The 56315-nt window shown below is 73.1% G+C and carries 51 protein-coding genes, 1 tRNA gene and 1 pseudogene (2 of these 53 cut by a window edge); 20 read left to right on the top strand and 33 right to left on the bottom strand.

Features of this window, described 5'->3' with window-relative positions; all coding sequences use genetic code 11:
- On the bottom strand, window positions 1-40 hold the 5' end (the start) of the coding sequence (gene serB, locus FM110_RS11555) for a phosphoserine phosphatase SerB (RefSeq protein ID WP_087104899.1). The gene continues 650 nt to the left of window position 1, outside the view; only the first 40 of its 690 coding nucleotides appear in the window; it begins with the start codon at window positions 38-40; its stop codon lies beyond the left edge, outside the window.
- Window positions 37-1281 (bottom strand): glucose-1-phosphate adenylyltransferase, encoded by a 1245-nt coding sequence (gene glgC, locus FM110_RS11550; RefSeq protein ID WP_087104898.1) that lies wholly within the window; start codon window positions 1279-1281, stop codon window positions 37-39. The genes serB and glgC overlap by 4 nt, the downstream gene beginning before the upstream one ends.
- Before the next feature lie 97 nt (window positions 1282-1378).
- Here glgC and glgA point away from each other — a divergent pair, with 97 nt between their 5' ends.
- A complete protein-coding gene (gene glgA / locus FM110_RS11545) occupies window positions 1379-2584 on the top strand; it encodes a glycogen synthase (RefSeq protein ID WP_087104897.1) in 1206 nt (401 codons plus the stop codon).
- 20 nt (window positions 2585-2604) lie between these two features.
- On the opposite strand, the gene FM110_RS11540 is transcribed toward glgA, so the two are convergent.
- On the bottom strand, window positions 2605-3423 hold the full coding sequence (locus FM110_RS11540) for a hypothetical protein (protein ID WP_234992366.1): 819 nt from the start codon (window positions 3421-3423) through the stop codon (window positions 2605-2607).
- An 8-nt stretch (window positions 3424-3431) separates the two neighbouring features.
- Window positions 3432-4985: an RNB domain-containing ribonuclease gene (locus FM110_RS11535; protein ID WP_087104896.1), complete on the bottom strand. Its 1554-nt coding sequence runs from the start codon at window positions 4983-4985 to the stop codon at window positions 3432-3434.
- Between the two features lie 137 nt (window positions 4986-5122).
- Between FM110_RS11535 and FM110_RS11530 the strand changes: the two genes are divergently transcribed.
- The 3 genes from FM110_RS11530 (at window position 5123) to FM110_RS11520 (ending at window position 7781) form a co-directional block, all read left to right on the top strand.
- Window positions 5123-5914 carry an ABC transporter ATP-binding protein gene (locus FM110_RS11530; RefSeq protein WP_087104895.1) on the top strand — a complete coding sequence of 264 codons (792 nt, stop codon included), beginning with the start codon at window positions 5123-5125 and terminating at the stop codon, window positions 5912-5914.
- Window positions 5915-5983: 69 nt separating this feature from the next.
- Complete coding sequence (locus FM110_RS11525) at window positions 5984-6763, top strand: TrmH family RNA methyltransferase (protein ID WP_087104915.1); 780 nt, start codon at window positions 5984-5986, stop codon at window positions 6761-6763.
- A gap of 151 nt (window positions 6764-6914) precedes the next feature.
- Complete coding sequence (locus tag FM110_RS11520) at window positions 6915-7781, top strand: RCC1 domain-containing protein (RefSeq protein ID WP_087104894.1); 867 nt, start codon at window positions 6915-6917, stop codon at window positions 7779-7781.
- A 48-nt stretch (window positions 7782-7829) separates the two neighbouring features.
- Here the strand turns inward: FM110_RS11520 and FM110_RS11515 are convergent, their stop codons facing one another.
- From FM110_RS11515 to FM110_RS11490, 6 genes are all read right to left on the bottom strand, one after another.
- Window positions 7830-8300, bottom strand: a complete 471-nt coding sequence (locus FM110_RS11515; protein WP_087104893.1) for a VOC family protein — start codon at window positions 8298-8300, stop codon at window positions 7830-7832.
- Between the two features lie 244 nt (window positions 8301-8544).
- Window positions 8545-9600: an NYN domain-containing protein gene (locus FM110_RS11510; protein WP_087104892.1), complete on the bottom strand. Its 1056-nt coding sequence runs from the start codon at window positions 9598-9600 to the stop codon at window positions 8545-8547.
- 5 nt (window positions 9601-9605) lie between these two features.
- Window positions 9606-10232 (bottom strand): biotin transporter BioY, encoded by a 627-nt coding sequence (locus FM110_RS11505; protein WP_087104891.1) that lies wholly within the window; start codon window positions 10230-10232, stop codon window positions 9606-9608.
- Window positions 10233-10330: 98 nt separating this feature from the next.
- Window positions 10331-11062: a hypothetical protein gene (locus FM110_RS11500; RefSeq protein ID WP_143276379.1), complete on the bottom strand. Its 732-nt coding sequence runs from the start codon at window positions 11060-11062 to the stop codon at window positions 10331-10333.
- Between the two features lie 362 nt (window positions 11063-11424).
- Complete coding sequence (locus FM110_RS11495; RefSeq protein WP_087104889.1) at window positions 11425-12732, bottom strand: MFS transporter; 1308 nt, start codon at window positions 12730-12732, stop codon at window positions 11425-11427.
- Window positions 12729-13394, bottom strand: a complete 666-nt coding sequence (locus FM110_RS11490; RefSeq protein ID WP_087104888.1) for a GntR family transcriptional regulator — start codon at window positions 13392-13394, stop codon at window positions 12729-12731. Before FM110_RS11490 ends, FM110_RS11495 begins: the two co-directional genes overlap by 4 nt.
- A 250-nt stretch (window positions 13395-13644) precedes the next feature.
- Here FM110_RS11490 and FM110_RS14320 point away from each other — a divergent pair, with 250 nt between their 5' ends.
- Genes FM110_RS14320 through FM110_RS11475 form a run of 3 tightly spaced genes read left to right on the top strand, consistent with a single transcriptional unit; the run spans window position 13645 to window position 20078 of the window.
- The gene (locus tag FM110_RS14320) at window positions 13645-14646 is read left to right on the top strand and encodes a hypothetical protein (RefSeq protein WP_200810232.1); all 1002 of its coding nucleotides are present in this window, start codon (window positions 13645-13647) and stop codon (window positions 14644-14646) included.
- Between the two features lie 14 nt (window positions 14647-14660).
- Window positions 14661-16514, top strand: a complete 1854-nt coding sequence (locus FM110_RS11480; RefSeq protein WP_234992358.1) for a DNA polymerase Y family protein — start codon at window positions 14661-14663, stop codon at window positions 16512-16514.
- Between the two features lie 36 nt (window positions 16515-16550).
- A complete protein-coding gene (locus FM110_RS11475) occupies window positions 16551-20078 on the top strand; it encodes an error-prone DNA polymerase (protein ID WP_087104887.1) in 3528 nt (1175 codons plus the stop codon).
- Window positions 20079-20126: 48 nt separating this feature from the next.
- On the opposite strand, the gene FM110_RS11470 is transcribed toward FM110_RS11475, so the two are convergent.
- From FM110_RS11470 to FM110_RS11455, 4 genes are all read right to left on the bottom strand, one after another.
- The gene (locus tag FM110_RS11470; RefSeq protein WP_087104886.1) at window positions 20127-20432 is read right to left on the bottom strand and encodes a helix-turn-helix transcriptional regulator; all 306 of its coding nucleotides are present in this window, start codon (window positions 20430-20432) and stop codon (window positions 20127-20129) included.
- A 15-nt stretch (window positions 20433-20447) separates the two neighbouring features.
- Entirely contained in the window at window positions 20448-20786 is a 339-nt protein-coding gene (locus tag FM110_RS11465) for a type II toxin-antitoxin system RelE/ParE family toxin (RefSeq protein ID WP_200810231.1), read from the bottom strand.
- A 92-nt stretch (window positions 20787-20878) separates the two neighbouring features.
- Window positions 20879-23548: a YhgE/Pip domain-containing protein gene (locus tag FM110_RS11460; protein ID WP_087104885.1), complete on the bottom strand. Its 2670-nt coding sequence runs from the start codon at window positions 23546-23548 to the stop codon at window positions 20879-20881.
- Window positions 23545-26310: an MMPL family transporter gene (locus tag FM110_RS11455; protein WP_087104884.1), complete on the bottom strand. Its 2766-nt coding sequence runs from the start codon at window positions 26308-26310 to the stop codon at window positions 23545-23547. The genes FM110_RS11460 and FM110_RS11455 overlap by 4 nt, the downstream gene beginning before the upstream one ends.
- Before the next feature lie 187 nt (window positions 26311-26497).
- On the opposite strand from FM110_RS11455, the gene FM110_RS11450 reads away from it, so the two are divergent.
- The 3 genes from FM110_RS11450 (at window position 26498) to FM110_RS11440 (ending at window position 29234) form a co-directional block, all read left to right on the top strand.
- Complete coding sequence (locus FM110_RS11450; protein WP_087104883.1) at window positions 26498-27157, top strand: TetR/AcrR family transcriptional regulator; 660 nt, start codon at window positions 26498-26500, stop codon at window positions 27155-27157.
- 110 nt (window positions 27158-27267) lie between these two features.
- A complete protein-coding gene (locus tag FM110_RS11445; protein WP_234992355.1) occupies window positions 27268-28038 on the top strand; it encodes a queuosine precursor transporter in 771 nt (256 codons plus the stop codon).
- Window positions 28035-29234, top strand: coding sequence for an MFS transporter (locus FM110_RS11440; protein WP_087104882.1), 1200 nt, complete (start codon window positions 28035-28037; stop codon window positions 29232-29234). Before FM110_RS11445 ends, FM110_RS11440 begins: the two co-directional genes overlap by 4 nt.
- An 87-nt stretch (window positions 29235-29321) precedes the next feature.
- On the opposite strand, the gene FM110_RS11435 is transcribed toward FM110_RS11440, so the two are convergent.
- Window positions 29322-30695: a cation:dicarboxylate symporter family transporter gene (locus FM110_RS11435; RefSeq protein WP_087104881.1), complete on the bottom strand. Its 1374-nt coding sequence runs from the start codon at window positions 30693-30695 to the stop codon at window positions 29322-29324.
- A 266-nt stretch (window positions 30696-30961) separates the two neighbouring features.
- Between FM110_RS11435 and FM110_RS11430 the strand changes: the two genes are divergently transcribed.
- The 4 genes from FM110_RS11430 to FM110_RS11420 all read left to right on the top strand — a co-directional run bounded on the left by FM110_RS11430 (window position 30962) and on the right by FM110_RS11420 (window position 34187).
- Entirely contained in the window at window positions 30962-32287 is a 1326-nt protein-coding gene (locus FM110_RS11430; protein ID WP_234992342.1) for a multidrug effflux MFS transporter, read from the top strand.
- A gap of 156 nt (window positions 32288-32443) precedes the next feature.
- On the top strand, window positions 32444-33559 hold the full coding sequence (locus FM110_RS11425) for a CPBP family intramembrane glutamic endopeptidase (RefSeq protein WP_087104880.1): 1116 nt from the start codon (window positions 32444-32446) through the stop codon (window positions 33557-33559).
- Window positions 33560-33576: 17 nt separating this feature from the next.
- Entirely contained in the window at window positions 33577-33795 is a 219-nt protein-coding gene (locus FM110_RS14770) for a DUF1963 domain-containing protein (protein ID WP_143276378.1), read from the top strand.
- A complete protein-coding gene (locus FM110_RS11420; protein WP_087104879.1) occupies window positions 33792-34187 on the top strand; it encodes a DUF1963 domain-containing protein in 396 nt (131 codons plus the stop codon). Before FM110_RS14770 ends, FM110_RS11420 begins: the two co-directional genes overlap by 4 nt.
- Before the next feature lie 271 nt (window positions 34188-34458).
- On the opposite strand, the gene FM110_RS11415 is transcribed toward FM110_RS11420, so the two are convergent.
- The 4 genes from FM110_RS11415 to FM110_RS14165 form a co-directional block, all read right to left on the bottom strand.
- Window positions 34459-35172 carry a type 1 glutamine amidotransferase domain-containing protein gene (locus FM110_RS11415; protein WP_087104878.1) on the bottom strand — a complete coding sequence of 238 codons (714 nt, stop codon included), beginning with the start codon at window positions 35170-35172 and terminating at the stop codon, window positions 34459-34461.
- A gap of 95 nt (window positions 35173-35267) precedes the next feature.
- On the bottom strand, window positions 35268-36839 hold the full coding sequence (locus tag FM110_RS11410) for a M23 family metallopeptidase (protein WP_087104877.1): 1572 nt from the start codon (window positions 36837-36839) through the stop codon (window positions 35268-35270).
- A gap of 186 nt (window positions 36840-37025) precedes the next feature.
- Window positions 37026-38417, bottom strand: a complete 1392-nt coding sequence (locus FM110_RS11405; RefSeq protein ID WP_159458071.1) for a DUF2252 domain-containing protein — start codon at window positions 38415-38417, stop codon at window positions 37026-37028.
- On the bottom strand, window positions 38414-38593 hold the full coding sequence (locus FM110_RS14165; RefSeq protein ID WP_159458070.1) for a hypothetical protein: 180 nt from the start codon (window positions 38591-38593) through the stop codon (window positions 38414-38416). The genes FM110_RS11405 and FM110_RS14165 overlap by 4 nt, the downstream gene beginning before the upstream one ends.
- A 125-nt stretch (window positions 38594-38718) precedes the next feature.
- Between FM110_RS14165 and FM110_RS11400 the strand changes: the two genes are divergently transcribed.
- The 3 genes from FM110_RS11400 to FM110_RS11390 all read left to right on the top strand — a co-directional run bounded on the left by FM110_RS11400 (window position 38719) and on the right by FM110_RS11390 (window position 41339).
- Window positions 38719-39522, top strand: coding sequence for a TSUP family transporter (locus FM110_RS11400; protein ID WP_159458073.1), 804 nt, complete (start codon window positions 38719-38721; stop codon window positions 39520-39522).
- Window positions 39523-39622: 100 nt separating this feature from the next.
- Window positions 39623-40600: a PAC2 family protein gene (locus tag FM110_RS11395; protein ID WP_087104874.1), complete on the top strand. Its 978-nt coding sequence runs from the start codon at window positions 39623-39625 to the stop codon at window positions 40598-40600.
- Window positions 40601-40688: 88 nt separating this feature from the next.
- Window positions 40689-41339 carry a TIGR03085 family metal-binding protein gene (locus FM110_RS11390; RefSeq protein ID WP_087104873.1) on the top strand — a complete coding sequence of 217 codons (651 nt, stop codon included), beginning with the start codon at window positions 40689-40691 and terminating at the stop codon, window positions 41337-41339.
- Between the two features lie 93 nt (window positions 41340-41432).
- Here the strand turns inward: FM110_RS11390 and FM110_RS11385 are convergent, their stop codons facing one another.
- Complete coding sequence (locus tag FM110_RS11385) at window positions 41433-42530, bottom strand: methyltransferase (RefSeq protein ID WP_087104911.1); 1098 nt, start codon at window positions 42528-42530, stop codon at window positions 41433-41435.
- A gap of 90 nt (window positions 42531-42620) precedes the next feature.
- On the opposite strand from FM110_RS11385, the pseudogene FM110_RS11380 reads away from it, so the two are divergent.
- Window positions 42621-43400 (top strand): annotated as a pseudogene (locus FM110_RS11380) (ParA family protein); the annotation flags it as partial.
- A gap of 325 nt (window positions 43401-43725) precedes the next feature.
- Here the strand turns inward: FM110_RS11380 and FM110_RS11375 are convergent.
- The 4 genes from FM110_RS11375 to FM110_RS11360 form a co-directional block, all read right to left on the bottom strand.
- Complete coding sequence (locus FM110_RS11375) at window positions 43726-44307, bottom strand: MerR family transcriptional regulator (RefSeq protein WP_087104871.1); 582 nt, start codon at window positions 44305-44307, stop codon at window positions 43726-43728.
- 181 nt (window positions 44308-44488) lie between these two features.
- Window positions 44489-45190 carry a transcriptional regulator FtsR gene (gene ftsR, locus FM110_RS11370; protein ID WP_087104870.1) on the bottom strand — a complete coding sequence of 234 codons (702 nt, stop codon included), beginning with the start codon at window positions 45188-45190 and terminating at the stop codon, window positions 44489-44491.
- Between the two features lie 3 nt (window positions 45191-45193).
- The gene (locus FM110_RS11365; protein ID WP_087104910.1) at window positions 45194-45622 is read right to left on the bottom strand and encodes an FHA domain-containing protein; all 429 of its coding nucleotides are present in this window, start codon (window positions 45620-45622) and stop codon (window positions 45194-45196) included.
- A gap of 190 nt (window positions 45623-45812) precedes the next feature.
- Window positions 45813-46643 carry a class I SAM-dependent methyltransferase gene (locus FM110_RS11360; RefSeq protein ID WP_159458069.1) on the bottom strand — a complete coding sequence of 277 codons (831 nt, stop codon included), beginning with the start codon at window positions 46641-46643 and terminating at the stop codon, window positions 45813-45815.
- A gap of 174 nt (window positions 46644-46817) precedes the next feature.
- Between FM110_RS11360 and FM110_RS11355 the strand changes: the two genes are divergently transcribed.
- Window positions 46818-46891 (top strand) — tRNA-Pro (locus FM110_RS11355).
- A 78-nt stretch (window positions 46892-46969) separates the two neighbouring features.
- Here the strand turns inward: FM110_RS11355 and FM110_RS11350 are convergent.
- Window positions 46970-47374: a hypothetical protein gene (locus FM110_RS11350; RefSeq protein WP_087104868.1), complete on the bottom strand. Its 405-nt coding sequence runs from the start codon at window positions 47372-47374 to the stop codon at window positions 46970-46972.
- Window positions 47375-47592: 218 nt separating this feature from the next.
- Here FM110_RS11350 and FM110_RS11345 point away from each other — a divergent pair, with 218 nt between their 5' ends.
- A complete protein-coding gene (locus FM110_RS11345) occupies window positions 47593-48735 on the top strand; it encodes a glycerol dehydrogenase (protein WP_087104909.1) in 1143 nt (380 codons plus the stop codon).
- Between the two features lie 34 nt (window positions 48736-48769).
- Here the strand turns inward: FM110_RS11345 and FM110_RS11340 are convergent, their stop codons facing one another.
- The 8 genes from FM110_RS11340 to FM110_RS11305 all read right to left on the bottom strand — a co-directional run.
- Complete coding sequence (locus FM110_RS11340; protein ID WP_087104867.1) at window positions 48770-49393, bottom strand: hypothetical protein; 624 nt, start codon at window positions 49391-49393, stop codon at window positions 48770-48772.
- Window positions 49390-49866, bottom strand: a complete 477-nt coding sequence (locus FM110_RS11335; RefSeq protein WP_087104866.1) for an NUDIX hydrolase — start codon at window positions 49864-49866, stop codon at window positions 49390-49392. Before FM110_RS11335 ends, FM110_RS11340 begins: the two co-directional genes overlap by 4 nt.
- Before the next feature lie 2 nt (window positions 49867-49868).
- Window positions 49869-50444, bottom strand: coding sequence for a hypothetical protein (locus FM110_RS14670; RefSeq protein WP_234992336.1), 576 nt, complete (start codon window positions 50442-50444; stop codon window positions 49869-49871).
- A gap of 116 nt (window positions 50445-50560) precedes the next feature.
- Window positions 50561-52717, bottom strand: a complete 2157-nt coding sequence (der, locus tag FM110_RS11325) for a bifunctional cytidylate kinase/GTPase Der (RefSeq protein WP_087104865.1) — start codon at window positions 52715-52717, stop codon at window positions 50561-50563.
- 19 nt (window positions 52718-52736) lie between these two features.
- Window positions 52737-53969, bottom strand: coding sequence for a prephenate dehydrogenase (locus FM110_RS11320; RefSeq protein ID WP_268802201.1), 1233 nt, complete (start codon window positions 53967-53969; stop codon window positions 52737-52739).
- Window positions 53966-54838 carry a pseudouridine synthase gene (locus FM110_RS11315; protein ID WP_087104864.1) on the bottom strand — a complete coding sequence of 291 codons (873 nt, stop codon included), beginning with the start codon at window positions 54836-54838 and terminating at the stop codon, window positions 53966-53968. The genes FM110_RS11320 and FM110_RS11315 overlap by 4 nt, the downstream gene beginning before the upstream one ends.
- A 4-nt stretch (window positions 54839-54842) precedes the next feature.
- Entirely contained in the window at window positions 54843-55739 is an 897-nt protein-coding gene (locus tag FM110_RS11310; RefSeq protein WP_087104863.1) for a ParA family protein, read from the bottom strand.
- 37 nt (window positions 55740-55776) lie between these two features.
- Window positions 55777-56315: the 3' portion of a site-specific tyrosine recombinase XerD gene (locus tag FM110_RS11305; RefSeq protein WP_087104862.1), read on the bottom strand. 424 nt of this gene lie beyond the right edge of the window; the window shows 539 of its 963 coding nt (coding positions 425-963); the start codon falls outside the window, past its right edge; it ends in the stop codon at window positions 55777-55779.

The following is a 56315-nucleotide window of genomic DNA, read 5'->3' as shown; positions in this document are numbered from 1 at the left end:
CCGCGCCGCCGTCCGCGGACGGCGCCTCCCGGACCGTCACAGGGAATCGATGACGGTGTTCTTCCCGACCACCGTGATGCCCGACTCCGTGACCGTGAACCCGCGCCTGCGGTCGAGATCGGGATTCAGACCGATCTGCGTGCGCGGCGGGATCACCACGCCCTTGTCGATGATCGCCCGATGCACCTGGCAGTGGCGCCCGACGATGACGTCGTCCATCAGCACCGAGTCCGAGACCGAGGACCACGAGTGGAGGTTCACGCCCGGGGACAGCACCGAGTTGGCGACCTGGGCTCCCGAGACGACGACGCCCGGGGAGACGATCGAGTCGACCGCCGTGCCCACGCGCCCCGCGCCGGCATGGACGAACTTGGCCGGCGGCACGTTCCGGACGCCGGCGAACACCGGCCACTGCTCGTTGTAGAGGTTGAAGACCGGGTGGATCGAGATGAGGTCCATGTGGGCGTCGTAGAACGAGTCGATCGTGCCCACATCGCGCCAGTAGTCGCGGTCGCGGTCCGTGGACCCCGGGACGTCGTTGCGGATGAAGTCGTAGACGCCGGCGCTGCCGCGGGAGACGAAATAGGGGACGACGTCGCCGCCCATGTCGTGCGCGGACTCCGGGTCCTCGGCGTCGCGGCTCACGGCCTCGACGAGAGCGTCGGCGGTGAAGATGTAATTGCCCATGGACGCGAGGATCTGGTCCGGCGCATCCGGCAGCCCGGGGGTCTGGGTCGGCTTCTCCACGAACGCCGCGATGCGCTCGGGATCCTCCGGGTTGGTCTCGATGACGCCGAACTGATCGCTCTGGTCGATCGGCTGCCGGATCGCGGCGACCGTGCAGTCGTTGCCCGAGGCGATGTGGGCCTCGAGCATCTGGGAGAAGTCCATCCGGTAGACGTGGTCGGCCCCGACCACGACCACGTAGTCCGGCGCCTCGTCCTCGATGAGGTTCAGGGACTGGTAGATCGCGTCGGCGCTGCCGAGGTACCAGTGCTTGCCCATCCGCTGCTGCGCGGGGACCGGCGCCACGTAGTTCCCCAGCAGGGAGCTCATGCGCCAGGTCTGGGCGATGTGCTTGTCCAGCGAGTGCGACTTGTACTGCGTCAGCACGACGATCTGGAGGTAGCCGGAGTTCACGATGTTCGACAGCGCGAAGTCGATCAGCCGGTAGATGCCGCCGAAGGGCACCGCGGGCTTGGCGCGCTCCAGGGTGAGGTGCATCAGGCGCTTGCCCTCACCCCCGGCGAGGACGATGGCGAGTACCTTCTTAGTGGGCATGGTCCGAGGATAATGCCTGAGTAAGACAGCTCACACCCCCGTCCGTCCCGCGGGCCAGTGCCCGGCCGGGAAGACCCCGACCGAAACGAGGAGCGCCATGCGCGTCGACCTGCTGACCAAGGAGTACCCGCCGGACGTGTACGGAGGCGCGGGGGTGCACGTCGCCGAGCTGACGCGCGTGCTGCGCGAGCGCATCGAGGTGCAGGTGCGCTGCTTCGGCGACGCCCGCGACGAGGCGGATGTGACGGCCTACGCGACGCCCGCGGAGCTCGCCGACGCCAACGCCGCCCTGCAGACGCTGGGCACCGATCTCGCGATCGCGGACGGCTGCGCCGGTGCCGACCTCGTGCACTCCCACACCTGGTACGCGAACTTCGCCGGGCACACCGCCTCGCTGCTGCACGGGGTGCCCCACGTGCTGTCGGCCCACTCCCTCGAGCCGCTGCGCCCCTGGAAGGCCGAGCAGCTGGGCGGCGGCTACCGCCTCAGCTCCTTCGCCGAGCGCACCGCCTACGAGGGGGCGGCCGGGATCATCGCGGTCTCCGCCGGGATGCGCGAGGACATCCTGCGCTCCTACCCGGCGGTCGACCCCGCCCGGGTCCACGTGGTCCACAACGGGATCGACGTCGAGGCCTGGGCGGCGAACCCCGATACGAGCGCGCTCGAGCGCCTCGGCATCGACCCGCAGGCCCCGACGATCGTGTTCGTCGGGCGCATCACCCGCCAGAAGGGGTTGCCGTACTTCCTCCGCGCCGTCCGGGAGCTCCCCGAGGGCGTGCAGGTGGTCCTGTGCGCCGGGGCCCCCGACACCCCCGAGATCGCCGCGGAGGTGTCCGGGCTCGTCGCCGAGCTGCAGGCCACCCGCTCCGGCGTGCACCTGATCTCCGAGATGCTGCCGCGCCACGAGCTCACGCAGATCCTCACGCACGCCACGACCTTCGTGTGCCCGAGCGTCTACGAGCCCCTCGGCATCGTGAACCTCGAGGCCATGGCCTGCGGCACGCCCGTGGTCGCCTCGGCCACCGGCGGGATCCCGGAGGTGGTGGTGGACGGCGAGACCGGCTTCCTCGTCGAGCTCGATCAGCTCGACGACGGGACCGGCACGCCGACGGACCCCGATCGCTTCATCGCCGACATGGCCGCGGCGCTCACGAACATGGTGTCGGATCCCGAGCGCGCCGCCGCCATGGGCCGGGCGTCCCGCGAGCGCGCCGCCGAGCACTTCTCCTGGGAGTCGATCGGAGAGCGCACGCTCGAGGTCTACCGCTCCGTGATCGAGCAGCGGGAGGCCGCTGCGCGCTGAGCGCTCAGGGTGCTGAGCGATCAGGGCGCTGACAGCGTCCCCACCGCGTCGACGAGGGCCTCGCGGGCCGCGTCGCGCAGCTCGCGCAGGAGCGCCGTGCGCGAGGTCTGCGCGGCCAGGCCCGGGGTGCCGGTGCGTGCGGAGCCGACGGGATCGGCGGCCGCGAGCTCGGCCCCGGACAGCAGCAGCGTCCGCGCGGCCAGCAGGAGCAGGTGCCCGGCCTGCGGATCGGTCCGCGGCGGCAGGGCGATCGCCGTCCAGCCCTCGGGCAGGTGGGCGAGCGGGATCGGCTCGTCGGGCACCAGGTCGAGCCGCGCCGTGCTGCGGGCCGCCTGCTGCAGGGCGCGCAGGAAGCGCGAGCGGGCGCCGTCCGTGGGCGGAGGGGGCATCGGGGCCCCGGGCGGTGCGGGATGCGATGCCCAGCGCGCTATGAGCCCCTCCTCGCCCGGCGAGCCGATCGTCTCGGCGGCGGGGATGAGCGTGCTGTCGGCGATGCCGCCGGCGGTGACGACGAGCGCCTGCTCGGCCGCCAGGGCCGCGGCGATCGCGGCGGGCGGGCCGACGAGACCGGCGATGCGACCGGGTGCGGGCAGGACGGGCCGCACGGCGACGAGGGGGAGGCGCCGCACGGCGGTCATCCAGTCGAACAGGTCGAGGTCGAGGTGCTCCACGTGGCGGTGGCCGGTGCCGTGCGCACCCTGCACCGCATCGTCGGGGCCGCAGTCCCCGCGCAGGTAGGCGCCCGTCCACAGGCACAGGGCGAGCGCCCGCGGCAGGGGGACGAGGTCGCGCTCCCCGGCGCGCTCCGTCCCGCGAGCAACGGCGGACGTCGCGGACAAGGGATCGTTCACGATGCGGCGGGCTGCCCGGGGGCGGAGGCCTGCACCTCGTCGACCTCGGCCGTCTCGGTGCGGCCCTCATCCGCGGCCGGTCGTCCGGCGGCGGGGACGATCTGGACCTTCCCCGCCGCCGGATCCACGGACTCCACCCGCACCCGGACGACGTCGCCGGGCTTGCCGGGCACGGCGGCGCGCACGGTCACGGGCGGCTCTAAGAGCTGCAGCTGGGCCTTCCCGTCTGAGGACGTCAGCACTGTCGCCTCGAGCTCGGAGCCGATCGAGGAGCGCAGGGCCAGGGCCTCGACGATGTCGATGGCCTGCCGTTCGATCGCCCCGGCCCGGCTGCCGGTCTCCTGCATCACCTGCGGGATGAGCGGCAGGGCGGTGCGCAGGGCATCGGGGAGGTCGTCCCCGCCGAGCAGATGGTGGCAGGTCAGCAGGACGAAGCGATCCACGAGGCGGCGCAGCGGCGCGGTCGTGTGCGCGTAGGGGGCGCCGATCGCCGCCTGCACCTGCTCCGCCGGATCCGCGGGGAGCTCGGCGGGGCTCGTGAACGCCAGATACGAGGCGCCGCGGAACAGCTTGGCCGCCTGGTTCAGGAGCGCGAGGTGCCGCGGCTCGGACCAGTGGAGGGTGCGCAGGAAGTCCCCGTAGACCATGTCCTCGGGCCAGGGCTGGCCCAGGGCCGCGGCCTTGCGGCGCAGGTCCCGGATCGACCCCTCGTCGGCCGCGGGCATCGTCCGCAGGATCCCGGCCCCGCCCTCGATCATGATGCGGGCGGCCTCCATCCCGGTCATCAGCGAGATCTGCGCGTTGGCGTCCTCGATCGGCAGGGGAGTGCGCCACTGCAGCCGCAGCGCCTCCCCGTCGGCGAAGACCTCCTGCTCGGGCAGGTTCAGGCTCGCGCCCCGGCGCTGGGCCTCGAGCTCGCGCCGCTTCGCCCCGATCTCCAGCAGCAGCTGCATCATCTCCAGTCCCGTGCCGGCGTCGAGATCGGCCTGCACCGCGTCATAGGCGAGCTTGGCGCGGGAGCGGACGAGGGCGCGCTCGAGCGTCGTGCCGGTGACGGCGCCCGTCGCATCGAGCGCGAAGGTCCACACGAACGCCGGGGTGTCCTGCTCCGGGAGGATCGAGGCGACGCCCTCGGACAGCATCTCCGGGTGCAGCGAGATGCGGCGGTCGGGCAGGTAGACCGTCTCGCCGCGGCGGCGGGTCTCCGCGTCGATCGGCCCGTCCAGCTCGACGAACGACGGCACATCCGCGATCGCGTACAGCACTCGGTACCCGTCGCCCTCGCGGGAGAGGTGCATCGCCTGGTCGAGATCCGTGGACGACGCCGGATCAAGGGTCACGAACTCGACGTCGGTGCGATCAGCGTGCTCGGCAGTGATCGGCCCGGCAGCGCCTGCCCCGGCGGCCGCGGCCTCGGCGGCGGCGAGGACCTCCGCGGGGAACTCGACGGGCACCTCGCTCCGCTCCACGAGGGCATCGAGCAGGTGACGCAGCTCGTCGGCCGCGATCGAGCCGTCACGGGGATGCAGGGAGACGGGGTGCAGGGCCACGGATTCCTCCTGGTCGGCGGATGCCGGGGCGCGCGGGCCCCGAGGCTGCGGCCAGTCTAGGAGGGGCGTCCGACACACGAGCATGCACGGCGCGCGCCGGGAGCGGGACGGGCGGTGAACGGCGTTAGGCTCGGAGCATGCCCTCTGCAGCCGCACTCCACGATGTCGTCGTCCGCCGCTCCGGACGCAATCTCCTCGACCACGTCGACGTCGAGGTCTCCGAGGGGGAGCGGTGGGTGGTGCTGGGCCCCAACGGCGCCGGCAAGTCCACGATGCTCCGCCTCCTGGCCGCGCGCCTGCACCCGACGTCGGGCAGCGTCGACATCCTCGGCGAGCGCCTGGGCCGCACCGACGTGTTCGAGCTGCGCCCCCTCATCGGCCTCGCCAGCCAGGAGCTCGCCGAGACCATCCCCGAGACGGAGAAGGCCATCGACGTCGTCGTCACCGCCGGCTACGGCGTGACCGGCCGCTGGCGCGAGGAGTACGACGAGATAGACCTCGACCGCGCCCGCGAGCTGCTGGCCGCGTTCGGCGTCGACGACCTCGCCGAGCGCTCGTTCGCGACGCTCTCGACCGGCGAGCGCAAGCGCGTGCTGTCCGCCCGTGCGCTCATGACCGACCCCGAGCTGCTGCTGCTCGACGAGCCCGCCTCCGGCCTGGACCTCGGCGGGCGCGAGGAGCTCGTCCGCTCGCTGTCCATCCTCGCGAAGGATCCGGCGACGCCCGTGACCGTCATGGTCACCCACCACGTCGAGGAGATCCCGCCCGGCTTCACGCACGCGCTGCTGCTGCGGGCCGGGACGATCGTCGCGGCAGGTCCCATCGGCCAGACGCTCACCTCGCAGAACCTGACCCGCACGTTCGGCCTGCCGCTCATGGTCGAGCAGCACGGGGAGCGCTTCACCGCCCGCGCCGTCCAGCTCGGCTGAGCGGGGCGCACCCGCGTGATCGAGCGCATCACCTCCGCGGACGATCCGCGGCTGGACGACTACCTGCGCATGACCGACGTGCGCCTGCGCTCGACGCTGGAGGTCGAGCGCGGCCTGTTCATGGCCGAGAGCTACAACGTCATCGAGCGCGCCCTCGAGGCCGGCTGCGTCCCCCGCTCCTTCCTCATGAGCGAGAAGTGGCTGGAGCGCTTCGCCCCGCAGTTCGAGCGCTTTGGCGAGGTGCCCGTGTTCGTGGGCGAGGAGGCCCTGCTCGAGGAGCTCACCGGCTTCCACCTGCATCGCGGGGCGCTCGCTGCCATGCAGCGGCCGGCACTGCCCGCCGTGGAGGAGGTGCTCGCGGGGGCGCGGACCGTGGCCGTGCTCGAGGACATCGTGGACCACACGAACGTGGGCGCGATGTTCCGCTCGGCCGCGGCGCTCGACGTCGACGCCGTGCTCGTGACGCCCCGGTGCGCGGATCCGCTGTACCGGCGCTCGATCCGCGTGTCCATGGGGACCGTGTTCCAGGTGCCCTGGACCCGCCTCGGGGCATGGCCGCAAGGGATCGACGTCCTGCACGATGCCGGCTTCGACGTCCTCGCCCTCGCCCTGTCCGAGCAGGCCGTCGCGCTGGACGAGGCCGAGCTCGGGCCCGAGCGGAAGGTCGCCCTCGTGCTCGGCGCCGAGGGGCACGGGCTGACGGACGCGACGCTGCGCGCCGTCGACCAGCACGTCATCATCCCCATGAGCGGCGGAGTGGACTCGCTGAACGTCGCGGCGGCCAGCGCCGTCGTGTTCTGGCAGCGGCGGCTGCGCGCGGGGGAGCGGCGGGAGCCGGGACGCGCCTGAGCAGTGCCTCGCCGTCCCGAATCTGCAGGGACACGGTAGGCGCCTCGGATATTGCGGGGCGCATGCCGTCTCGATGCAGATTCGGGACGCCGGAGGTCGGTGAGCCCCTGTGCAACGCCTGACCGTGTGCCACTCTCACCTCATGTCATCCATGGATTGCCGGAGCACCACGGGTGCGGTCGCCGCCGCCCGCCGACATTCGGTGGGCCTGCGCGGCGACGGCTCCGTCGTCGCGGCCGGGCATGACGGCGCCGGGGAATGCCGCGTTCAGACGTGGCGCGAGATCGTCGCGGTCGCCGCGGGCAACGTCCATACGTTCCGCGACACGGGGAAGTCGCACACCATCGGGCTGCGGGCCGATGGGACGGTCGCGGCCGCCGGTTGGAACGCCCAGGGCCAGTGCGACGTCCACGAATGGCAGGGCATCACGGCCGTCGCCGCCGGGTGGCGCTTCACCCTCGGCCTCCGCTCCGACGGCACCGTGGTGGCCGCCGGACGCGGCACGGAGGGGCAGACGCGCGTCGAGGACTGGCGCGGTATCGCGGCGGTGGCCTGCGGCGACTGGCACAGCATCGGTCTCACCGCCGAGGGCCGTGCTGTGGCGATCGGGAACGATCGTGCCGGTCAGCTGCGCGTCGGTGCCTGGCGGGACCTGGTGGGCGTGTCCGCGGGGTATCTGCACTCCCTCGGTCTCACCGCCGACGGACGCGTCCTGGCCGCAGGTGGTGCGGGCGACGGGGCCTGCGCGACGCGGGAGTGGAGGGACGTCGTCCAGGTGTCCGCGGGCAGCCACCACAGCGTGGGAGTGACGCGCAGGGGCACCGTCCTCGCGGCCGGTTCGGACAGCCACGGGCACTGCGAGGTCCAGGAGTGGACGGACATCGTCGCCGTCGCGGCCGGCTCGCTCCACACCCTCGGCCTGCGCACCGACGGGACCGTCCTGGCCGCCGGGTGCACCGAGGACGGGCGCTGCGCCGTGCAGGACTGGAACGGGATAGGCCGGACTGCGACAGGGTGAGGCCGAGGCGGGCGACGGGCGCGGCGCGGTGTCCCCGCGTACACCCGCTCAGCCCCGCGCGGCCTCCACGGCCCGCTCGACCGCCGCGGCATCCACGCGCCGCTGCGTCCAGATGGTCTCGACCGCGGCCTGGCGGACGGCCGGGTCGGGATCGCCCGTGGCGTCGACGAACACCTGCGGGACCACCTGCCAGAAGAAGCCGTAGGGGTCCCGGATCCACGCGCACTCGAGCTCGGCGCCGCCCGCGGCGAGGAGGCCGTCCCAGAAGCGGTCGAGGGACTCCTGATCGGGGACCGTGAGGGAGAACGACGTGGCCATCGTCGGCTCGCCCATCCCGCCCGCCCCGAGGATCTGGTACGAGGTCCCGGCGATCGTGAGGTCGATGAGGACCGGATCCCCCTGGCCCTCGAGCTCGACGACCTGGTCGATACTCGAGTCGGGAGCCAGCGAGGTCCACAGCTCGGCTACGGCGCGGGCGTCGTCGCGGGGGAGGGACAGGCAGGTGCGGCAGGAGGACATGGCGGGCTCCTTCCAGGAGCGTTCGGGGGCGGCGTGCACACGTGCTGCTTCGCACCGTAGAGCGTTCGGGGGCCGGGCGGCAGTCGGCGCGCGGTCAGGCGGACGGGACCCGTCGTCCCGCTCCACTGGTGAGGAGCAGCAGTCCGAAGCCCAGGCGAGACGTCACGGCGCGGGATCCTCCCTCATCAGGACGAGCCCGGCCCGCACGCGGCGGACCGGGCTCGTGGATGCGATCGAGCGCTCGTCAGTCGACGGCGCGCACGAGGCGCTCATGGCCGGTCTCCGAGAGCTCCGCGATGTCGGAGTTCGCCTTGAGGAAGTCCGAGAAGGACTTGCAGCCCAGCGCCTTCTCCCGGAACGACGGGTCCATGCGGCGCATGTGCGTTTTGACCGCGGAGGAGTGCAGCCACTCGCCGTCGCCGCGGTCGCCCAGCTGCAGGGCGCGTCGCAGGAGACTGCGGGCGGTCTCGTGCAGATCCTCCGGGGTCTCCTCGACCTCGGGGGCAGCGGCATCGCCGTCGGCAGCGGCCTCGCCCGCTGGCGACCCCTGGGTGCCGCGGGCCTTGGCGCCGGACCGCTTCGCTGCGGGGCCCTTCCCCTTGCCGCTGGAGCCGCTCGAGCCCTCGTCGGCCTGGCCCTCATCGGCGTCGCCCTCGTCGCCCTTCCCAGCCGCCGCGCCGTCCGCGCTGGCGCGCCCCCGGCGGGAGCGGGAGGACGTCGCGGAGGCGTCGGGGCGGGAGATGCCGGGCAGCTGGTCGTAGGCCTCGAACTCGTCGCACGCCGCGGCGAGCGACTTCGCGGTCGAGCCCGCCACCCCCATGCCGATCACGTAGCGGCCGAGGCGCCGACAGCGCTGGGCCAGCGGCACGTAGTCCGAATCGCCCGCGACGATCACCACATGCGTGAGATCGGGGATGCGGAACATATCCTCGACCGTGTCGACGGCCAGGCGGATATCGGCGCCGTTCTTCGCGTACGCCGCCGCCGGGAACAGCTGCACGAGGTCCACGGCGCGCGCCACCAGCTGGCTGCGGTACTCGGCGTTGACCGGGACGGACCAGTCCGCGTAGGCGCGGGTGAGCATGAGCGAGCCGAACGACGCCGCGTAGTCGATGATCGCGCCCACGTCGACGGTCGCCGCCGCGAGGCGCTCGGCGATCTCCGGATCGGTGATGTCCTGGGCGATCCGCTGCCGGTCGCGGCTGTAGGCGTTGCGGCCGTGGACGCTGTCGTACCAGGACATGACGATGTTGTCGAAGTCCAGGTAGACCGCGACCCGGGGATCCGGGGTCTCCGCCACGGGGCTCAGCGCTCCTCGTCGACGCGGCGCACGGCGCGCCAGGCGACGGGGATGAGGACCGCGGCGATCGCCGCCTTGACCAGGCCGCCGGCGATGAACGGCGTCACGCCCACCGACACGATGGCGGGCAGGTCCATGCCCGTGCCCATCACGACGTTGAGGATGCAGGCCATGTACGGCACGCCCACGAGGAAGGGCACGACGCTCGCGGCGACGAAGCCGACCATCGCCAGGTAGGGGCGGCGGTCCCAGGCGCGCTCGGCGAACCAGCCCGCGAGGAACGCTGCCGGGATGAAGCCGAGGATGAAGCCGAAGCTGGGCGTCGCGACCGCGGCGAGGGAGCCGGTGAAGCCCGCGAACACGGGAGCGCCCGCGAGGCCCGCGAGCATGTACGTCGTCAGGGCCGCGGCGCCGCGGCGAGAGCCCAGGGCGGCGCCGACGACGAGCACCCCGAGGGTCTGCCCCGTGATCGGGACGATCGGCAAGGGGATCTCGACCTGGGCCAGCAGCGCCACCAGGAGGGCGCCGGTGAGCACGAGGGCGGCATCGATCGCCAGCGACCTGCGGCGCACGAGCGCATCGGCCAGGACCGGGCGGCGGCCGGGGAGGGCTACGGGGACGGAGGCGGTCATCTCGCTCCTTCGACGGGGGTTCGGGACGATGACACGGTACCGGGAACTGCGGTGCGACCTCGCATCGGACAGCGTCCGTGCAGGGGCGGACACCTGCGTCACCCCAGCGCGAGCCCCTGCGTCAGAGCCAGCTTGAGCGCCACGAGCACGACGAGGGCGACGATGCCCGCGACCGGTGCCCGGGGGAGCACGAGGGGCTCGCGCTCCGCAGTCGACGCGACCCTCCGGCTGAAGAGGAACGACATCGGCGCCGCGACGAACAGCACGGTCGAGCCCATCGATACGACGATCGAGTCCGCGGGCGCGAGGCTCAGGGGGCTCAGCAGGAGGTAGAGGATCGCGAGGCCGATCGACACCGGCGTTGCGATCAGCCACGGCCAGAACGCGAGGGCCCACGCCGGGCGCTTCTCGTAGCCGGTGGCGCGCGCGACGAAGGGCGCGAAGGCGCGTGCGGTCGCGAACATCCCGGCGACGCCCAGGATGCACATGACCAGCGCCGCCCACAGCGGTGCCCCGAGGCGCTCGACGATCGAGGCGGTGTCGCCCGCGCCCAGCGGAGTGATGACCAGATAGCCGACCGCCTCCATCAGCGAGACCGCCGCGAACCACATCCAGAGCAGGTGAGCGAAGCCGCCCCTGTGCCGCAGCGGCTGCCAGATCATCATGAGCGCGCCGCTGACGAGACTGAGGACGGGCCCGGCCGCGGTGACCGCGATGCCCGCCGCCGAGGCGCCCTCGCCAGTGCTCATCCAGGCGACCGGGAGCAATGTGCCGCGGTCGCCCGTCGCGAGGCCCGTGAGCGCATGGAACAGCTCGTGGACCAGGATCATGGCCTCGCCTGCGAGGAGCGCGGCGACGATGGAGCTCAGGAGGAGGCGCGCAGGATATCCGGGATCTGCGCGCCCTGTCGCGGAGGAGCCGTCGTACGGCGCCGTCGTTCCCCTGGACTCCTGCATGGTGCCGTCCCCTGATCGCACTGCATGCCGTGCCTGCGGTCGCATCGGACGCTAGCAGGGGAGTGGTGGCAGGTCCGCCCCGGTCATGACCTGGCCATGAGGCCGTGGTCGGCGGTTCCTCGGGGGTTCACCGGCGGGCTGTGAGCGGACGATCGACCACCGGTTCCTGGCGACCGATGACGCGCGCCGGACCCTGCGCCGACACGCCCGGCCCGCCGTCTGATGTGCGGCGAGCCTCAGCGCCGCGGCCCCGGCAGATGCGCCGACCAGGCGAGCGTGACGATCACCAGGCAGGCCACGGCCAGTGCGGTGCCGATCGCGAACAGGTTCGCGTACCCGATCGCGGGGGCCAGGGCCGCGAAGATCATCGGCACGAAGAAGCCCAGGTAGGCGATCGAGTAGTACACGGCGGTGAGGGAGGCCAGAGAGGCGGGGCGCGCGATCCGCTGGACCTCGCTGAGCCCGGCCACGAGCGCGAGCCCGTAGCCGACGCCCAGGACCGCCGCGGCGGCGAGGCCGACGGGCAGGGAGAGCGTGCGGGAGGCGAGAGCGCCGAGGGCGACGCCGACGGCGACGATCCCCATCGCGATCACCGAGGCCCGGGCCGAGCGGCGGGTGTCGATCAGCCGCCCTACCACCTGGATGCCGACGCCGCAGCCGAGCGTCACCACGGTCATGAGCCCGGAGAACGCGATCGGGTAGCGGCCCGCGTGCTCGGACAGCACGGCGGGCAGGATCGCGTACGCCGCGCCCGCGCAGCCGAACACCCAGGGCGCGACCGGGACGACCACGCGCAGGAAGCGGCGATGGGCGGCGTCCGGGACGTGGAGCAGCCGGGCGATCGTCGCCGGTCGGATGCGTCGCAGGGCCCGGGCGCCGTCGCCGACGGGGCGCGGATCCGGATGCGTCTCCGGCGCGCGCAGCAGCCAGATGCCCGCGATCACGGTGAGCCCCAGGTGCAGCGCGTAGGTCGCATGCGTGGGCCAGGGGGCGAACTGCGCGAGCCCCGCGGCCACGGCGGCGCCGACGAGGAACCCCGCGGTCAGCGAGAGCGAGGCACGGCGCGGACCGGCGCTCGCGTCCTGCCCCGCGGCATCGGACAGCTCCGTGATCCAGGTGGATCCCACCGCCATGACGAGCCCGAGCGCCGCGCCGCACAGGATGCGGCCGATGCCCATCACCAGCGGGTGCGTCGGGGCGAGCGCCAGCAGCAGGGAGCCGGCGAAGCTCAGCGGGGCGGCGGGCAGCAGCAGGGGGCGGCGGCCGAAGAGGTCGCTGAGGGGTCCGCCCAGCAGCAGCGCGGGGATGATCCCCAGCACGTAGGCCGCGAGCAGGCCGTCGACGACGACGGGCGAGAGCGCCGAGACCTGGCGGTACAGGACCAGCAGCGGGGTGAACTCGTTGCCGCCCCAGGCGATCGCGACCACGGAGGCGGCGACCGCGGTCCAGGCCGCGGGGGAGACGGGCGGGGCGGAGCGGCGGTCGGGTGCCGGGGCGGAGGCCGCTGGCGCGATGGCAGCGGGTGCGGCGGGCGCGGCGCTCATGCCAGGACCTCGCGGGCGCCGGCGAGGTGGCGGGCGAGGGCGTCGGCGTACGCGGCCGCGTCGCCGGCCTCGAGATGGTCCAGGAGCCGAGCGTGCTCGGCGATGAAGGCGCGGGCGCGGGCGGGCGAGCGACGGACCGTCCCGGCGGTCAGGCGCACCTGGCGGTCGCGGACCGTGCGGCCGATCTCTCCGATCAGAGCGTTGCCGCCCGCATCGATGATCCCCTGGTGCATCCGGGCGTCGAGGATCGCGTAGGCGGGGAGGTCGTCGGCGGCGACCGCGGCGGACTGCTCGGCGACGAGCGGGCGGAGGTCTGCGACGAGGGCGGTGCGCTCGACGGCGGGGCGCGCGGCGATGCGCCGGGCGGCGTGGGCCTCGATGAGCTCGCGCAGCTCGAAGACGTCGTCGGCCTCGCCCGGGGCGATGGGCTGGACGAGCGCTCCGCGCTTGGGGTGCAGCGCGAGCAGCCCCTCGGCCTGCAGGCGCAGGAAGGCCTCGCGCACGGGGGTGCGGCTCACGCCCGCGGCCTCGGCGATCTCGCCCTCGGTGATCATCGCGGCGCCGGCGATCTCGCCGCTGAGGATCCGCTCCCGGACGTACCGGTGCGCGCGGTCGGCGGCGGAGACGGGCGGGGACGCGGGGGAGAGGGCGCTTGAAGGCATAGATACATGTTGCATCCAAGGCATCGTCGCGCCCGAATCCATGTGCGCGATCTCGCGCGATCCCCGTCGATGCACGGCGGCGCCTTCGTTCGTCGGACCCCTCCGTCACTCTTGTCGCACAGGTGTTCGAGATATCGATCGACACCGCTTGACGGAGCCTCGATGACCCGGCGTAGAGTTCGAACACGAGTTCGAACGCCTGTTCGGAACGGCAGGGCGTCGAGGCCGGAGCGGTGGAAGGAGGAGAGACATGACGAGCGTGCCGCAGGTGCGGGCCGAGACCGCGCAGGACCGCCTCGCCCGGGCCCGCCGGACGCTCGGCGAGGCGGAGCGGCGCGCCTCCCGCTGGGGCGGGCGCATCGACCGCACCGCACTGCGGTCCGTCGGCGAACCGGATGATCCCGGGAGCGAGCACGGCCCTGAGGCGATGGACGCCGAGAGAGCGCCGCGTGGGGACGAGATGCTGAACGGGTCGGCTGCTCCGGGCGCGGACGAGGGCCGAGGCGGGCCGACGGGGCTCGTGCCCGCCCCGCCCGCCCCTCTCCGTCGCTCCTCGTCCCCCCGGCCCTCGCGCGAGGAACGCGCCGTCGAGACGGCGGGGGAGCGGCGCCCCGTGCCCGCCCCGCTCGAGCCGCTGATCCCGCACGGCTCGCTGCGCGCCGGCAGCTCCGTCGCCGTCGCCGGGAGCGCGGGCACCTCCCTGCTGCTCGCGCTCGCGACCGCCGCCGCGGGAGACGATGCCTGGTGCGCGATCGCCGGTCTGCCCGACCTCGGCCTGCGCGCGGTGCTCGACGCCGGCCTGGACCCCTGCCGCCTCGCAATCGTGCCCGATGCCGCCGAGCAGACCGCCCAGGTGCTCTCCGCCCTCGTGGACGGCGTGGGGATCGTGGTCCTGGGCCCCCGCCTGGGACTGACCCCGGCCCTGTGGCGCAGCCTCACCGGGCGCGCCCGCACCCGGGACGCCCTGATCCTCGCCGCCGATCCTCCCGGCCGGGCCGATCTGCACCTGACCGCGACGGCGCGCAGCTGGGACGGGCTCGGGACCGGCTCCGGGCGCCTGCGCCGACGCCGCGCGGACGTCACGGCGCAGGGGCGCGGGATCGCCGGGAGCCAGGAGGCGCAGGTCCTGCTGCCCGAGGTGCGGGGCATGATCGGCGCCCTGTCCGACGGGGCCCGGACCGCGGTCGGCGCCGCAGAGCGCTCCGGCATCGCACCTCCGGCCGCCCTGCAGGTCGTGCGGAGGGCCGGCTGATGGGGGAGGCGCTCATGACCGGGCCCGCGCACGGACCGGACGCGCAGGCGATGGCCCCGGCGGGCCCCTCCCCTTCCCGGGGAGCGGACGGGCGAGCGACGCGCACGGCCGCCGTGATCGTGCCCGACTGGCCGCTCGTGGCCGCCCGCGACCGCCACGAGCGGGAGCTCGAGGCCGCCCGGAGCGCGGGAGAGGGGACAGGGCGCGATGCCCGGGCGGCCGCTCCGCTCGTGCTCCTGGACCGCCACCGCGTGGCGCATGCCGATCCGTCGGCGCGGCGCGCGGGCGTCGAGATCGGGATGCGCCGCCGCTCCGCGCAGGCCCTCTGCCCCGATGCGACCGTGCTCCAGACCGACCGGGAGAACGAGTCCGCGCTGTTCGAGCTGGTCGCCGCGTCCGTGGACACCGTCGCCGCCGGCGTGGACGTGCTGCGCCCGGGCATCCTGCTGCTGGGGGCGCGCGGCCCCGCCCGCCACGCCGGGGGAGAGGAGGCCCTGGCCGAGCGCATCGTCGACGCGGTCGCGGAGCTCACCGGCTGGGACTGCTCCGTCGGCATCGCCGACGGCCCCTTCGCCGCGCTGCTCGCGGCCCGCACCGGGCGCATCGTCCGCCCCGGCCGCAGCGCCGAGTACCTGGCCCCGCACCCGATCGCGGCCCTGCGCCACGCCCCGGTCGGCCCCGGCTGGGGGCACCGCGACCGGGCCGCGCCAGGGGCGCGGGAGAAGCGCCTGGACCTCGCGGAGACCGTCGATCTCCTGCAGCGCCTGGGCATCGCCTCCCTGGGGGACCTCGCGGCCCTGCCCGCGACCGCGGTGGCCGATCGCTTCGGTCCCGACATCGCCCTGCTGCACCTGCTGTCGCAGGGGCGCGAGCCCGCACCGCCCGCCATGCACCGCCCCGAGCTGCCGCTCGTCGTCGAGACCGTGCTCGAGACGCCGCTGGAGCGCACCGACCAGGCGGCGTTCGTCGCCCGCCCCCTCGCGGAGGAGCTGCAGGAGATGCTCGTGCGGCGCGGCCTCATCTGCACGCGGCTGCGGATCCTCGCCCGCACCGAGGACGGTGCGGAGATGGAGCGGACCTGGCGCCACGACGGCGCCCTGTCCGTCGCGGACGTCGTCGACCGCATCCGCTGGCAGTGCGACGGGTGGGTCACGAGCGCGCGCCTCGGCACGACCCGCACCGGCGCGATCACCCGGATCTCGCTGCACCCCCTCCAGCTCATGCCCGCCGGCGAGGGCGCCCCGGGCCTGTGGGGCAGCGCCGGAGAGGCCTCCCAGCGGGCCTCGCGCGCCTTCGCCCGCGCACAGGGGCTCGCCGGGGAGCACGCCGTGCTCGTGCCCGTCGCCACCGGCGGCCGCCTGCTGGCCGAGGAGATCTCCCTCGTGCCCTGGCGCTCCGAGAAGCCGCCCCGTCACGAGGGGCCCTGGCCCGGGTCCCTGCCCCGCCCGGTGCCCGCGACCGTGCTCCGTCGTCCGGCGCCGATCGAGCTCCATGATGCGGCGGGGCGTCCCGTCGTGGTCACCGCCCGCGGGCTGCTCAGCGCCGTGCCGGTGCGCCTGAGGATCCCCGCCGAGACGGCGGAGGTGCTCGCCCACGGAGCGCTCGCGGGGATGCGGGAGCTCGCCGTCACCGCCCACGGCGCCCCGACCGTCCTCGACGAGCGCTGGTGGAGCGGCGCGGGGCATCGCGCCGCCCGCCTGCAGCTGGCCCTCGCCCTGCCCGGCGAGGGCCGGGCGAGCAGGGAGGGCCGGAGAGACCTGGCGGACGGCGCGGACGGGGCCTCCGAGCTGTCGCGGGGCGAGGGCGCCCTCGCCGTGCTGGCCCTGTCCCAGGAGGGGGCCTGGCGTCTGGAGGGGATCTATGACTGAGCCGAGCGTGCGCACGGCCGCGCGAGGCGGTGCGCGATGAGCCGCTGGTTCCTCGGACCGCCCGCCTGGAAGGACCTCGAGGCCGTCCTCTCGGACCGCCCCGCGCAGGTGCTGCGCCCCGCCGTCGAGGTGATCCGCACCCCGGAGCGGCCCGCCGACTCCTACGCCCCGCGGGTCGACGTGGCCTACGCGGAGCTGCACGCCCACTCCCACTTCAGCTTCCTCGACGGCGCCTCGAGCCCCGAGGACATGGTCGCCGAGGCCGCCCGGCTGGGCCTGCGGGCCATCGCCCTGACCGATCACGACGGCTTCCCCGGCGCGGTCCGCTTCGCCCGCGCCGCCCGCGAGCACGGGATCGACGCCGTCTACGGGGCCGAGCTCACGCTCGGGACCGAGCCCGGGGCCGCCGTCGCCTCGGCCGTGCCGGTGCGCACCGCGCCGCGCACCGGCGTGCCCGACCCGGCAGGCGAGCACCTGCTCGTGCTCGCCCGCGACGCGACCGGCTACCGGCAGCTGTCGGCGACGATCGCCCGCGCCCACCTCGACGGCGGGGAGAAGGGGACGCCCCGCTACCGCCTCGCCGACCTCGCGGCGAGCGCCCGCGAAGGCCACTGGCTCATCCTCACCGGCTGCCGCAAGGGCGCCGTCGCCGCGGCGGCCCGCCCGCCCCTCCTCGAGGGCGACCTCGAGGGCGCCGCCCGGGCCGCGGCCGGAGCGATCGAGCGCCTCGTCGACCTGTTCGGCCGCGGGAACGTGGCCGTCGAGCTCACCCGCCTGGGCGATGTCCTGGACGACGAGCTCTGCGACGCGATCGCCCAAGGGGCGCGGATCGTCCGCGAGGAGCATGGGCTGGACACGGTGACGCTGCCGCTCGTGGCGACCGCGAACGCGCACTACGCCCACAGCGGGCACAAGCGCCTGGCCGACGTCCACGCCGCGCTGCGCGCCGGCACCAGCCTGCAGCAGGCGGACCCGCACCTGAGCAGCCGCCTCGCCCACCTGCGCAGCGGCGCGGAGATGCTGGCGCTGACCGCCCGCTACCCCGAGGCCGTGGCCGCGGCCGCCCGGATCGGCGCCGACTGCGCCCTGGACCTGCAGCTGCTGGCCCCGGACCTGCCGCCCTTCCCCGTCCCCGCCGGGCACGACGAGGCGAGCTGGCTGGTCGAGCTCGTCGAGCAGTGCGCCCGCGAGCGCTACGGATCCCGTCCGACCCCGGACCGCCCCGAGCGCGTCCCCGGGGCCTGGGCGCAGATCGACCACGAGCTGCGGATCATCAACGACCTGCATTTCCCCGGCTACTTCCTCATCGTCCACGAGATCGTCGCCTTCTGCCGCCGCGAGCACATCCTGTGCCAGGGGAGGGGGTCGGCCGCGAACTCCGCCGTCTGCTACGCGCTGGGCATCACCAACGTGGAGCCCGTCGGCCACGAGCTGCTGTTCGAGCGCTTCCTCGCCCCCGAGCGCGACGGCCCGCCGGACATCGACATCGACATCGCCTCCGACCGCCGCGAGGAGGTGATCCAGCACGTCTACGACCGCTACGGCCGGGAGAACGCCGCCCAGGTCGCCAACGTCATCACCTACCGGGCCAAGCTCGCCGTCCGCGACGCCGCCCGGGCGCTCGGCCACGACGTCGGGCGCCAGGACGCCTGGTCGCGGCAGATCGAGCGCTCGTTCTCCTCGCTCGAGGGCAGCGGGATCCCCGAGGACGTGATCGCGCTGGCCCATCAGCTGCGCGACGCCCCGCGCCACCTGGGCATCCACTCCGGCGGCATGGTCCTGGCCGACCGCCCCGTGATCGAGGTGTGCCCCGTCGAGCACGCCCGCATGCCCGGGCGCACCGTGCTGCAGTGGGACAAGGAGGACTGCGCGGACGCCGGCCTGGTCAAGTTCGACCTGCTGGGGCTCGGGATGCTCACCGCCCTCGACCACGCCCTCGCACTGGTGGCCGAGCACCACGGGCAGGATCTGGAGCTGGCGACCATCCCGCAGGAGGACCCGGTCGTCTACGACATGCTGTGCCGCGGCGACAGCGTCGGCGTGTTCCAGGTCGAGTCCCGCGCGCAGATCGCCACGCTGCCCCGTCTGCGGCCCCGCGAGTTCTACGACCTCGTGGTGGAGGTCGCGCTGATCCGTCCCGGCCCCATCCAGGGCGGATCCGTGCACCCCTACATCCGGCGCCGCAACGGCGAGGAGGAGGTCGCGTTCATCCACCCGCTGCTGGAGAAGTCCCTGGGCCGCACGCTCGGGATCCCGCTGTTCCAGGAGCAGCTCATGCAGATGGTCGTCGACGTCGCCGACTTCACCCCGGCGCTGGCCGACCAGCTGCGACGGGCGATGGGCTCCAAGCGCTCGACCGACCGGATGATGGCGCTGTCCGATCGGCTGTTCGCGGGCATGGCCCGCCACGGGATCACAGGGGAGGACGCCGAGGCGATCTTCCGCAAGCTCCTCGCCTTCGCCAACTACGGCTTCCCCGAGTCCCACGCCTATTCGTTCGCCTACCTCGTGTACGCGAGCGCGTACCTCAAGGCGCACTACCCGGCGGCGTTCACGGCGGCACTCCTGCGCTCCCAGCCGATGGGCTTCTACTCGCCGCAGTCGCTCGTGGCCGATGCCCGGCGCCACGGGGTCCTCACCCGCGGGGTCGACATCGCCGTCTCCGACGTGCAGACGACGATCGAGACCGATGCCGAGCACTGCGCCCGCGCGGTCCCGGACGACGACGCGGTTCTCGAGGCGGCGGGCATGCGGCGGCGACCGGACGGCACCTGGCGGGGGACGGGAGCGTTCAGCGAGGCCCAGAAGGAGGCGCTGCGGGCCGCGCGCCCGCAGGTGCAGGGAGCGACTGCCGCGTCGGGGCCCGTGATCCGCCTGGGCCTCACGCAGGTGCGGGGGATCGGCCAGGAGACGGCCGAGCGGATCGTCGAAGCCCGCGAGCGCGGGGGAGCGTTCGCCTCGGTCACGGACCTCGCGCGCCGGGTGCGGCTGTCGGCCCGGCAGCTGGAGGCCCTGGCGACCGCCGGGGCCCTCGACGCCCTCGCCTCGTCCCGGCGCCAGGCGCTGTGGGCGGCAGGCGCCGCGGCCCGGGAGTCGCCCGACACGATCCCGGGCACGGCCGTGGGTGCGCAGGCGCCGATGCTGCCGGGCATGAGCGATGCGGAGCTCGCCGGTGCCGATGCCTGGGCCACGGGCATCACGCCCGGGGAGCACCCGATGGCGCTCGTCCGCGAGGCCCTGACGGCGGACGGGGTACTGGGCATCCGAGGCCTGCGGCATGTCGAGGACGGCAGTCGCGTGCTCACGGCCGGGGTCATCACGCACCGCCAGCGGCCGGCGACCGCGGGCAACGTGACGTTCCTGAGCCTCGAGGACGAGACGGGGATCCTCAACGTCGTCTGCTCCCAGGGGTTCTGGCGGCGCCACCGGGCGGTGCTGCGGACCTCGCGGTCCGTCGTGCTGCGCGGGATCGTCGAGAATGCGAGCGGAGCCGTGAACCTCGTGGCCGACGGCGTCGCCGTGCTGGAGCTGCCCGCGGCCGGGCGGGCGCGGGACTTCCAGTGAGGAGCGAGCGGGCGACCGGGGGAGGTCACCGGGGAGGAGGCGAGAGGATCAGACGACCTGGATGCGTTGATCGCCGATGACGAAGTCGACGGCGAGCCCGCCCCCCACCGCCTCGAGGTATCCGCGGATGGTGCCGCTGCGTGTGCTCTCCAGATCACCGTTCTCGATCGTGGAGACCTGCCGTTGGCCGACCCCGATCCGTTCGGCCACCAGAGCCTGGGTCAAGCCAGCCTGTTCCCGCAGCTCCCGCAGTCGATAAGCGCGCACCTGCGCCAGCATCGTGTTCTGATGCGCCTGCACCCGCTCCTCATCGACAGAATGACGGGCGATGTATTCCTCAAGCGTCAGGGCCATGACCGGTTCCTCTCTTCAGAAAGCGCAGATGCTCGTCGAAAAGGTCATCCGCGATGGGATGCTCCTGCGATACCTCTGCGTCCAGCTTCCCGCCTTGTCTCCGGCGAGGAGGAGGATCGCCCGACGGTGCGGGTCGAATGCGAACAGGATGCGGAGTTCGGATCGCCCGGACGAACCGGGGCGGAGCTCCTTCATATTCTTGTGGCGAGAAGCGGTGACGCTGTCGACCAGCGGTCTGCCGAGCTGTGGACCGAGGTCGCTCAGGATGCGCAGTGCCGCGATCACCTGTTCGCGTGAGTCGTTGTCGAGCGCTGTGAGCCAGGGCTCGATGCGCTCGAGATCCACGGTCCACATGAGCACAATCCAGACCTTGCAGGTTCTGCAGGCAAGAGGGTCCGGAGGTCGCTGACAGGCCCGGCGGGCGCGAGGGCCGTGACGGCTCCGCCTCACACCGCGAGCGGGTCGGCCTCCAGCGGAGACCGTGGCCCGCGCGCCGACCGCGCGTTCCGCGAGGCCAGGAGGGTCACGGCGAGCGAGCCGAGCGTCCACGCCGCGAGCGCCAGCAGCGTCGCCGAGGTCGAGACGAGCGCGCCGCCGAGCGCGGCATGGGTGAGCCCCTTGGACAGGATCGTGATCGGCATCAGCGCGCTGAGCGACTGCAGCAGCGGCGGGGCGGTCTGCAACGGGAGGATCCCCGCCAGCGCGACCACCTGCAGCACCATGATGACGAGCGAGGCGACGCGCCCGACCCGGCCGCCCAGCAGCACCACGAGCGCCTGATGCAGGGCGGCGAAGACGGCCGCACCGGCGAGCGTCAGCACCCCGACGCCGAGCGCCGACACCGGGCGGATCCCGATCGCGGTGATCACGGCGAGCACCGCGACGGCCTGGACCAGACCGATCGCGAGGGCCGGCAGCAGGGAGCGCAGCACCACGCCGCTCATCGGCATCGCGGCGTCCAGCAGGCGGCGCGACAGGGCGGGCACCAGCAGGAAGGAGCCGAAGGCCCCGAGCCAGAGGGCCAGGGCGGCCACGAAGGGGAAGGTCGCCGTGGCGGCCCCGTCGGCCTGGTTCTGGCGGTCGGCGACGCTCGTGACGGGCTCGGCGGCCATGTCGCTCATGGCGCTGCGCTCGGACGCGGAGTACGTGGGCATCTGGTCGGCCCCGTCGCGGAGCCCCTGGGCGAACTGCCCGCTGCCGTCGGCCAGCTGCGCCGAGCCGTCCGCCAGCTGATCGGTGCCGTCGGCCAGACGGGTCGTGCCGTCGGCGAGCTGATCGGCGCCGTCGGCGAGTTGGGAGGTGCCGTCGGCGAGCTGGGACGAGCCGTCCGCGAGGAGGTCGGTGCCGTCGGCCAGCTGGGAGGCCCCGTCGGCCGCGTCGTGGGCGCCGGTCGAGAGGCCATCGGCCCCGTCGGCGAGCTGGGAGGCGCCGTCGGCGCTGTCGCGCATGCCGTCGGCGAGCTGCTCGGTGCCGTCGGCCAGCTGGGAGGCCCCGTCGGCGCTGTCCCGGATCCCGCCGGCGAGCTGCTCGGTGCCGTCGGCCAGCTGGGAGGCCCCGTCGCCGAGCCGGTGCACGCCGTCGCTGAGCTGCCCGACCCCATCGCGCAGCGCGGGTGCCTGGCGCGCGAACTCCTCCGCGCCCGACGCCGCCTGGTCCATGCCCTCGATGAGGCCGGGTTGCCCGTCGCTTCCGTAGGCGACGGCGGTGATGCCATCGGCGGTGCCGCGGGCGCCGGTGCGCAGCTGCTCGCCGGGATCGCCGGCCAGCTGCCCGAGCCCTGCCCGCAGGCTCGGCGGGGCGGCCCCGTCCTGAGCGGGGGCGCAGAGGGCGCCCAGGCGCGGATCGGCGGTGATCTCCTCGGTGCTGAACGCCGAGCACGCCGCGTCGGCTCCGGCGGCGAGGTCATCGATCGTTCCCGTGTACTGCTCCACGCCGTCCGCGAAGCCGCCGGAGGCCGCCACGAGCCCCGGATTGCTCTGCGTGCCGTCGCCCTCGAACGCGAGGCGGACCCCGTCGGAGGCCTGTCGCGTCCCGTCGGCGAGCTGCTCGGCACCCGCGATGAGGCCCGGGTTCGCGGCCGTCCCGTCGCCGTCGACCGCGGCCTGCAGCTGGTCGACACCGGTGACGAGCCCGGGCTGACCGTCGGTGCCGTTGATGCCGTCGGAGAGCTGCCGCGCGCCGTCGGCGAGGTCATCGCCGCCGTCGGCCAGCTGGTAGAGCCCGTCGGAGAGGTCCCGCGTGCCCTGCGCCGTGCCGGCGGTGCCGTCGGCCAGCTGGGAGAGCCCGTCGGAGAGGTCGCGGTTGCCCTGGGCGACGGAGTCGGTGCCGTCGGCCAGCTGCCCGAGACCGTCGGCGAGGTCGTGCGTGCCGTCGGCGGTGGCCTGCACGCCGTCGTCGAGCTGCGCGGCCCCGTCCGAGAGGTCCCGGGTGCCGCCGGCCAGGCCCGTCGCGCCGTTGGACAGCTCCCGGGCTCCGTCGCGGGTCTGCCCAATGCCCTCATCGAGCCCCGTGATGCCCTCGTCGATGCCCGCGGCGCCGTCGGCGGCCTGCGAGAAGCTCTCCTGGATGGTGTTGAAGCCGACGTAGAGCTGGGAGAGGTACTGGCGGATCATCTCGCTGCCCGTCGTCGACGCGGCGGCCTGGGAGACGGCGATGCCGATCGCGCTGTCGAGCGCGCCGGAGGCGTCGTTCGTCGTGACCTGGATATCCGCCTTCTGGGGGTCCGGGGTGCCCAGCGTCGCGAGCTTCGTGCTGAAGTCCGCAGGGATCACGATCACGGCGGCATAGGTGCCGTCGCGCAGCCCCTGCTCCGCGTCGTCCTCGTCGGTCAGGCGCCAGTCGAACCCAGCGGTCGCGGGGGAGTCTGCCGATGCCGCGCTCGCGGAGGCCGCCGCGTCCGGGCGCGTGAGCCCGGCGGCGAGCTGACGACCGAAGGGCACGAACTGCTCGGTGCCGTCGATCGTCATGGTGGTGCCCTCGTCGAGGTTCACGACGGCGGCGGGCACCGTGTCGAGGCGGTCGACCCGGTCCTTGAGCGCCCACATGCCCACCCCGGCGACGAGGAGGGGGAGCAGCAGCACCACGAGGAGGGAGCGGGGGCGGCGGAGGATGCTCATCGTGCGGCTCCTTCGGGGGCGAGATGCGGATGCTCCGCGGGCGGGGCGGTCGCAGGATCGGGCAGGTCGAGGACGAGCAGACGGTCGGGCTCCTCGAGCAGTCCTTGCAGATGCGCGAGGGCGGCGGCGTCGTCGCGGCCGCTCGCGCCGACGACGACGGTCGCCTCGCGCCGCAGCATCGACTCCAGGCGGGCGAGTGCCCCGGGACCGGCCGCGTCGAGATCGGCGGCGCGCTCGATCACGACGGTGCGCTCGGGCACGGCCCGCTCCGGGATGGCGCGCAGGCGGGAAGCGACGTCGGCGCCGCTCGCCAGCAGGTGCGTGCGCGCCTGGACGCCGCGGATCTCATCGGGCACCAGACGGTCGTGGACGGCGATGATCCCGTGGCGCGGGGCGCGGCGGCCGGAGACGAGCGCGAGGACGGTCGCCACCGCGTCGGGCTCCCCGCGCACGGCCAGCAGGGTGCCGGGGGCGGTGCGCCCGGTGAGCGGGCCGATCTCGCCGGAGCCGGAGGGCAGGGGAGCGGTGACGTCCTGGAAGCGCAGCGAGGAGCGCCCGTGGCGCTCGGTCCAGCGGCGGTGCTCGAGCACCCGGACGAGGCCCTCTCCCTCGACGTCCATCGTCGGCAGCAGACGATCGAGCCAGGCCGGCAGCCACCAGGCCCGGTCCCCGAGCAGGGCGAGGACGGCGGGGACGAGCGTCATCCGCACGACGAAGGCGTCGACGAGCACGCCGACGGCGAGCGCGACGGCGATCGGCTGGATCATGTACGTGCCCTCGGGCACGAAGGACGCGAAGACCGAGATCATGATGAGCGCGGCGGCGATGACCACGGGCGCGCTCGCGGTGAAGCCGCGCTCGATCGCGCCGCGGGCGTCGCCGGAGTGCACGTACTCCTCGCGCATGCGGGAGACGAGGAAGACCTCGTAGTCCATCGCGAGCCCGAACAGGACGCCCATGACCATGATCGGCATGAAGGAGATGACCGGCCCGATCACGTGCACGTTGAGGGCCGCATTGCCCCAGCCGTACTCGAAGACCATCGCGACGGCCCCGAAGGCGGCGCCGAGGGACAGCAGGTAGCCCAGGGACGCCTTGATCGGGACCCAGATCGAGCGGAACACGATCGCCAGCAGCAGCAGGGACAGGCCCACGACGAAGACGCCGAAGGGGACCAGCGCCCCGGAGAGGCGGTCGGTGATGTCGATCGTGACGGCGGTCTGCCCGGTGACCTTCATATCGGCGATGCCCAGCTCGCGCTCCCAGCCGGGTGCCTGCTCGCGCAGGGTCCGCACGAGGGCGGCGGTGGACTCGTCGGTCTGGCCCCCCTCGGGGATCACGACGACGACGCCGAGGTCGGCCCCCATGTTCGGGGTCGCGAGCTGGATCTCGCGGACGCCCGGCAGCTCTGCGATGCGGCTCTCGAGCTCGTCCATCACGCCGAGGGGGTCGGTGCTGGTGATGATGTCGGCCGTCACGAGCAGGGGCCCGTTGTAGCCGGGGCCGAAGCGCTCGGTGATGAGGTCGTAGGTCTGGCGGGCCTGGGTGTCGGGGCGCTCGGTCCCGAGGTCGGGCAGTCCGAGGCGGAGGTCCTTGGCGGGCAGGGCGAGGGCGCCGAGGCCCAGGACGACGATCAGCACGGTCAGGAGGGGGACCCGGGTCACCAGGCGGACCCAGCGCGCAGCGAGGGCGGTGCGGTCGGTGCGCTCGGCATCCGCGGGGGCGTCGGCGCCGCGGGATGTCCGGCGGCCGCGGCGGGGTCGCACCCGCTCGCCCAGCAGGGACAGCACGGCGGGCAGCAGGGTCAGGGCGATGACGACGGCGATCGCGACGGTCGCCGCGGAGGCCAGGCCCATGAGGGTGAGGAACGGGATGCCCGTGATGAACAGGCCGACGAGCGCGATGATCACGGTGAGGCCGGCGAAGATGACGGCGCTGCCCGAGGTGGCGATCGCCTGCCCGATCGATTCCTCGACGTCCATGCCGCGTGCGAGCTGGTCGCGGTGGCGGGACACGATGAACAGCGCGTAGTCGATGCCGACGGCCAGGCCGAGCATGATCGCGAGGGTGGGGGTCACCGAGGGGATGTCGACGCCCGATGCCAGGGCGAGCAGCGCGGTCATGGACACGGCGATCCCGACGAGGGCCGTGGTGATCGGGACCGCAGCGGGCAGCAGGGAGCGGAAGGTGACGGCGAGCACGATGAGCGCCGCGACGACGCCGATCACCTCGGAGAACCCCATGGGCATGGCGGCCTCCTGCAGGATCTGCCCGCCCAGGTGGACCTCGAGCCCGGAGGTGCTCGCGGAGTCCGCGAGGTCGGAGAGGCGGTCGAGCGAGCCCTCGGGGAAGGACCCGGGCTGCCCCTCCATCTGGATCGAGCCGATGATCGCCTGCCCGTCGTCGCTGCGGGTGCCGGGGGAGACGTCGGCGAAGGGGTCCGGCGCGGCGGCGACGCCGTCGACCTCCGCCGCCTGCGCCATGGCGTCCTGGATCTGCGGCGCGTGCGCGTCGATCGCGGTGCCGTCGGTGGTGACGAACACGAGCTGGCCGGAGGTGCCGCTCATCTGCGGGAAACGGGTCGCGAGCTCGTCGAGACCCTCCTGCGCCTGGGTGCCGGGGATCTCGAACTGCGCGCTGAGCGCTCCGCCGAGGCCGACGGCGAGCGCCGCGAGCAGGACGACGAGGAGCGACCAGGCGCCGATCACGCGCCAGCGGGCTCGCGCCATCGAGCGGCCGAGTCGGTAGAGGCTCGAGGACATGTGCACCCTCCCGGGCGGGGCCTTGGTCCGCCGCGGCGGGGCGCGGGCGGTTGTACGCTGGACGTCAGAGCACTGGCGTATTGGATACATAAATGTATCCTCGATACGTGAATGCATCAAGATCTCTGGAGCCGCGTATCCTGGTGACCCCGCCCCTCGACCGCCCGCCCCTCGACCGGAAGGCGTCATGACCGACCTCTTCGACCCGCTGCCCGCGGCCCCCGCCGTCCGGCGCCGGGAGAACACGCGCAGCCGACTGGTCCGGGCGTCCCTGGCCGTCTTCGTCGACAAGGGCATCGACGGGGCGACCATCGACGACCTCGTCACGGCGGCGGGCTTCACCCGCGGCGCGTTCTACTCGAGCTTCTCCTCGAAGGAGGAGGTCTTCGGCGCACTGTTCGAGGTGGTGACCGACGAGGTCATCCAGATCATCCGCGCGACGGTCGACGACGCCCTCGCCGCCCACGGCACGACCGCGAGCACGACGCTGGCCGCCGCGGACCCCGCCATGATGGTCGGCGTCTTCGAGGCGATCCGCCCCTACGGACGCCAGTGGTACCTGCTCTACTCCGAGGCCGTCGCCCGCGCCCTGCGCGCCCCCGAGGGGCTCGAGGGCATCGACACCCAGCGCCACCGCCTGCGGGACGCGATCGCCGACGCGCTGCGCCGGGGCATGGAGGCCAAGGGGGAGCGGTGCGCGATCGCGCCCGAGCAGCTCGCCCAGACCCTCATCGGCGTGTTCTCCGACTTCATGATGCAGGAGCACCTCGACGGCGCCGACATCACGGACCTCGCGGGCGAGACCATCCTGCGCATCATGCGGGCCTTCATCGGCCCCGCCGCCTGAGTCCGCGCCGCCGCCTGAGCCTGCGCCACGGTCCGAGCCCCTCGCCGCCGCCTGAGCCCGTCGCCCCTGCGCGCCTCGAGCACGGCGCCGCGGCCCGCTAGAGTCGCCCGGTGACCACTCAGAACACGCACCCCGTCATCCCGTCCCCCGGGTCTGGACGCCCGGTCGGCGCCGTCTACGCCGACCGGGGAGCCTCCCACTACGACATCCTCCTGGCCCTCATGTGCGTCGTCGTGATCCTCTCGGGGATCGGCGGCTCCAAGGGCGTCCTCCTCGGCACGGTCCCCGGCATCGGCATCGACCTCATCACCGACGGCGGATTCTTCCTCTTCCCCCTCGCCTACATCCTCGGCGACGTGATCACCGAGCTGTACGGCGCCCGCGCCGCGCGCCGGGCGATCCTCATGTCCTTCGCGATGAACATCCTGGCCGTCATCGCCTATCAGGTCATCATCTGGCTGCCGGGCTTCACCGACGAGTACGGCACCGCCAAGCAGGCCGCCCTCGAGACGGCGCTGGGCCCGGTGTGGATCATCGTCCTGGCCAGCGTCTGCGGCTTCCTCGCCGGGCAGAGCCTGAACTCCCTCGTCATGTCGCGCATGAAGGCGCGCGCGGGGGAGAGGGGCCTCATCGCCCGCCTGCTGTCCTCGAGCGGCCTGGGCGAGCTCGTCGACACGATCATCTTCTGCACGATCGCCGCCGCCGCGATCGGCATCACCACCCCGCGCCAGTGGCTCGAGTACACCCTGCTCGGGTTCCTCTACAAGGTCGTCGTGCAGTACCTGGCCATCCCGGTCACGGCCGCCGTGATCCGCTGGCTCAAGCGCACCGATCCGACCTACCAGGCGCGCCTGCGCGAGAGCGGGGCCCCCGCCGCATGAGCCCCGCGGACCCGGCGCTCATCGCCCCCGGCACCCCCGCCTATCGGCGGCTGCTCGGAGCGGTGTTCCTCGCCGGGTTCGCCGTCTTCCTCGTCATGTACGACACCCAGGGGCTGCTGCAGCAGATCAGCGCGGACCTGGGGACGGGCGAGGCCCTCGCGGGCTGGACCGTGGCCGGCACGACGCTGGGGATGGCCGTCGGCATGGTCCCCCTGTCGGCCACGGCCCTGTCCCGCGGGCTCTTCACCCGCATGCGCGCCTTCCTCGTGCTCGCCGCGCTGGCCGGCCTCCTGGTCGCCGCCATGCCCTCGATCGGCACCCTGGTGGCGGCGCGCGTGCTCCAGGGCGTGCTGATCTCCCTCGTCCCGGCGAGCGCGCTGGCGCTCCTCGGCTCCCGGATCGAGCGCTCCGCCGTCACCTCGGCCACCGGCGTCTACCTCGCGGGCAACACCGTCGGCGGCCTGTTCTCGCGTGTCGGTCCCGGTCTCATCGCCGAGCTCGCCGACGGGCGCTCGGCGATCGGGGTGATGTCGATGCTCTGCCTGCTGTGCGCGGCAGGCGTCGCCCTCCTGCGTCCTCCGGGAGGGGAGGCGGTCGCGCTCCCGCCCAGGTCCCCGGTGCCCGCCGTCCGCGCGGTCCTCGCGCGACCCCGCATCCTCGCCGCCTGCGTCATCGGCGCGATGCTCATGGCAGCCTTCAACTCCGCCTACACGGTGGTGGGGTTCCGTCTGCATGGTCCCGGGATCGGCTGGGGCCCCGGCGCCGCGAACCTGGTGTTCCTGCTGTACCTGCTCGGCACTCTCCCGAGCGCGCGCACCGGGTCCATCGCGGCGCGCATCGGCGAGGTGCCCGCGGTGCTCCTGAGCGCTCTCGCCGTCGCCGTCGGCTTCTGGATCGCCCTGCCCGAGCATCCCCTCGCCATCATCGCGGGCCTCGCGCTCATGACGGCGCTGTTCTTCGTCGGGCACGTCATCGCGTCCGCGAGCGTGAGCGGAGCGGCACCGCCGGGAACCGGGGCGACGGCCTCCGCGGTGTATCTGGCGTTCTACTACGCGGGCGCGACCGCGGGGTCGGCGCTCGGATCCCTCGGCTTCCAGCATGCGGGGTGGGCGGCGACGGCATCGCTGGCCACGGTGTGGACGCTCGCGGCCGGTGCGGCGGCCCTGCTGCTCCGACGCCACCTGCCCGCGCCCTGACCGCGCCGCATGAGAACGGGGCGTCGCGCCCTCCCGGGCACGACGCCCCGCGTCGTCAGCTCCTCTCGGTGCTCATCCTCTCGGGGCTCAGGCGTCCGCCTCTCGCACGGACGGCGCCTCCTCGAGGGCGGTCGGCACGAACGGGAGGCGGCCGGAGAGAACCTCGCTCATCCGATCCCGATCGATCGTCCGGGTGAGGGTGCCGATCACGACGGTGGCCACGGCGTTGCCCGCGAAGTTCGTCATCGCGCGTGCCTCCGACATGAAGCGGTCGATGCCGACGATCACCGCGACGCCCGGCAGCAGATCCGCGCGATGGGCCGAGAGCCCGCCGGCGAGGGTGGCCAGGCCGGCGCCCGAGACTCCCGCGGCGCCCTTGGAGGCGATGATCATGAACACGAGCAGGCCGATCTGCGCGGGCAGGCTCATCGGCTTGTGCATCGCGTCGGCCACGAACAGCGCGGCCATCGTCAGATAGATCGCGGTGCCGTCGAGGTTGAACGAGTAGCCGGTGGGCACCACGATGCCGACGGTCGACTTGCGGATCCCCAGATGCTCCATCTTCTCCATGAGGAACGGCAGCGCCGACTCCGAGGACGAGGTCGCGAGGATCAGCAGGAACTCCTTGCCCAGGTACCACAGGAGCCTCAGGATGTTCACGCGCGCCACGGCGTACAGCACGAGGCCGAGCACGACGCCGACGAACAGCGCGCAGGTGATGTAGAAGCCGATCATGAGCTTGAGCAGCTCCCAGACGGCGGCCGCCCCGGAGGTGCCGACCACCGCGGCCATCGCGCCGAACGCGCCGATCGGGGCGAGCCACAGCACCATCGAGAGGATGGCGAACACGACCTTGCGGACCACCTCGAGGGCCTCGAGGGCGAGGTCGGCGGTGCGGCCGCCGATCTTCTGGACCGCGAAGCCGACGAGCAGGGCCACCAGCAGGGCCTGCAGCACGGATCCGTCGGTGAGGGAGGAGACGAGCGTCTCGGGGATGATCGACTGGATGAAGTCGAGCGTGCCGCCCGCCTCATGCGCCTGCTCGACGTACTTGTCGACGTCCGCATCGGCGGGGATGACGATGCCGGACCCGGGCTTGAGGATGTTGCCGACCACGAGGCCGATCGCCAGCGCGAACGTGGACATGATGGCGAAGTAGATCAGCGCCATGAGGCCGATGCGCCCCACGGTCGCGGCCGAGCGCACCGAGCCGATGCCCAGCACGATCGTGCAGAAGATGATGGGCGCGATCATCATCTTGATGAGGGAGACGAAGAGGTCGCCGAGGACCTTGAACTCCTTGGCCGCGTCCGGGGCGACGAGGCCGAACACGATGCCCGCGAGCACCGCGATGATCACCGCGATGTACAGGACGTGGGTCCGCGGGGACTTGGGGGAGACGGGCTCGGGCTCCGGCGTGCGCGGGTGCGCGTCGGGCCCGAAGGTGGGCACAGAGCTCATCGTCGAGGCTCCTCGGGATCGGGGGCGGGGAGGGGAGTCGCGTCGCCGGGGCGAGCGACCGGGTCAGTATAGGGAGGGGCACGTCACGTCACAGGTGACTGACGCGCGGCGATTCCGTCGTGGAAGACTGGCGCGACCCCTGCGATGCCGCCGGCCTTGCGGGGCCGAGGCGTCCGTCTCCTCGGTCCTCCGGAAGGAACCCCGTGCCCGATCGCATGACCCGGCCCAGCACCGCTCCCGAGACATCGGAGGCGTCGCATGACGCCGTGCTGAACACAACCGGGAACGTCGCCTCGATGCGAGGCGGCGTCACCACGATCACCGGCGCGATCCCGGTCCTCGAGGACGACGGCGACCGCTCCGAGGCGCACCTGCCCTCCCGCGAGGAGCTCGCCGCCTCCCGCGGTCGCGTCACCGCGCTCGTCATCGCGGTGCTCACGACGCTGAGCGCCATCGGCCCGCTCGCGACCGACATGTACATCCCGGCGTTCCCCGAGGTCACCTCCGACCTGGGGACCACGGCCGCGCGGATGCAGCTCACCCTGACGGCCTTCTTCGTCGGCAGCGCGATCGGCCAGGTCGTCGCAGGCCCCTTCTCCGACCGCGTCGGGCGCCGCGTCCCGCTCATCGTCGGGATCGTCCTGTGCCTCGTGGGATCGATCGGCTGCATGCTCGCGCCGACGGCGGACATGCTGCTGATCATGCGCACCCTCCAGGGCATCGGCGGCGGCTTCGGCATGGTCCTGGGCCGCGCCGTGCTCATCGACATGACCGACGGTCCCGAGCTGTTCCGGACGATGAACCTCATGCAGGGCATCGGCGGCATCGCCCCGATCGTCGCGCCGCTGCTCGGCGGGCTGATCCTGCTCGTGGGCCAGTGGCGCGAGGTCTTCGCCGTCATCGCCGTCATGTCCCTCATCTCGCTCATCGGGGCCCTCGTGCTGATCCCCGAGTCCCTTCCGCCCTCGCGCCGGCACTCGGGCGGCTTCCGCACCTTCCTGCGCAACTGCCGCACCCTGCTCGGACGCCCTGTCTTCGTCGCATACCTGCTGGTCAACGCCTTCTCCGCGTTCGCGCTCATGGCGTACGTGTCGGCGTCGTCGTTCGTCGTGCAGTCGATGCTGGGCTTCTCGGCGACCACGTACTCGGTGTTGTTCGCGATCAACTCGCTGGGCATGATGGCGGCCTCGCTCATCTCGGCGCGCCTGACCGGCAGCGTGCATCCGCGCTCGCTGATCCGAGTGGGCCTGGTGATCGTGTCCCTCGCCTCCCTCGCCCTGCTGATCGGCACCCTGTTCCTCGGCACCCCGGCCTGGATCGTGATCCCCGCGTTCTTCCTCATCGTCGCGCCCCAGGGGCTCATCTTCGGCAACGGCGGCGGCCTGGCCTCGGCCCAGGCCAAGGAGTTCGCGGGCACCGGCTCGGCGATGCTCGGCCTCGGCTTCTCCTTCGCGGCGTCCTTCGCGGCCCCGCTCGTGGGCCTGGGCGGCACGGGCACCGCGGTGCCGATGGCGATCGTCATGGTCGCGGGCATCGCGATCTCGTGGCTGGCCTTCCTCATGGCGCGGCACACCCCGGCCGACGTCTACTGACGACGAGCACCTCCTGTCGACGGATCTCCATCCTGCCGACGGGCACCGGGACCCGACCTTCGTCGGAGGCGACCCGCGGGGGAGAGGACGGACGGAGGGGTCGGGGGAGCCGTGCGGCGGTGGGTCGCGGTGGCCTGCTGCCGGGAGACTGAGGGCATGAGCGACCCCACTGCCTCCGCCCCCGTTCCCACTGCCTCCGTCTCTGCCTCTGAGGTCCCCAGCCCTGCTTCCAGGGTCCCCGCGCCCGAGCCGATCCGCGACATCCCGGCGGGTGAGTCGACCCTCGCGGGCACGGTGAACACCGTTCCCCTCGATCCGCGCCGCCCGCACGTGGACCCTGCCCGGCCCTTCGGCGCTCACGTCCGCACCCGCTGGTGGGCGCCGCTCGTCGTGATCCCCGTCGTGCTGATCGGCATGCTGATCCTCCAGGTGATCTCGACGTTCGTCACCATCCCGTACGAGCTGTTCATCGGCGGCCACAGCACCGAGGAGTTCACGAACGCGGACGCCCCGACGCTCACCCCGGTGATGATGCTCGGCGTCAATCTCTCGCTCATCGCGACGGGCCTGCTGGCTCTGCTCGCGCTGCGCGTCATCGCGGGCGTGCCGTGGCGGGCCGCCTTCGCCGTCGGTCGCCGCTTCTCCTGGGGGCGCCTGCTGCGCACCGCCGGCGTCATGGCGCCCGTCATCCTCGTGTTCTTCGCGCTCATGGAGCTCCTGTTCCCGTCGGTGCCGATGACCGGGGAGGCAGGGTTCGGGATCACCGCCACCGGCCTCGCGCTGCTGGCGATCACCGTGCTCACCACGCCGCTGCAGGCGGCCGCCGAGGAGGTCGTCTTCCGCGGCGTCATCGGTGAGATGGTCGCCTCGTGGATCCGTCCGGCGTCGCTCGCCCTCGTCGTCGGCATCATCGCGTCGTCGCTCATCTTCGGTGCGAGCCACGGCTCGGTCGATCCCTGGCTGTTCGCCTACTACACGATCTTCGGACTCAGCGGCGCGCTGATGGCCCGCATCACCGACGGCCTCGAGGCATCGATCGCCTTCCACGCCTCGAACAACACCCTGCTGTTCATCGCGACGGCGCTGACGATCGGTGATCAGGGACTGACGATCGACCGGTCCGCGGGGTCGGGCGGGCCGTTCATGCTGGTGTTCATCGCCCTGGACCTGCTGCTGGTGGCGATCGTGTGGCTGCTCGAGAAGAGGCGGCGGGCGCGCAGCGCGGCCACGGATCCCGCGCGGGCGGTGCTGGACGTCCCGACGACGGCCTGAGCGCTCGGAACCCAGCTGTGACCTGCGGGGGAGCGGTCGACGGGGAAGCCTCCCGTCGACCGCTCCCGTCCTCGGTGCTCGCCGACGGCGGCCTGCCGCAGGCGGGGATGCTGAGCCTCTTCTATGACGAGGAGGCGATGGTGTGGGGCGATGAGCCGGACGATCGCGAGCACTGGCGCCTGCTGTGGACCCCGGCGGATCAGGCGCTCGTGCGCCATAGCGTCCCGGCGCGATGACCGACCACGAGGAGGCGATCTTCCCGCCGGTCGCACTGGCCGTGCGCGAGGAGCTGACGTTTCCGGCGTGGGCCACTCGGGGGTGCGAGGCGCTCGCGCTCGACGAGCGGGATGCGGACGCGTACGTCGACATCATGGAACGCGGAGCGGATCGGTGCCGGCTGCTCGGTTACGCCGATGCCGTCCAGGGCGGGATCGCAGAGCTCGCGACGGAGGCCACGGGTCGACCGGCGGCCGACGTCGACTCGTGGCGGCTGCTGCTGCAGATCTGCTCGGAGGACGCCGCGCAGATGATGTGGGGCGATGTCGGCTTCCTGTACGTCGTCATGCCCGAGGACGCGATGCGTGCGCATCGCTGGGAGGACGCCTGGCTCGTCATGGAGTGCTCCTGAGCTCGGTCAGCGTCGGGACCAGAGGCGTGCAGCAGCCGTCCGGCCGCATTCTCACAGAGACATACAGGCAGCGACATACAGGGATGCGGAAGCAGGCTGTTCGAGTCGACCACGGCCCCGGGAACACAATCAGGAAAGAACCGATAATGTACGTTATGTAAAGTGAAAGGGAGGAGAGACCTGGCCGGCGGCTCCGCCCCCTCCCCGTCGTCCCAGCATCGTGTCTCGCCTGCGGATCGCGAGGCGCCGCTCTCAGCGCGTCGTCGCTCCGTCAGGCCGTCCGCGCGCCGAGGTCCTCGACCAGGCGCTCCGCGAGCGCCGTCGCCGATTGCGGGTTCTGGCCGCTGTAGAGATTCCCGTCGACGACGACATGCGACCGGTACGGCAGCGTCGCGTTGTCGTATACGATGCCGGACTCCTTGAGCCTGTCCTCGAGAAGCCAGCGGGCCTTGCGGGCGAACGGGTTGAACTTCTCCTCGACGTTCGACAGTCCTGTCATGCGTCGAGTGGTGAACGCGTTCGTGCCGGTCTCATCCGTCGCGGCGAGCACGGCCGCCGGTGCATGGCACAGCAGCGCCAGCGGGCGGTTCGCGCGCAGACGACGGGCCAGCAGCGCTCCCGAGACGGGGTCGACGGCGAGGTCCTCCATCGGACCATGGCCGCCGGGATAGAACACGAGGTCGTACTCCTCCTCATCGACCGCATCGAGAGCCAGCGGATGCTCGAGCTGCTCGGAGATCGCGTCGAGGTACTCCTGCACTGCTCTCCGCTTCCCGGGCATTCCGCCCATGATCCCCAGGCTGAGCTGGTCGACCGTCGGAGCGATACCGCCGGGCGTGGCGACCGTGATGTCCCATCCTGCCTCGGTGAATACGCGATGCGGCTCGGAGACCTCCTCGGCCCAGTATCCCGTCGGGTGGACTGTACCGTCCGCCAGCGTCCAGCCGTCCGCGGCGGAGATGACCATCAGGACCCTCGTGCTCATATCGTGCCCTTTCGTGTGCGGGAGTTCCCGGACACGCTGTCACGGCAGGGTGGGAGTCAGATGGACACCGCTCCCCCGTGCCCCGAGCTTCCCGCTCAGACCCCGGCGGCGGTGCCCGATCCGGTGCTCTCCCCGCCGGTCCCGCTCGTCGGCAGCGGCTCAGCAGGATCGTGGCCCTCGGGGCAGATCTCTAGCGTGTGGTCCCAGATGACGTCCTCGAGAGGCGTGTCCCCGAGGGGCCACGGCGTCGTCGTCGCACCGTCCTCGTCCGTCGTCCCGTCAGCCGGGCGGCAGTACGGGGGCTCGGTCGCCGGATCCTCCGTCGTCGCCGGGTCGGTGGTCGTCGGGGTCTGGGTGGCGGGTGTCGTGGTGGTCGATGGCGGAGAGGTCGTGGTGTTCGGGGCCGTGGTCGTCGGGGGCTCCACGGGAGTCGCGGGCGTCGTCACCGGAGCCTCCACCACCGGGTCCGCAGGCTTCGGGGCGGGCGCCGGGTCAGGCTCAGGAGCAGGCTGTGCGATGGGCGCCGGGTCGGGTGCGGGCTGCGGGGCCGGCTGGGTCGCGGGCTTCGTCTGAGCGGGTTTCGTGTGAGTCGGATTCGGTGCCGGAGAGGTCGTCGCCGGGTCCTGCTGCTTCGGGGCCGGATCGGCGACGACGGGCTTCTCTGCGGGCTCCTGCACGGGCGCCGGCGATGACGGCGCGCCGCTGGACCCCGTTGCCGGGGCCACCGGCTCCTCGGGGTCGTTCAGGGCATCCTGCTTGTGCTGGGCGTCCTCGGCGGGCAGCGGAACGGACCAGGTGTCGCCCTGCTCGCCGTAGGCCGCGACGCCGGCTCCCGGGGTCGCGGTCGACTCCCCCAGTACCGACATCGGGTCGACGTAGACGCCGTCGACCATCACCTCGAAATGCAGGTGGCAGCCGGTCGAGCGGCCCGTCGTGCCGGACAGGCCGATGAACTGGCCCTGCTCGACGTGGTCGCCGACGCGGACGCCGAAGGCGGACAGGTGGAAGTAGTGCGTGGAGAACGAGGAGCCCGCGGCGTCGCCGTTGAGGTCGGCGTGGTCGATCTCCACCGCATTGCCCGATGGACCGCGGTAGGCGGCGTGCGTCACCGTTCCCGCGGCGGAGGCGTACACGGGCGTCCCGCATCCGACGGGGAAGTCGGTGCCGTTGTGCATCTTCCACGTGTTCAGGATCGGGTGGAACCGCATGCCGTACCCGGATCCCTCGACGGCCCCCTGGACCGGCTTGATGAGGTCGACCGAGCCGTCGACGTGCATGCCGGCACCGGCCACGACCGTTCCCTTCGCGCCCGGGGCGCCGGGAGCGGAGGCGGAGAATGCCGCGATGCCGGACACCGGCACCGAGGGCGCGGTGGATGCCGCTCCCTGCCGGTCGCGCGCATCGAGCTCGAGGAGGAGGCGCTCGTCCTGCTTCCCCACGCGGGCCTGCTCCCCCACGTCTGCGGTCTGCACAGCCTGGGGCGTGGCATCGACGCGCAGCGTGGCGACCGCACCGCCTGCGACGCAGGCCCCCACCAGCAGCCCGGCCGCGGCGGCGCGCAGGGTCTGGGCGGACGGGAGGCGGCCGCTCAGCGTGGTGCAGGCGGCCCGGACCCGGCGTCGCAGACCTTCCAGGCGCGGGGCCGGATCGTCGTCGGCGTCCGGCAACGGGGGCAGGCTCGTCGGCGGGGTCTGCGGCTGCGCGGCGGGCAGCAGATCGCCGATGTCGGCCGGCCGGAGCCGGGTGGCGGAGCGGAGGTTCGTGCCCTCAGCCTATGTCCTGTCCGACCGCCGGGCAGGACCCAACGGCCCGCATCAGCCGGTGCTGTCCATCACCCCTGTTCTGCGTCGCGCTCAGCCCTCGGCGCACGGGAAGCGCCCGTCCGCGACCGCTTCGGCGAAGTCCCGCCAGTCCTGCTGCACGATCTGCGCGTAGTCGCAGGACCAGGCGGCGATCGCCGCGGGCACCGCGTCGGAGCGCCCCAGGTAGCCGATCACGGCGAAGGCGTCCGGGCTCTGCGCATGGGCGCGGGCGAGCTGGCGCGCGCACAGCGCCGCATACGCGCGCACCTCCCCCGCTCCGGCCTCGGACAGGTCGATGCTGCCCTTCATGTCCCGGAACTGGCGCCAGAAGTAGTTGCGGCCGTCGGGGTCCACGGTGCGTCCGAGGAACGGATCGGAGACGGACTGCAGGATCCGCTGGGATCCGGTGACGCGCCGCGCGTGGGCGTCCTGCGTTGGCCCCGGTCGTGGTGCGACGTCCGGCAGTCCCCCGTAGGTCTCGAGCACCGACGGGAGCGCCTCCTTGACCTGCAGCAGCAGGTGCTCGCCCGACGGCCCCTGCAGCAGGACGATCGAGCAGTGCGTGCCGACGCTGGAGACGCCGACCACGCGGCGGGCGACGTCGACGAGCCGGTACTGGCTCAGCAGGAGGGCGCGATCGGCGTGGAGGGTCGTGAGGTACTCGCGCAGGCGGTGCCGCACGCGCTCGATCCGTCCGGGCGGATACGGGACGAGCAGCGGGGGCTGGACATCCAGGTATGGGCGGCCGCGCTCGTCGATCCGGGCGACCTTCCCCAACGCCTGCTCGCTCGTGCGCCGGCGGGCCTTGGCGACGCCGCGATCGAACGACGGGTACCCGGCCCCCAGCAGCTCGCTCGCCGCGTCGACGGACGCGAAGTAGCGATCGGTCGCGGAGACCTCCCCGAGGCGTCGCAGCTGATCGCGGTAGGCGCCGATCATCGCGGTCACCTCGGCGCGGGCCCGCTCCTCGCCCGCGCCCTGCTCGGCCAGCTCGAGGACGAGCGAGACGCCCATGCGCTTGAGATCCCACTCCCACGGCCCGATCCCGGCCTCGTCGAAGTCGTTGAGGTCGAACACGAGGCGCCGCTCGGGGCTCGCGTAGAGGCCGAAGTTGCCCAGGTGGGCGTCGGCGTCGATGACCACGTGGATCCCCGTCCGCGGACCGGCCGCGAGGTCCCGGGTCATGACGTCGACGGTGCCGCGGTAGTAGGCGTGGGCGCTCTGCAGCATGCGGTTGACCCGCACCCCGATGAGCTCGGGGATCCTCCCCGCGTGCGTCCGCTCGATGATCCGCAGCGGGTCGCGATGCTCGGGCACCACCACCTCGGCGTGCTCGGACCGCGGGACCGGGCCGCGGATGTCGCGGCCGGACTCGCGGGCCGTCGCGGCGTCCCCGCCCGGTGGGAGGAAGCGCGCCATCCCGCCCGGCGCTGCGGCCGTCACGGCTCGGTGTGCGTGCCGTGGGGCGTCGTGGTCGAGGGCGCGGAGACCGCCGGGCTCGCGGGGCCGGACTGCGAGGGACGGCTGCGGCCCACCAGGAGCATCACCAGCGCGAGGACCACGAGGACGAGCCCGATGACGACGAGAGCGATGGCCGCCAGGGCCAGGAGGGAGAACATGGCCCCACTCTACGGAGACTGGTCGCCCACAAGGCCCGGAACCCTCCGATCCCATCGCTCCGATCCCGCCGCCGTGGCCAGCCGGTCCTCCCCCGTCGTCTCTCTGGTTGACTGACCCGGTGCCCGTGCTCGAGTTCCCCCTCCTCGGCGAGGTCTCGCTCCTCGCCCTCGGACTTCTCGTGCTCGCCGCCTTCGGCGCGGGATGGGTCGATGCGGTGGTTGGCGGCGGCGGGCTGATCCAGCTCCCGGCGCTGCTCACGGGCCTCCCCCAGCAGGCGCCGACCGGGGCGGTGCTGGGCACCAATAAGCTCGCGGCCGCGGCCGGCACCGCCGTCTCCTCGGCCACGTACATCCACCGCATCCGCCCCCTCGCGGCGACCGCCGTCCCGCTCGTCGTCTGCGCCGCCCTCGGGAGCGCGGCGGGAGCGAGCCTGGCGACCCTCATCCCGCGGGCGTGGATGTCTCCCATCGTGCTCGTCGCCCTCGTCGTGGTCGGCATCCACACGCTGCGCCGCCCGCAGCTCGGGCTCGAGCACGCCCCGCGTCATCAGGGACGCCCCCACGCCCTGCGCGCGGGCGCGATCGGCGGTGCCGTCGGCCTCTACGACGGGATCCTCGGCCCGGGGACGGGCACCTTCTTCATCATCGCGATGGTGACCGTGCTGGGGTTCGGCTTCCTGGAGGCGAGCGTCCACGCCAAGCTCGCCAACCTCACCACCAACCTCGGGGCGCTGCTCGTGTTCGGCGTGCACGGGCAGATCGTCTGGAGCCTCGGGGCGATCATGGCGGTCGCGAACATCCTCGGGGGCGCCCTCGGGGCTCGTCTCGCCCTGCGCCACGGCTCGGGCTTCGTGCGGATCGTGTTCCTCGTGGTGGTCGGCGCCCTCGCGCTCAAGCTCGGCTGGGACACCGTGCGCCTGCTGTCGTGATCCGAGACTCCCGGCGCCGCTGGAATACCCTCCCCCGGCATCTCGTTGAACAGTTCACCAGACGTCCGCGGATCCCGGTCCGCCGCAACCCGGAGGCCCTATGCTCGACCCGACGACCCTGTTCACCTACGACAAGCACATCGACTCGCGCACCCTGACGGGCGAGACGCTTCTCGTCACGCTCGATGCGTTCACCGACGCCGGGCACGCGCAGGAGATCATCGACGAGCATCTGCTGGGCGCCCTCGGCAGCCGCGTCATCGGCCGTCTCGATCTCGACCAGGTCTTCGACTACGGCGCGCACCGTCCGGAGATCACCCTCGAGCGCGATCGCTTCCTCGACTACGAGAAGCCGGAGATCGTCCTCCATGAGATCACCGGCCCCGGTGGCGATCCCTTCTACCTCCTCACGGGGCCCGAGCCCACCCTCGAATGGGAGCGCCTGGCCGCGGCGCTGCGCATCGTGGTCGAGCAGCTCGGCATCCGCCGCATCGTGCTCGCCCAGAGCTTCCCGGCGCCGGTCCCCCACACCCGCCCGCTGCAGATCACGACGTACGCCGACGACCCCTCGCACATCCGCGAGCCGCGTCCGCTGCCGTCGACGTTCCGGATGCGCTCCAGCTTCACGCACCTGCTGACGATGCGCTTGGGCGAGGCCGGCCACGAGACCGTCGGCCTCGTGGCGCACGTGCCCCAGTACCTCCACGAGATGGGCTACCCCGAGGCGGCCATCGCCCTGCTCGGCGCGATCGAGACCGAGAGCGGACTGACGCTGCCCGTCGGCGCGCTCGCGCCGGCGGCCCGCGAGACCCGGCAGCTGGTCGACGAGCAGGTGGCCCAGGCCCCGCAGCTCGGCGAGCTCATCGCCAACCTCGAGCGCGGCTACGACGGCTCGCTGCTGGCCGGGGCTCCGGGGTCGCAGGAGGGTGCGCCGGATGCCGAGATGCCGTCGGACGAGCAGATCTCCGAGGAGATCGAGCGCTTCCTCGCCGAGCTCTCCGGTGACGAGGGCACCTCCGCGGAGCCGGGCGACGACGAGGACGGCGCCTCCGAGGAGCGACCGGGCCCCGCGCTCTGACCCTGCGCCCGAGGGAGGGCCGACCGCAGGGTCGGCCCCGATCCCCGGGCTGGGCGACGTCAGCGGTGCACGTCCCTAGGATGTACCCATGGCAGCAGACACCCGTGCCCCATCCCTCGTCGTCAGCGAGCGCGCCGCCCTGGCCGATGACCTCGTGTCCTTCGGTCCGGACGCCCCGACGATCCTCGACGACTGGAACGCCCAGGACCTCCTGGAGCATCTGATCCTGCGCGAGCGGCGTCCCGACCTGCTCGTCGGGCCGCACGTCCCGCTCCCCGCGATCGCGCAGTGGACGGAGAAGGAGCGCGCGAAGCTGCTCGAGAAGGACTGGGCGGAGCAGGTGGGGATCTTCCGGAACGGACCGGGACGCTTCTCCCCCGTGCGCGGTCTCGACGGGCTCCTGAACACCGGCGAGTACTTCGTGCATCACGAGGATCTGCGGCGGGCGCGCGCCGGCTGGGAGCCGCGCCCCCTGCCCGAGTCCTCGGAGCGGGAGCTGTGGAGCGTCCTGCGCCGCATGGCCAAGCTGCTCGTGCGCACCGGTGTCGACGTCACGCTGGTCTCTCCGCTCGGTGGCCTGTGCCTGCCCGGCACGCGGGATCAGGGGGCCGTCCGCGTCCACGGTCCGGCCTCGGAGCTGCTGCTGTGGGCGTTCGGGCGCGACCGCGTCGCGCGCGTGCGCATCGAGGGCGAGCCCGAGGCCGTGACGGCGCTCCACCGCGGAGAGCGCGGCATCTGACGGCAGGGCTGGTCTGAGGCGTCCGGGCGGGGCGAGACGTCAGGGCTCGTCGCGGCAGCAGGGCCCGTCGCAGCATCAGGCCCCGTCGCGGCCTCAGGGCTCGTCGCGCCGCCGCAGCCGGAACAGGCGCGGATGATGGCCCTTCTGGAAGAAGCGGTGCTCGTCGACGGCGGTCCAGGCGCAGGCCGGATCGGCGAGGACGGCGTGCATCCTCCGGATCTCGTGCGTGAGGATCCCGACCCGGCACCCGGGCGCGCCCAGCTCATCGGCCCGCGCCAGCAGCGATGCCAGGAGATCCTGGTTCGTGACGTGCTCGCCGTGGATCTCGCCCCACGGCGGATTCGCGACGATGCGGGTGAAGCCGCCGGGCAGGTCCGCGGTCAGCACGTCCCCCACGATCCAGTCGATGCGGCCCTTGCGGCGGGCGGCGCGCTGATGGGCACGGGCGGCCTCGATCGCGGCAGGGGCCAGATCGACGCCGACGGCGCGCCTCGGCGCGGCGAGGAACGACTGCTCGATGAGCAGCGTCCCGGATCCGCAGGTCATGTCCAGCAGCTCGTCCTCGCCCGAGACGTCCATCAGGGTCATGACGCAGGCCGCGATCGTCGCGTTCACCGCTCCCGGGTAGTCCACCGTCCGCCAGGCGCGCGTCGACAGGGGGCGGGTCGTCAGGCGCGCGAGCACCTCCCAGGCCCGCGGCGCGCCGTCGGTGCGCGCGGCCGGTCGCACCCGGACCAGCAGGTCCCCGTCCTCGGCGTCCACGGGCAGGTCCACCGCTGCCGCGAGCTCCTGGGCGAGGCGCTCCATGACGGGCGTGCCCGCCCCGGCCGCCGCGAGGCGCAGCCCGGTGAAACGGGCCGAGCGCGGGCGGAGCTGCTGGAGCCGCTGCAGCGCCTGCCCCAGGTGCCGCATCACCGAGGTCTCGAGGAGCTCCTGGGGTCGGCGCGCGGGGATGCGGATGCACAGGTAGGCCGCGACGGAGCGACGCAGGGCCGCCGCGCCGGTCAGGTCGTCGGTGGCGACGACCGCTTCCGTCGAGCCGATGATGCGGACGGGCCCGAGCGCGGAGGCCTCCTGCGCGGCGAGCTCCGCGCAGCCGTCGAGGACCTCGAGCACGACCTCCGGGGCGGGGCCCAGGGCACGCGCGGGGGCCGACGTCGGCGTGCTCGCCGAGGGGCCGGTGGGGACCATGCGCTGCACCTCGCTTCCGTTGCCCGAGCGGGCGCTCCAGCCTATCGCCGGGCGGGTCCTCCCCCGTCCTGCGACCGGTAGGATCGCCCTGTGTTCACGGTGAGTGTCTGTTCCCTCAAGGGCGGCGTCGGCAAGACGTCCGTCACCCTCGGCCTGGCCTCGGCCGCCCTGCACCAGGGGGTCAACGCCCTGGTGATCGATCTGGACCCGCAGGGCGATTCCACGCTGGGTCTCCTCGGGGAGCCCGCCGAGGGCCCCGACATCGCCGACGTGATCTCCTCGGCGCGCACGGAGACGATCGACCGCGCGATCCGCCCCACTCCGTGGTCCGAGGGCGCCTCCTCGCACCTGGACATCATCCCGGGCACGCACCGCTCGAGCGTCGTCGACTCCCCCGCCCCCGCCGCTCGCGAGGTCCGGCGCCTGCGGGACGCGCTCGAGAATCGCTCGCACCACTACGATCTCGTCCTCATCGACTGCCCGCCGTCCCTGAACGGCCTGACCCAGATGGCGCTCGCCGCCTCGGACCGATCCCTGGTCGTGTGCGAGCCGGGATTCTTCGCCGTCACCGCCGCGGACCGCGCTCTCAAGCTCGCCGCCGAGCTGCACGACGACGGCCTGGCGCCGCGCCTGTCCCCGCTGGGCCTGGTGGTCAACCGCTACCGTCCCCGTTCCGTGGAGCACCAGTACCGTCTGGCCGAGCTGCGCGAGCTCTTCGGCCCCCTCATCCTCGATCCCGTCATCGAGGAGCGCGTCGGACTCCAGCAGGCCCAGGGCGGTGCGGTGCCGCTGCACCGCTACGAGGGCGCGAGCGGCGCCCGGCTCACCGAGGATTTCGACGCCCTCCTGCGGACGGTCCTCGCGGCCAAGGGCGGGACCGCGGAGGCCCCAATTCCGACGACGGAGACTCCGACGACGGAGACTCCGATGACGGAGACTTCCACGACGCAGGCCCAGGCACCGGCGACGGAGACCCAGGCTCCGACGGCCCCCGCCGATGCGCCGTCCGCCTCCGACAACGGCGCCCCCCAGCAGTCCTGAGACGCCCTCCGCGGAGTCGGCACGTGGGTGCCGGCCCGTTTCAGCGCACGGGTCGCCACGGCACCGGACGCCGATGCGCCCCTCCCCTGATGACGACGGCGGCGGATCCCCTCGAGGGGATCCGCCGCCGTCGCGATGCGGGGGTGGGGATGGGTCAGCCGGCGCGCTTCTTGCGTCGTGCCGCGAGCTCGTCGTGCAGCGCCAGCTCCGCATCGTCCGCGGGGTCGACGCTCGGGAGGACGGCGAGCTCGGTCTCGACCTCACGCCACACGCGGCCCACGGCGATGCCGAACACGCCCTGGCCGCCCTGCACGAGATCGATGACATCCTGGGCGGAGGTGCACTCGTAGACCGAGGCCCCATCGCTCATGAGGGTGATCTGCGCGAGATCGTCGACGCCGCGCTCGCGGAGGGCGGCGACGGCCACGCGGATCTGCTGGAGGGACACGCCGGTATCGAGGAGACGCTTGACGACCTTGAGGACGAGGACGTCGCGGAAGCCGTACAGGCGCTGGCTCCCGGAGCCCGAGGCGGCGCGGACGCTCGGCTCGACGAGACCGGTGCGGGCCCAGTAGTCGAGCTGGCGGTACGTGATGCCCGCGGCCTTGCAGGCAGCGGGTCCGCGGTAGCCCAGCTCGCCGGGCGTGTCGACGACCTCGTCGAAGAGGACGCCCTGCGCAGGCTCGGCGGGGACCGTCGTCTGCGCGGTGCGACCCGCGGGTGTCTCGGTGTTCACAGGAACCTCCAGGTGGACTACTCGGCGCCGGGGAAGAGCGCGAGCACCAGCCCAGAGTAGCCGGTGGAACGAGCACGCGGCACCCGACGCGCCGCATTCAGGTCACAGTCAGGTGACATGTGCTGTGGACCGCGCTCGAGTCCGACGTCGCACGAGTGTCCGCGATCAGCGCGACGCGGGGTCAGTCCTCCCGCAGGGCCGAGCGCAGCAGGGCCGCATGGAGGGAGTTCATGGACTCGCCGAGGTCGCGCATGAGGTCCTCCGCACCGCCCTGCGCCGCGGGATCCGCGGGGCGCGAGCGGGGCCGGGCGACGGAGCGGATCATGTGCGCCTGCCGCTGCGCGGCGGTGCGGACCATCACGAGGTGGCGGGGATGCAGTCCCTCCTCCGCGAGGGCCTTCGCGGCGCGGACGATCTCGAGATCGCCGGCGCCGTAGAACATGACCGACTCCGGGAGCATCCCGAACTGCTCCAGGTCGGAGATCAGCTCGTCGTCGACGCGCGCCTCACGGCACAGGCCGGCGCGGTCGAGGCGCACCGGCTGGAGCTGCGCGGTGGGGCCGGGGCGAGAGGCGATCGACGTGACCGTGGCCGCGTCGTCGTCGACGCCGTGCTCCTGCAGGTGCTCCTTGATGACCTTGAGCGGCCAGAAGCGATCCCGCTGGGCGCGCAGGACGAACACGAGACGGTCGACGTCGGCGCTGGAGTACTTGCGGTATCCGCTGGGCGAGCGCTCCGGCGAGATCAGCTCCTCCGCCTCGAGGTAGTGCAGCTTCGAGTGCGAGAGGTCCGGGAACTCCTCGCGGAGCTGCTCGAGCACCTGCCCGATGCTGAGGCGCGCGCCGGAGGCCGGCGCCGCCCGGCGGGACGCGGAGGCCGGCACCGGTCACGCCCTCCCGGGGTTCTGGTGGTAGGTGAGGCGGTACTTGCCGATCTGCAGCTCCTCACCGGAGTGCAGGCGGGCCTCGTCCACGCGCTCGCGGGACACGTAGGTGCCGTTGAGGGAGCCGAGGTCGCGGATCAGGAAGCCCTGGCCGTCGCGCAGGAACGCCGCATGCTTGCGGGAGACCGTCACGTCGTCGAGGAAGATCTCGCTCTGCGGATGGCGCCCGGCGACGGTCTTGTCCGCATCGAGGAGGAAGCGCGCGCCGAGGTTGGGGCCCTTGCGGACGATCAGCAGCGCCGAGCCCTCCGGGAGGGCGTCGATCGCGCTGCGATCCATCGCCGTGAGGCCGTGCTCCGGCTCCTCGGCGAGATCGGGGATGGAGATCGCGCTGAGCGTCGAGGTCTGGTCCAGGTGGTCCCGGTCCTGCATGGCGTCGGTGGGGTCGGTCACCGTGCATCCCTTCTTCCCTCGGCGTCATCGGCCTGCTGTGCGCCGCGCGCTGCGATGCGCTCGACGATGTGTCCTGGTGGGGATTCTCGCACGTGAGCGGGCCTCTCCTCGACCGTCGGCGGCGTCTGCGGGCGGTTTTGGGGAGGATTTGACCTCACGGGGCGACCGCTCAGACCTCCGGGACCGTCGGCAGGTCGTCCAGGAGGCGGGAGAAGTCGGTGACGGAGGCCTCCGGGGCCTCCGGTCGGCGCGCCTGGATCCAGAAGCGGGACGTCGCCAGGACGAGGGGGCCGTCGGCGATGCGTGCGGCCAGGTCCTCGAGCTGGTCGCGGTGGGTGTCGACCGACAGGTCCTCCGGCGCCGTCCAGGGGACCCGGCGGAGGTAGCGCAGCAGCGAGGGCATGTCGGAGAACAGGGCCCGGCCGCGGAAGGCGCCGGAGCGCTCGATCCGCAGGCCTGCCACGGTGAGCTCGCGCTCGACGTGCTCGGGGGTCGAGTCCGGGAACGGCGTCTGCAGCCCGAACAGGTCGATGAGCTCGGCGAGGTCGTCGGCGCCCACCTGCTGGGTGAGGAAGATGCCGCCGGGTGCGAGGACCCGCGCGACCTCCGGGGAGCTGAACGCGGCGTGGCGGTCGAGGACGAGGTCGAAGCTCTCGGAGGCGAAGGGCAGGGCGGCTCCGGGTGACCGCGGATCGTGCTCGGCGACCTTGACGCCCAGCGGCTCGAGCCGCTCGCGGGCGAGGGAGAGGTTCTGCGCCTGGCTCTCGGTCGCGGCCGTGACCTCCGGGAGGTCCTCGGCGAGGGCCGCGAGGAACTCCCCTCCCCCGGTCCCGATATCCAGGAGGTCGTGGGACATCTGCACGAGGGACCGCGCGAGCGTGTCGAAGCGCCACGGGGCGGCGTCCTCCGCGTAGCCGCGCAGGTCGTCGAAGGCCCAGCCGCGCGGATCCTCCGCGAGGATCTCGCGCCAGGACTGCAGCTCCTCGTCGTCCACGGCCATGGTGCGCTCCTCGGGGTCGACGCCCGCTCGCCGGGCGGGATCGGGGTCAGGGTAGCCGGGACGCCTGGGCGCCGTGCCGCAGGTCACGTCCGCGTCGATTCGCCCTGGGAGCATCGGGCGGGGTAAAGTCGGTCCGGTTCGAGATCGACGCCTCCGGGCGGAGATCGAGAGCAGCGGGCTGTGGCGCAGCTTGGTAGCGCACTTGACTGGGGGTCAAGGGGTCGCAGGTTCAAATCCTGTCAGCCCGACCGCGAGAAACCCCGCCTGATCAGCAGGAATGCCGATCGGGCGGGGTTTCTTCATGTCGTGCGGGAGACGACTGGCCGTCAGCGCTTGGGGCCGCCCAGCATGAGCGCGACGGCGATCGCCGCGAGCCACATGTCCTTGGCGACGGCCATGCCCTCCTGAGTGGGGCGGATGCCGTCATCCTGCGTCATCTCCGGGGTGCGGAAGTAGGCGGCGAGGAAGCCGGCCGACAGCGCCCCGAGGGCGGCGCCCGCGACGCGGGTGGGGACGAACGGGGCCAGGAGCGCGCCGCCCACGGCGATCTCGCCGTAGGAGAGGAACTTCTTGAACTGCTCGGGGGTCATCTCCCCCACCGACGGGACGCCCTTGGCCGCGGCCTGCTGCAGGTAGGCGGCCGTGCCCTCGTCCATGCCGAGCTTGCCGATGCCGGAGTTCAGGACGAAGGCGCCGGGGACGGCGCGCAGGACCAGGTTCGCGATGCTCATGGGGTTCCTTCCCAGATGGTTGCTGTGACTGCCGGACATCGTGGCAGGTGCACCTGGGTGGAATCCGCACGGCCCCGCACCGCTCCCGAAGCCGATGCGTCGCGCGCTCCGGCCAGCTGGGTGCCGAACGTCCCTGGAACCGTCCGACGACGCGGTGGATGATGGAGGCGCACGATCGGCGGAACGGACCGCCGGCGGCACGGCGGAAGGTGCTCTCCATGTCCTCGATGTACGCCCTGTCCAGCCCGGCCCACTACGTGCAGGGCAAGAACGCGATCGCCGAGCTCGGCAAGCACCTGAGCGCGATCGGCACCAAGCCCCTGCTGGTGGCCGACGACGTCGTCTGGGGCATCGTCGAGAAGGGCCTGACCGAGGGCTTCGAGGCCGCGTCCCTGCCCGTCGTCCGCGTCGGCTTCGGCCGCTTCGCCACGCCCGAGGCGGTCGACGCGCTGGTGCAGGCGATCACGGATGGCGGCCACGACGTGATCGTCGGTCTCGGCGGCGGCAGCGCGATCGACGCCGCCAAGGCCGCGGGCCACCTGGCCGAGGTCCGCTGGGCCTCCGTCCCCACGGCCGCATCCTCCGACGCCCCGACTTCGGCGCTCTCGGTCATCTACACCGAGGAGGGCGAGTTCATCGAGTACCGCTTCTTCCCGCACAACCCGGACCTCGTGCTCATCGACACCCAGCTGGTGGCCGAGGCGCCCGACAAGTTCCTCCAGGCCGGCATCGGCGACGCCCTCGCCACCTACCTCGAGGCCCGCGCCACCGATCGCGGCCAGGGCCTCACGATGGCCGGCGGCCGCCCCACGAAGTCGGCGCTCGCCCTCGCGCGCCTGTGCTGGGACCTGCTGTGGGAGAACTCCCTGACCGCGCTCGACGCCGTCCGCTCGAAGCAGGTGACTCCGGCGCTCGAGGCCGTCGTGGAGGCGAACACCCTGCTGTCGGGCCTGGGCTTCGAGTCCGGCGGTCTCGCCGCGGCCCACGCGATCCACAACGGCCTGACCGCCGCGCCCCAGACCCACGGCCTCACGCACGGCCAGAAGGTCAACATCGGCTCCCTCACCCAGCTGGTGCTCGAGGGCGCTCCCACCCAGGAGATCGAGGACTTCATCGTCTTCACCACCCGCGTGGGCCTGCCCAACACGCTCACCGAGATCGGCCTGACGGCGGAGGACACCGCCGAGCTGCGGGCGGTCGCGGAGGCGGCGACCGTCGAGGGCGAGACGATCCACAACATGCCCTTCCCGGTGACTGCCGAGGACGTCGTCGCGGCTCTCACCTCGATCGAGCAGCTCTCCCGCCGCGTCCGCGCCGAGCACGGGCTGCCCGAACCGGTCAAGCACATCGCCGAGCACTGAGGAGAAAGGTCCTGGGCGGAGGGACGACCTCGCGCTACGCGGCGAGGAACCGCCCGACGTCCAGGCCCTGGGCCCGGGCGGCGTCGGCATAGCGCATGCCCGAGGGGACCTGGGCCATCGCGAACCACCAGCGGGCGCGCCGGACCAGGCGGACGTCGTGCCACGGGACCTCGAACGACGGGTCGCGCCACAGCGTCAGGGCGACGTCCTCCTGCCGTCCGAGGGAGATGAGGGCGAGGCGCCGCAGCCGCGCGAGCGAGTGCACATCGGGCCGGCAGACGGCGGGGATGGCCACCGAGTCGTCGAACGGGAGCGGCCACACGGTCTCGCCCCAGGCGAGCACGGCCTCGCTCCCCTCCCCCAGCACGACCGCCGGCATCCGCAGATCCTCGACGCGGACGCGGCGGCGCCCCGTGACGGGCAGCGTGCCGACGTCGCCGGAGCGGACCCATGCACCCGGGAGCACCAGGCGACTGCCGAGGGAGACCTCGACCAGGCAGGCGCCCGGCAGCAGGGACAGCGGCCAGCGGCGGTCGGTCGGCGCATGCGGCGCGAGGTCGCGATCGACGTCGGCGAGGACCCTCAGCTCCGCGGCGTCGCCCGGGGCATCGGTCAGCGGCAGGCGCAGGCAGGTGCCGCGCTCGGGGACAGCGGTCACTGTCTAAACCTCGCGGCCTGCTCCCCCGACAGGGCCAGCGCGATCTGCTCGCGGAAGCGGTCGTTCAGGGCGGGCAGGTCGCTCGGATCGGCCCAGATGGCCTCCTCGTTCTCCCCGTCCGCCGGATACGGCGCCTGCCCGCTCCGCGCGGTGAACAGGAAGCAGAGGTCGAGGAACTGCGCCTGGTCGCCGTTGGCGTAGGTGATGGGCGGCAGAGTACGCACGTCCACCAGCCGCTCCGCCTGGGCGATGATCCCGGCCTCCTCGAGAACCTCGCGGGCGCCTGCGACCGCGGGCTCCTCCCCCGGATCGATGATCCCGGTGACAGGTGTCCAGGCGTCCGTATCGGCCCGACGCACCAGGAGCAGCGCGCCGCTGCCCTCCTCGACGACGACAGCGGTGACACCGCTCATCCACAGCGGTGCGTGACCGACCTTCTCGCGCAGGGCCAGGACGAAATCAGGGGTCGCCACGATCAGTAGCTGCTCATCGCTGCTGCGCCGAACAGGATCGACAAGAGCACCGGAAGCACGAACGACACCAGCATCGTCCCGATGATCAGCACCGCGAACACGATGCAGAGGATCCACCCGACCTTGTTGAGCGTCTGGGCGGACTGCGGGTTCGAGTCCACCTGCGTCAGGGCGATGATCCCCAGGATCGCCGGGATCGTCCCGCCGCACAGGAACCCGACGACCAGGACGCCGATGGCGCTGTTGGTGATCTGCGAGCGCAACGGCTCGGGCGTGCGGGGAGGTGCCGCCGGGACCCCCTGGTACGTGGCCTGCGCATATCCGCCCGGGCCGTAGCCTGCCTGCGGACCTGCCCCGTATCCGCCGGGCACCTGCTGCGGCGCGGCCGACGGGTGCTGGGCGTACGCGTCATCCGATGCGTACGGCGCCGGGGCGTAGGGGTCGGCGCCGCCCTGGCCCATGCTGCTCGGGTCTGGGCTGCTGTAGGCGGTGCTGTGCGGGTCGGCCCCCGCAGCCGTCCCGTCGCTGGGCGGCTGTCCGTACGGGGGAGGCTGGTGCGGCGCGTAGGGGTCGCTCATGGCCCCACTCTACGGGCGGGAGCATCGCGAGGCATCCCCTGCAGGACGCGCGGGGCCGCGGAGGGACCGGCCACCCCCGCAGGACCCGGAACCGCCGCAGGACGCGGCTGCCGCGGTCAGCGCTTGCGCTTCTCCCGGATGCGGACGCCGATCTCGATCGGGGAGCCGGTGAAGGCGAAGTCCTCCCGCAGGCGGCGCTCGATGAAGCGCCGGTAGCCGTGCTCGAGGAAGCCGGTGGCGAAGACCACGAACCGCGGCGGGCGCGTACGGGCCTGGGTCGCGAAGAGGATGCGCGGCTGCTTGCCGCCCCGCAGGGGATGCGGATGCGCGGCCACGAGCGTGCCCAGGAACGCGTTCAGGCGGGCGGTCGGGATGCGCGCGTCCCAGGACTCCAGGGCGGTCTCGAGCGCCGGCACCAGCTTGTCGGTGTGCCGCCCGGTCTTGGCCGAGAGGTTCACGCGGGGCGCCCACGCGACGTGCGCGAGATCCTTCTCGATCTCCCACTCGAGCTGGCGGCGGCGCTCCTCGTCGATCAGATCCCACTTGTTGAAGGCCAGCACGAGCGCCCGCCCGGACTCCAGGACCATGTCGATGATCTTCAGGTCCTGGGTCGAGATGGTCTCGGAGGCCTCGAGCAGGACCACCGCGACCTCGGCGCGCTCGAGAGCGGAGCGCGTGCGCAGCGAGGCGTAGAAGTCCGCCCCCTGGGTCTGCAGGATGCGGCGACGGATGCCCGCGGTGTCCACGAACGTCCACTCCCGACCGCCCAGGTCGATGCGCTCGTCCACCGGGTCGCGCGTGGTGCCGGCGGTGTCGTCGACCACCACGCGGTTCTCCCCCGCGAGCTTGTTCAGCAGGGAGGACTTGCCCACGTTGGGACGACCGACGAGCGCGACGCGGCGCGGCCCTGCGTCGGGGGCCATGCCGCGCCCCTCCTCCGGCAGCACCTCCATGACGGCGTCGAGCAGATCGCCCGAGCCGCGGCCGTGGAGCGCGGAGACGACATGGGGCTCGCCGAGGCCCAGGTTCCACAGGGCGGCGGCCTCGAGCTCGGCGCGGGCGTCATCGACCTTGTTGGCCACCAGCACGATCGGGCGCTTCGAGCGCCGCAGGACCTTCAGCAGCTGCTCGTCGGTCGCGGTGACGCCGACGGTCGCATCGACGACGAACATGACGGCGTCGGCCAGCTCGACCGCGATCTCCGCCTGCTCCGCCACGCGGTAGGCGATGCCCTGGACGCGGTCCTCCCAGCCGCCGGTGTCCACGAGCAGGAAGTCGCGCCCGGCCCACTCGGCCTCGTAGAACACGCGGTCGCGGGTCACGCCCGGCGTGTCCTCGACGACGGCCTCGCGGCGGCCCAGGATGCGGTTGACCAGGGTGGACTTGCCGACGTTGGGCCGGCCGACCACCGCGAGCACCGGGAGCATCCGGGCCTCGGCGGGCGCGAGGGCGTCCTCGTCGCCGCCCGCGAGGATCGCGAGGTCCTCATCGTCGAGGGCGTAGTCGTCCAGCCCGGCGCGCCAGGCGGCGGAGACGACCTCGTCGTCCACGCCGTCGTCGTCGCTGCCTCCGGCGCTGTCGCCGCCGCGCGCCTGTGCGACGAGCGCGAGCACCGCCTCGACGACCTCGTCGATGGACACGTCCGTCGTGTCGAGCGGGTGCACGCCCTCGGCGGGACGCAGGAACTCCGAGACGGTCGAGTCGTCGCGGTCGCGCCGCAGCACCTGGTCGCGCATGCGCTCGCGCGCCTCCTCGGAGTCGTCGAGCTCCAGCTCGGCGGCGCGCCGCCGCATCCTGGCCTCCTCGCTCGCGGACAGCAGCACGCGCACATCCGCGTCGGGCGCGACGACCGTCGTGATGTCGCGGCCCTCGGCCACGCACGAGCCCCGCTCCGCGGCGGCCTCCAGCATGATCGCGCGCTGGCGCTCCTGGAGGATCGCGCGGACGAGCGTGTTGGTCGCGACGGCGCTCACGAGGGCGCTGATCTCCTGGGTGCGGATCGCTGCCGTGATGTCCTGGCCGCGGACGACGACGACCGCGCCGGCAGGTTCGGTGCCCAGATCGAGATCCAGGTCGCGCGCGACAGCGGCGACCGCCTCGCGGTCCTCGAGGTCGACGCCGTCGGCCAGGCACGCCCAGGCGACGGCGCGGTACATCGCGCCGGTGTCGAGGAATCCGCCGTCGAGGCGCTGGGCCACGAGGCGGGAGACGGTGGACTTGCCGGAGCCGGCGGGGCCGTCGATGGCGATGGTCACGGGGTGCGACGGATGCATCTGGCCAGGATACGGGCGCTCAGCCCTCTGCGACGGTCCAGCCGCGCTCACGGAGCGCCTGCGTGAGCAGTCCCTCGCTCCCCCGCTGCACCGACACGTGCGCGATGCCGACCTTCTGGCCGAACGTGTGCTCGAGAGCGAGGTCCTCGAGGTTCACCCCGGTCTCGCCGATCTCCGTGAACAGGCGGCCCAGCTCGCCGGGACGGTCGGGCACGAGCACGGTGATCGTCGCGAAGTGCTCCGCGGCGCCGCCGTGGCGTCCCGGGATCCGGCGCACGCCGATGTTCCCGTCGGCGATGAGCTGCGCCACGGCTCGGCGCGACCCCTGCGCGGGATCGTCCTCGCCGGTGTGGCTCGCCAGGCCCGCGAGCACCTCGTCCAGCCGGTCCCGCATCTCCTGCAGGATCGGGGAGACCGCCGCCGCGTTGGCGCTGAGGATCTCCATCCAGAGCCGGGGGTCCGAGGCGGCGATGCGGCTCGTGTCGCGCAGCCCCTGGCCCGCGAGCTCGAGCGAGCGCTCGGGAGCGGACGCGAGGCTCGCCCCCAGGAGGCTCGCGACCACCTGCGGGGCATGCGACACGTGCGCGACCGACAGGTCGTGGTCCACCGCGTCCATCACGAGGGGCACGGAGCCGATCTCGCTGCCCAGGCGCCGCACCAGCGCGGTGGACTCGGCCCGGGACGTCGCATGCGGGACGACGACGAAGGGCCGGGCGAGGAACAGATCCCCGCGGGCCGCGATGACCCCGGACACCTCGCGGCCGGCCATCGGATGCGCGCCCACGTAGCGCGCGAGGTCGCTCTCCGAGATGGCGGCCGCGGGGTCGGCGGCGGCGCGGCGCACGGCCGACAGCACCGTCGCCTTGACGCTCGCGACGTCGCACACCGTGGCGTCGGGGAACGCGGCGAGAGCCTCGACGACCAGCCGCGCCGCGACGTCCGGAGGCGCCGCGACGATGACCAGCTCGGGGGCGGCGTCCGTCGCACCCGGGCGATGCCCCGCCCCCATCTCGACGGCCAGGGACTCGGTCCCGGGCGAGGAGTCCTGGATCTGCACGTCCACGCCCGCGCCCGAGAGGGCGAGGCCGAGGGAGCCGCCGATCAGGCCGGTCCCGATGATCCGCACCGGCGAGGGGAACGACGCGGCGGCCGGAGACGGCGACGACCCTGACGGCGAGGCCCCTGACGCCGCCGACGCCGCCGACGAGGGCCGCGGCAGGGCGCTCGGAGCGGCCGGGGGCTGCTCGGTCACAGCCCGACCTCGGCCATGAGCGTCCCCAGCTCCCGGCCCTCCACGCGGCGGGTCGTCCCCGGGGCGAGGTCGCCGAGCAGCACGGGACCGATGCGGGTGCGGACCAGCGCGGTGAGCTCGAAGCCCTGGGAGGAGAACATGCGGCGGACGATGCGGTTGCGGCCCTCATGGAGGACGACCTCGACGACCGCCTCCCGTCCGTCATGGGCGACGAGCCGCGCCTGGTCGGCCCGTGCGGGGCCGTCCTCCAGCTCGACGCCGTCGCGCAGCGCCTTCAGCAGGCCGCGGGGGAAGGTCCCCGGGCAGTCGAAGCGGCACACGTAGGTCTTGGAGATCTCGAAGGACGGGTGGGTGAGCCGGTGGGCGAGCTCGCCGTCGTTCGTCAGCAGCAGCAGGCCCTCGGTCTCGTAGTCCAGGCGCCCGACGTGGAACAGCCGCTGGGACTGGTCGGCCACGAACTCGGTGAGGTCGCGGCGCCCCTCGCGGTCGCTCATCGCGGAGACGACCTTGCGGGGCTTGTTCAGCGCGAGCGTCACGGTGCCCTCGTCGAGCTGCAGACGGCGGCCGTCGACGTGGATCACCTGGGCGGCGGTGTCGACGCGCACCCCCTGCTCGGCGACGATCACGCCGTCGACGGTCACCCGACCGGCGGCGATGAGGGCCTCGCAGGCCCGGCGGGAGCCGAAGCCCGCGCGGGCGAGGACCTTCTGCAGGCGCTCGCCGTCGGCGACGTGCACATCGGGACCGGAGCCGTCGTCGGCCCCGGACTCGACCGCGGCGTCGCGCGGGCGCCCGTCGGCATCGCGCAGGCGCACCTCGCGCGGGGGCGTGAAGTGGCTGCGGCGGCGGCGTCGCTGCTCGGCGGCCACCGGGTCAGGCCGCCGCGCCGCGCGCGATGAGCTCGCGCGCGAGCTGGCGGTAGGCGTCGGCGCCCTTGGTGCCGGGCGCGAAGCTCGTGATGGGCTCCGCCGCGACCGAGGCGTCGGGGAACTTCACGGTGCGGTTGATCGTCGTGTGGAAGACCTGGTCCCCGAAGGCCTCGACCACGCGGGCCACGACCTCGCGGGCGTGCAGGGTGCGGGAGTCGAACATGGTGATGAGGATGCCGTCGATCTCCAGGCGCGGGTTGATGCGGTCCTGGACCTTCTCGATGGTCTCGACCAGCAGGGCGACGCCGCGCAGGGCGAAGTACTCCGGGCCCAGCGGGATCACGACGCCGTGGCTCGCGGCGAGCGCGTTGACGGTGAGCAGGCCCAGCGACGGCTGGCAGTCGATGATGATCACGTCGTAGTCGTCCATCACGGGGCGCAGCACGCGCGCGAGGGCCATCTCGCGGGCCACCTCGTTGACGAGCTGGACCTCCGCGGCCGAGAGGTCGATGTTCGCCGGCAGCACGTCGAGGTTCTCGGTCTCGGTCTCGCAGATGACCTCGCGGACGTCGTGGCTGCGGTCCATGAGCAGGTTGTAGACGGTGATGTCGAGGTCGTAGGAGTTGATCCCGGTTCCGGCGGACAGCGCGCCCTGCGGGTCGAGGTCCACCAGGAGCACCTTGCGGCCCAGCTCCGCGAGCGCCGCGCCCAGGGAGATGACGGAGGTCGTCTTCCCGACCCCGCCCTTCTGGTTGACCATCGAGATGACGCGCGCCGGGCCGTGGCTCGTCAGCGCGGCGGGCTCGGGGAACTCGGGGAGCTGGCGGCCGGTCGGGCCCAGGTCGAAGTCGAGGGTCTGGTTCGCGTCGCTCACGGGGGTTCCTGTCGTCTGCGTCGTCATGCCGTCCGCGTCCTCATGCGGATCGGGCCGCCCAAGTCTAAGCCCCGCGGACGGCCCGCGGATGGGCGGCCGCGTGGGCCTCGCGCAGGGAGTCCACGGTCACCTGCGTGTACAGCTGCGTCGTCGTGACCGACGCGTGCCCCAGGAGCTCCTGGACCGAGCGCACGTCCGCTCCGCCGTGCAGCAAGTGCGTGGCGAACGAGTGGCGCAGGGTGTGGGGGCTGATGTGCTCGCGCAGACCGGCGGCCTCCGCGGCGTCCTGGACGATGCCCCAGGCGGCCTGCCGGGTGAGCCGGGTGCCGCGGGAGCCGAGGAACAGGGCCGGGGTGCCCTTCCCGCGGGCGGCCAGCGCCGGGCGCCCCCGCGTCAGGTACGCGGAGACCGCATCGAGTGCGTAGGAGCCGACGGGCACGACCCGGTGCTTGTCCCCCTTGCCGCGCAGCACGGCCTGGCGCTCCGGGATCGAGAGATCGTCGATGTCCAGGCCGACCGCCTCGGAGATGCGGGCGCCGAGGCCGTAGAGGATCTCCAGCAGCGCGCGGTCGCGCAGCGCCCGCTCGGCGGGCAGCATCCCGC

It is taken from the genome of Brachybacterium nesterenkovii, from assembly GCF_900163655.1.
Lineage (GTDB): Bacteria > Actinomycetota > Actinomycetes > Actinomycetales > Dermabacteraceae > Brachybacterium > Brachybacterium nesterenkovii.
This window is presented reverse-complemented; position numbering and strand designations above follow the sequence as displayed.

Bases quoted from the DNA above. Each gene is read 5' to 3' on its own strand.
- glgA (WP_087104897.1), top strand. From the start codon at position 1,379: ATGCGCGTCGACCTGCTGACCAAGGAGTACCCGCCGGACGTGTACGGA.
- glgC (WP_087104898.1), bottom strand. From the start codon at position 1,281: ATGCCCACTAAGAAGGTACTCGCCATCGTCCTCGCCGGGGGTGAGGGC.
- FM110_RS11425 (WP_087104880.1), top strand. From the start codon at position 32,444: ATGAGCGACCCCACTGCCTCCGCCCCCGTTCCCACTGCCTCCGTCTCT.
- FM110_RS11420 (WP_087104879.1), top strand. From the start codon at position 33,792: ATGACCGACCACGAGGAGGCGATCTTCCCGCCGGTCGCACTGGCCGTG.
- FM110_RS11480 (WP_234992358.1), top strand. From the start codon at position 14,661: ATGACCGGGCCCGCGCACGGACCGGACGCGCAGGCGATGGCCCCGGCG.
- FM110_RS11490 (WP_087104888.1), bottom strand. From the start codon at position 13,394: ATGCCTTCAAGCGCCCTCTCCCCCGCGTCCCCGCCCGTCTCCGCCGCC.
- FM110_RS14320 (WP_200810232.1), top strand. From the start codon at position 13,645: ATGACGAGCGTGCCGCAGGTGCGGGCCGAGACCGCGCAGGACCGCCTC.
- FM110_RS11495 (WP_087104889.1), bottom strand. From the start codon at position 12,732: ATGAGCGCCGCGCCCGCCGCACCCGCTGCCATCGCGCCAGCGGCCTCC.
- FM110_RS11530 (WP_087104895.1), top strand. From the start codon at position 5,123: ATGCCCTCTGCAGCCGCACTCCACGATGTCGTCGTCCGCCGCTCCGGA.
- FM110_RS11470 (WP_087104886.1), bottom strand. From the start codon at position 20,432: ATGGCCCTGACGCTTGAGGAATACATCGCCCGTCATTCTGTCGATGAG.
- FM110_RS11360 (WP_159458069.1), bottom strand. From the start codon at position 46,643: ATGGCCGTGGACGACGAGGAGCTGCAGTCCTGGCGCGAGATCCTCGCG.
- FM110_RS11345 (WP_087104909.1), top strand. From the start codon at position 47,593: ATGTCCTCGATGTACGCCCTGTCCAGCCCGGCCCACTACGTGCAGGGC.
- FM110_RS11385 (WP_087104911.1), bottom strand. From the start codon at position 42,530: ATGGTCCCCACCGGCCCCTCGGCGAGCACGCCGACGTCGGCCCCCGCG.
- FM110_RS11475 (WP_087104887.1), top strand. From the start codon at position 16,551: ATGAGCCGCTGGTTCCTCGGACCGCCCGCCTGGAAGGACCTCGAGGCC.
- FM110_RS11525 (WP_087104915.1), top strand. From the start codon at position 5,984: ATGACCGACGTGCGCCTGCGCTCGACGCTGGAGGTCGAGCGCGGCCTG.
- der (WP_087104865.1), bottom strand. From the start codon at position 52,717: ATGCATCCGTCGCACCCCGTGACCATCGCCATCGACGGCCCCGCCGGC.
- FM110_RS11500 (WP_143276379.1), bottom strand. From the start codon at position 11,062: ATGATCCTGGTCCACGAGCTGTTCCATGCGCTCACGGGCCTCGCGACG.
- FM110_RS14670 (WP_234992336.1), bottom strand. From the start codon at position 50,444: ATGAGCGACCCCTACGCGCCGCACCAGCCTCCCCCGTACGGACAGCCG.
- FM110_RS11520 (WP_087104894.1), top strand. From the start codon at position 6,915: ATGGATTGCCGGAGCACCACGGGTGCGGTCGCCGCCGCCCGCCGACAT.
- FM110_RS11460 (WP_087104885.1), bottom strand. From the start codon at position 23,548: ATGAGCATCCTCCGCCGCCCCCGCTCCCTCCTCGTGGTGCTGCTGCTC.
- FM110_RS11440 (WP_087104882.1), top strand. From the start codon at position 28,035: ATGAGCCCCGCGGACCCGGCGCTCATCGCCCCCGGCACCCCCGCCTAT.
- FM110_RS11450 (WP_087104883.1), top strand. From the start codon at position 26,498: ATGACCGACCTCTTCGACCCGCTGCCCGCGGCCCCCGCCGTCCGGCGC.
- FM110_RS11435 (WP_087104881.1), bottom strand. From the start codon at position 30,695: ATGAGCTCTGTGCCCACCTTCGGGCCCGACGCGCACCCGCGCACGCCG.
- FM110_RS11390 (WP_087104873.1), top strand. From the start codon at position 40,689: ATGGCAGCAGACACCCGTGCCCCATCCCTCGTCGTCAGCGAGCGCGCC.
- FM110_RS11515 (WP_087104893.1), bottom strand. From the start codon at position 8,300: ATGTCCTCCTGCCGCACCTGCCTGTCCCTCCCCCGCGACGACGCCCGC.
- FM110_RS11415 (WP_087104878.1), bottom strand. From the start codon at position 35,172: ATGAGCACGAGGGTCCTGATGGTCATCTCCGCCGCGGACGGCTGGACG.
- FM110_RS11310 (WP_087104863.1), bottom strand. From the start codon at position 55,739: ATGACGACGCAGACGACAGGAACCCCCGTGAGCGACGCGAACCAGACC.
- FM110_RS11465 (WP_200810231.1), bottom strand. From the start codon at position 20,786: ATGTGGACCGTGGATCTCGAGCGCATCGAGCCCTGGCTCACAGCGCTC.
- FM110_RS14165 (WP_159458070.1), bottom strand. From the start codon at position 38,593: ATGTTCTCCCTCCTGGCCCTGGCGGCCATCGCTCTCGTCGTCATCGGG.
- FM110_RS11455 (WP_087104884.1), bottom strand. From the start codon at position 26,310: ATGTCCTCGAGCCTCTACCGACTCGGCCGCTCGATGGCGCGAGCCCGC.
- FM110_RS11505 (WP_087104891.1), bottom strand. From the start codon at position 10,232: ATGACCGCCTCCGTCCCCGTAGCCCTCCCCGGCCGCCGCCCGGTCCTG.
- FM110_RS11350 (WP_087104868.1), bottom strand. From the start codon at position 47,374: ATGAGCATCGCGAACCTGGTCCTGCGCGCCGTCCCCGGCGCCTTCGTC.
- FM110_RS11365 (WP_087104910.1), bottom strand. From the start codon at position 45,622: ATGCAGGACCGGGACCACCTGGACCAGACCTCGACGCTCAGCGCGATC.
- FM110_RS11395 (WP_087104874.1), top strand. From the start codon at position 39,623: ATGCTCGACCCGACGACCCTGTTCACCTACGACAAGCACATCGACTCG.